At 41.9% G+C, this 57,671-nt stretch carries 43 protein-coding genes and 2 pseudogenes (2 of these 45 only partly in view); 26 read left to right on the top strand and 19 right to left on the bottom strand.

All coding sequences use genetic code 11. The features are described 5' to 3' along the window. The 3 genes and pseudogenes from DW173_RS09945 to DW173_RS24475 all read left to right on the top strand — a co-directional run. On the top strand, positions 1-1,392 hold the 3' portion of the coding sequence (locus DW173_RS09945) for an SLC13 family permease (protein ID WP_049702569.1). Its footprint begins 468 nt before the window's first position; the window shows 1,392 of its 1,860 coding nt (coding positions 469-1,860); its start codon lies off the left edge, out of view; the stop codon is at positions 1,390-1,392. Positions 1,393-1,739: 347 nt separating this feature from the next. Next, entirely contained in the window at positions 1,740-2,240 is a 501-nt protein-coding gene (locus DW173_RS24480; RefSeq protein ID WP_032851507.1) for a hypothetical protein, read from the top strand. Then, positions 2,176-2,613: pseudogene (locus DW173_RS24475) on the top strand (LruC domain-containing protein); the annotation flags it as partial. The gene DW173_RS24480 and the pseudogene DW173_RS24475, both read left to right, overlap by 65 nt. 784 nt (positions 2,614-3,397) lie before the next feature. Here the strand turns inward: DW173_RS24475 and DW173_RS09935 are convergent. Together DW173_RS09935 and DW173_RS24400 are read right to left on the bottom strand one after the other, a co-directional pair. Next, a complete protein-coding gene (locus tag DW173_RS09935; RefSeq protein ID WP_032811781.1) occupies positions 3,398-4,045 on the bottom strand; it encodes a GNAT family N-acetyltransferase in 648 nt (215 codons plus the stop codon). A gap of 171 nt (positions 4,046-4,216) precedes the next feature. Next, a pseudogene (locus DW173_RS24400) lies at positions 4,217-4,327 on the bottom strand (Ppx/GppA family phosphatase); the annotation flags it as partial. Between the two features lie 172 nt (positions 4,328-4,499). On the opposite strand from DW173_RS24400, the gene DW173_RS09930 reads away from it, so the two are divergent. The 3 genes from DW173_RS09930 to DW173_RS09925 all read left to right on the top strand — a co-directional run bounded on the left by DW173_RS09930 (position 4,500) and on the right by DW173_RS09925 (position 5,756). Beyond that, on the top strand, positions 4,500-5,078 hold the full coding sequence (locus DW173_RS09930) for an HdeD family acid-resistance protein (RefSeq protein ID WP_004315724.1): 579 nt from the start codon (positions 4,500-4,502) through the stop codon (positions 5,076-5,078). Positions 5,079-5,152: 74 nt separating this feature from the next. Next, positions 5,153-5,302 carry a hypothetical protein gene (locus DW173_RS23960; protein ID WP_008022861.1) on the top strand — a complete coding sequence of 50 codons (150 nt, stop codon included), beginning with the start codon at positions 5,153-5,155 and terminating at the stop codon, positions 5,300-5,302. Continuing rightward, positions 5,274-5,756 carry a DUF6169 family protein gene (locus DW173_RS09925; protein ID WP_074705252.1) on the top strand — a complete coding sequence of 161 codons (483 nt, stop codon included), beginning with the start codon at positions 5,274-5,276 and terminating at the stop codon, positions 5,754-5,756. Before DW173_RS23960 ends, DW173_RS09925 begins: the two co-directional genes overlap by 29 nt. A 155-nt stretch (positions 5,757-5,911) precedes the next feature. Here the strand turns inward: DW173_RS09925 and DW173_RS09920 are convergent, their stop codons facing one another. From DW173_RS09920 to dapF, 6 genes are all read right to left on the bottom strand, one after another. Beyond that, positions 5,912-8,101: a glutamine synthetase III gene (locus tag DW173_RS09920; RefSeq protein WP_009040499.1), complete on the bottom strand. Its 2,190-nt coding sequence runs from the start codon at positions 8,099-8,101 to the stop codon at positions 5,912-5,914. A gap of 176 nt (positions 8,102-8,277) precedes the next feature. Then, positions 8,278-9,717, bottom strand: coding sequence for an ammonium transporter (locus tag DW173_RS09915; protein WP_055234777.1), 1,440 nt, complete (start codon positions 9,715-9,717; stop codon positions 8,278-8,280). 16 nt (positions 9,718-9,733) lie between these two features. Continuing rightward, the gene (locus DW173_RS09910) at positions 9,734-10,090 is read right to left on the bottom strand and encodes a P-II family nitrogen regulator (protein ID WP_004303701.1); all 357 of its coding nucleotides are present in this window, start codon (positions 10,088-10,090) and stop codon (positions 9,734-9,736) included. Positions 10,091-10,238: 148 nt separating this feature from the next. Beyond that, positions 10,239-11,000, bottom strand: a complete 762-nt coding sequence (locus DW173_RS09905) for a hypothetical protein (protein WP_120144378.1) — start codon at positions 10,998-11,000, stop codon at positions 10,239-10,241. A gap of 186 nt (positions 11,001-11,186) precedes the next feature. Further along, positions 11,187-12,419, bottom strand: coding sequence for an LL-diaminopimelate aminotransferase (locus DW173_RS09900; protein ID WP_120144377.1), 1,233 nt, complete (start codon positions 12,417-12,419; stop codon positions 11,187-11,189). 50 nt (positions 12,420-12,469) lie between these two features. Further along, on the bottom strand, positions 12,470-13,285 hold the full coding sequence (gene dapF / locus DW173_RS09895; RefSeq protein ID WP_074910638.1) for a diaminopimelate epimerase: 816 nt from the start codon (positions 13,283-13,285) through the stop codon (positions 12,470-12,472). Between the two features lie 414 nt (positions 13,286-13,699). Between dapF and DW173_RS09890 the strand changes: the two genes are divergently transcribed. Then, positions 13,700-13,996, top strand: coding sequence for a thioredoxin family protein (locus DW173_RS09890; RefSeq protein WP_015530958.1), 297 nt, complete (start codon positions 13,700-13,702; stop codon positions 13,994-13,996). Positions 13,997-14,241: 245 nt separating this feature from the next. On the opposite strand, the gene DW173_RS09885 is transcribed toward DW173_RS09890, so the two are convergent. From DW173_RS09885 to gltB, 4 genes are all read right to left on the bottom strand, one after another. Next, positions 14,242-15,009 carry a glycerophosphodiester phosphodiesterase family protein gene (locus DW173_RS09885; protein ID WP_167509152.1) on the bottom strand — a complete coding sequence of 256 codons (768 nt, stop codon included), beginning with the start codon at positions 15,007-15,009 and terminating at the stop codon, positions 14,242-14,244. A 172-nt stretch (positions 15,010-15,181) separates the two neighbouring features. Further along, positions 15,182-16,849, bottom strand: a complete 1,668-nt coding sequence (gene asnB, locus DW173_RS09880) for an asparagine synthase B (RefSeq protein WP_120144376.1) — start codon at positions 16,847-16,849, stop codon at positions 15,182-15,184. A gap of 214 nt (positions 16,850-17,063) precedes the next feature. After that, positions 17,064-18,404 carry a glutamate synthase subunit beta gene (locus DW173_RS09875; RefSeq protein ID WP_049702578.1) on the bottom strand — a complete coding sequence of 447 codons (1,341 nt, stop codon included), beginning with the start codon at positions 18,402-18,404 and terminating at the stop codon, positions 17,064-17,066. A gap of 121 nt (positions 18,405-18,525) precedes the next feature. Next, the gene (gene gltB, locus DW173_RS09870; protein ID WP_120144375.1) at positions 18,526-23,130 is read right to left on the bottom strand and encodes a glutamate synthase large subunit; all 4,605 of its coding nucleotides are present in this window, start codon (positions 23,128-23,130) and stop codon (positions 18,526-18,528) included. 362 nt (positions 23,131-23,492) lie between these two features. On the opposite strand from gltB, the gene glmS reads away from it, so the two are divergent. The 5 genes from glmS (at position 23,493) to DW173_RS09845 (ending at position 33,044) form a co-directional block, all read left to right on the top strand. Next, complete coding sequence (gene glmS, locus DW173_RS09865; protein ID WP_004315736.1) at positions 23,493-25,337, top strand: glutamine--fructose-6-phosphate transaminase (isomerizing); 1,845 nt, start codon at positions 23,493-23,495, stop codon at positions 25,335-25,337. A gap of 110 nt (positions 25,338-25,447) precedes the next feature. Continuing rightward, positions 25,448-27,331 (top strand): amidophosphoribosyltransferase, encoded by a 1,884-nt coding sequence (locus DW173_RS09860; protein ID WP_008022839.1) that lies wholly within the window; start codon positions 25,448-25,450, stop codon positions 27,329-27,331. 27 nt (positions 27,332-27,358) lie between these two features. Next, positions 27,359-28,492 (top strand): glutamine-hydrolyzing carbamoyl-phosphate synthase small subunit, encoded by a 1,134-nt coding sequence (carA, locus tag DW173_RS09855; protein ID WP_008022837.1) that lies wholly within the window; start codon positions 27,359-27,361, stop codon positions 28,490-28,492. A 73-nt stretch (positions 28,493-28,565) separates the two neighbouring features. Continuing rightward, positions 28,566-31,793: a carbamoyl-phosphate synthase (glutamine-hydrolyzing) large subunit gene (gene carB / locus DW173_RS09850; RefSeq protein ID WP_120144385.1), complete on the top strand. Its 3,228-nt coding sequence runs from the start codon at positions 28,566-28,568 to the stop codon at positions 31,791-31,793. 204 nt (positions 31,794-31,997) lie between these two features. Continuing rightward, positions 31,998-33,044 carry a mannose-1-phosphate guanylyltransferase gene (locus DW173_RS09845; RefSeq protein ID WP_032839530.1) on the top strand — a complete coding sequence of 349 codons (1,047 nt, stop codon included), beginning with the start codon at positions 31,998-32,000 and terminating at the stop codon, positions 33,042-33,044. Between the two features lie 3 nt (positions 33,045-33,047). On the opposite strand, the gene DW173_RS09840 is transcribed toward DW173_RS09845, so the two are convergent. Beyond that, positions 33,048-33,944: an AraC family transcriptional regulator gene (locus DW173_RS09840; RefSeq protein WP_032851511.1), complete on the bottom strand. Its 897-nt coding sequence runs from the start codon at positions 33,942-33,944 to the stop codon at positions 33,048-33,050. A 161-nt stretch (positions 33,945-34,105) separates the two neighbouring features. Between DW173_RS09840 and DW173_RS09835 the strand changes: the two genes are divergently transcribed. The 5 genes from DW173_RS09835 to DW173_RS09815 all read left to right on the top strand — a co-directional run bounded on the left by DW173_RS09835 (position 34,106) and on the right by DW173_RS09815 (position 40,090). Next, positions 34,106-35,365 (top strand): TolC family protein, encoded by a 1,260-nt coding sequence (locus tag DW173_RS09835; protein ID WP_120144384.1) that lies wholly within the window; start codon positions 34,106-34,108, stop codon positions 35,363-35,365. A 16-nt stretch (positions 35,366-35,381) separates the two neighbouring features. Next, positions 35,382-36,293 (top strand): HlyD family secretion protein, encoded by a 912-nt coding sequence (locus DW173_RS09830; RefSeq protein ID WP_120144383.1) that lies wholly within the window; start codon positions 35,382-35,384, stop codon positions 36,291-36,293. Between the two features lie 17 nt (positions 36,294-36,310). Continuing rightward, positions 36,311-37,780, top strand: coding sequence for an ATP-binding cassette domain-containing protein (locus DW173_RS09825; RefSeq protein WP_120144374.1), 1,470 nt, complete (start codon positions 36,311-36,313; stop codon positions 37,778-37,780). Between the two features lie 2 nt (positions 37,781-37,782). Further along, positions 37,783-38,886: an ABC transporter permease gene (locus DW173_RS09820; protein WP_008022823.1), complete on the top strand. Its 1,104-nt coding sequence runs from the start codon at positions 37,783-37,785 to the stop codon at positions 38,884-38,886. Between the two features lie 88 nt (positions 38,887-38,974). Beyond that, positions 38,975-40,090, top strand: coding sequence for an ABC transporter permease (locus DW173_RS09815; RefSeq protein WP_120144373.1), 1,116 nt, complete (start codon positions 38,975-38,977; stop codon positions 40,088-40,090). Between the two features lie 162 nt (positions 40,091-40,252). On the opposite strand, the gene DW173_RS09810 is transcribed toward DW173_RS09815, so the two are convergent. From DW173_RS09810 to DW173_RS09800, 3 genes are all read right to left on the bottom strand, one after another. Then, on the bottom strand, positions 40,253-40,681 hold the full coding sequence (locus DW173_RS09810) for an Hsp20/alpha crystallin family protein (protein ID WP_004300008.1): 429 nt from the start codon (positions 40,679-40,681) through the stop codon (positions 40,253-40,255). Positions 40,682-40,952: 271 nt separating this feature from the next. Then, the gene (locus DW173_RS09805; RefSeq protein ID WP_008640605.1) at positions 40,953-41,429 is read right to left on the bottom strand and encodes a hypothetical protein; all 477 of its coding nucleotides are present in this window, start codon (positions 41,427-41,429) and stop codon (positions 40,953-40,955) included. 3 nt (positions 41,430-41,432) lie between these two features. Then, on the bottom strand, positions 41,433-42,239 hold the full coding sequence (locus tag DW173_RS09800) for a KilA-N domain-containing protein (protein ID WP_008022818.1): 807 nt from the start codon (positions 42,237-42,239) through the stop codon (positions 41,433-41,435). A 345-nt stretch (positions 42,240-42,584) separates the two neighbouring features. Between DW173_RS09800 and DW173_RS09795 the strand changes: the two genes are divergently transcribed. Continuing rightward, complete coding sequence (locus tag DW173_RS09795; RefSeq protein WP_008022815.1) at positions 42,585-43,286, top strand: SGNH/GDSL hydrolase family protein; 702 nt, start codon at positions 42,585-42,587, stop codon at positions 43,284-43,286. Positions 43,287-43,627: 341 nt separating this feature from the next. On the opposite strand, the gene uvrB is transcribed toward DW173_RS09795, so the two are convergent. After that, positions 43,628-45,658 carry an excinuclease ABC subunit UvrB gene (gene uvrB / locus DW173_RS09790; protein ID WP_008643821.1) on the bottom strand — a complete coding sequence of 677 codons (2,031 nt, stop codon included), beginning with the start codon at positions 45,656-45,658 and terminating at the stop codon, positions 43,628-43,630. Between the two features lie 135 nt (positions 45,659-45,793). Between uvrB and DW173_RS09785 the strand changes: the two genes are divergently transcribed. The 5 genes from DW173_RS09785 (at position 45,794) to DW173_RS09765 (ending at position 49,767) form a co-directional block, all read left to right on the top strand. Continuing rightward, on the top strand, positions 45,794-47,092 hold the full coding sequence (locus DW173_RS09785; RefSeq protein ID WP_008022811.1) for a phenylacetate--CoA ligase family protein: 1,299 nt from the start codon (positions 45,794-45,796) through the stop codon (positions 47,090-47,092). A 123-nt stretch (positions 47,093-47,215) separates the two neighbouring features. After that, a complete protein-coding gene (locus tag DW173_RS09780) occupies positions 47,216-47,641 on the top strand; it encodes an amino acid-binding protein (RefSeq protein WP_004312706.1) in 426 nt (141 codons plus the stop codon). Positions 47,642-48,061: 420 nt separating this feature from the next. Beyond that, positions 48,062-48,865, top strand: coding sequence for an outer membrane protein assembly factor BamD (locus tag DW173_RS09775; protein WP_004312707.1), 804 nt, complete (start codon positions 48,062-48,064; stop codon positions 48,863-48,865). A 14-nt stretch (positions 48,866-48,879) separates the two neighbouring features. Next, positions 48,880-49,215 (top strand): DNA-directed RNA polymerase subunit omega, encoded by a 336-nt coding sequence (locus tag DW173_RS09770; protein ID WP_004299989.1) that lies wholly within the window; start codon positions 48,880-48,882, stop codon positions 49,213-49,215. 108 nt (positions 49,216-49,323) lie between these two features. Further along, positions 49,324-49,767, top strand: a complete 444-nt coding sequence (locus DW173_RS09765; protein WP_004312708.1) for a DUF4293 domain-containing protein — start codon at positions 49,324-49,326, stop codon at positions 49,765-49,767. 266 nt (positions 49,768-50,033) lie between these two features. Here the strand turns inward: DW173_RS09765 and DW173_RS09760 are convergent, their stop codons facing one another. Beyond that, positions 50,034-50,768 carry a porin family protein gene (locus tag DW173_RS09760; RefSeq protein WP_004312709.1) on the bottom strand — a complete coding sequence of 245 codons (735 nt, stop codon included), beginning with the start codon at positions 50,766-50,768 and terminating at the stop codon, positions 50,034-50,036. Positions 50,769-50,775: 7 nt separating this feature from the next. Then, positions 50,776-52,542, bottom strand: coding sequence for a LysM peptidoglycan-binding domain-containing protein (locus tag DW173_RS09755; RefSeq protein WP_055234755.1), 1,767 nt, complete (start codon positions 52,540-52,542; stop codon positions 50,776-50,778). Positions 52,543-52,700: 158 nt separating this feature from the next. Between DW173_RS09755 and uvrA the strand changes: the two genes are divergently transcribed. From uvrA to DW173_RS09740, 3 genes are all read left to right on the top strand, one after another. After that, positions 52,701-55,526, top strand: a complete 2,826-nt coding sequence (gene uvrA / locus DW173_RS09750; protein WP_120144382.1) for an excinuclease ABC subunit UvrA — start codon at positions 52,701-52,703, stop codon at positions 55,524-55,526. Positions 55,527-55,715: 189 nt separating this feature from the next. Beyond that, a complete protein-coding gene (gene ybaK, locus DW173_RS09745) occupies positions 55,716-56,195 on the top strand; it encodes a Cys-tRNA(Pro) deacylase (protein WP_008643813.1) in 480 nt (159 codons plus the stop codon). A gap of 97 nt (positions 56,196-56,292) precedes the next feature. Further along, on the top strand, positions 56,293-57,671 hold the 5' portion of the coding sequence (locus tag DW173_RS09740; protein ID WP_120144372.1) for a peptide MFS transporter. Its footprint extends 181 nt past the window's final position; the window shows 1,379 of its 1,560 coding nt (coding positions 1-1,379); its start codon is at positions 56,293-56,295; the stop codon falls past the right edge of the window.

Below are 57,671 nucleotides of genomic sequence, written 5' to 3'. Positions count from 1 at the left end.
ATACAGAATACGTTGACTTCCGCCGGACTTGAGCCGCTTTCTTTCTTCTCTTTCCTGCCTGTCGGCATTGTCTGTGTAATTGTCGGTACACTGGTTCTGATGCCGCTTAGTAAATGGTTTCTTTCTAAAAAAGGCCAGAAAGATGATAATAAACGTTCGGGCAAGTCATTGAAACAGTTGGTTAATGAATATGGACTTTCCAGTAATTTGTTTCGTTTACAGGTGATAAAAGATTCAAGGCTTTTGGGGAAGACAATTATTGATCTGGATATTCGCCGTAAATATGGTTTGAATATTATGGAAGTTCGTCGTGGTGATGCATCGCAACATCGTTTTCTAAAAACGATTACTCAAAAGTTTGCTGCACCGGACACGATGTTAGAAGTAGAGGATATTTTGTATGTGACTGGAGACTTTGATAAGGTGCAACTCTTTGCGGAAGATTACCTGTTGGAGATCTTGGGCGACCATGCAACGGAAGAAACAAAAAGTACGACTAATTCGCTTGATTTTTATGATATCGGTATTGCTGAAATAGTATTGATGCCATCTTCTAATTTGATAAACCAGACAATTAAAGCAGCTGGTTTCCGTGATAAGTTTAATGTGAACGTATTGGGGGTTCGTCGTAAAAAGGAATATTTATTGCAAGATTTGGGGAATGAGCGTATTCATAGTGGTGACGTGCTTTTGGTGCAAGGAACATGGAATAATATAGCCCGTCTTAGCAAGGAAGATGCTGATTGGGTTGTTTTGGGACAACCTTTGGCGGAAGCGGCTAAAGTTACGTTAGATTATAAAGCTCCGGTAGCAGCTGCTATTATGGTGTTAATGGTGGCAATGATGGTTTTTGATTTCATTCCGGTAGCTCCGGTTACAGCCGTTATGATAGCGGGTATATTGATGGTGCTTACGGGATGTTTCCGCAATGTGGAAGCGGCTTATAAAACGATCAACTGGGAAAGTATTGTATTGATTGCTGCCATGCTCCCTATGTCTCTGGCATTGGAGAAAACGGGAGCTTCGGAATATATTTCCAATACATTGGTGAACGGTTTGGGATCATATGGACCGATTGCATTGATGGCAGGTATTTATTTTACGACTTCGTTGATGACGATGTTTATTAGTAATACGGCTACCGCTGTTTTGCTTGCTCCGATTGCTTTGCAAAGTGCCATACAGATTGGAGTCAGTCCGGTTCCTTTCCTGTTTGCCGTGACGGTAGGTGCAAGTATGTGTTTTGCTTCTCCGTTCTCTACGCCGCCTAATGCCTTGGTGATGCCTGCCGGACAATATACCTTTATGGATTATGTAAAAGTAGGATTGCCATTGCAGATTATTATGGGAATCGTGATGATTTTTGTATTGCCATTGATTTTCCCCTTTTAGTCTTTGATTTTTATCTTGTCAGTGGGGGAGATGAAAGAAATAGAGATTTGTAGCGCTGAATCTTTGTCTTTTTATGAAGAGTTGCATATTTCCATGCAACTCTTTTTTTGCTGTATACTATTGAATAAATAGTATTAAAATTTTAATATTCAACGATATAACTAACTGTCTTCTAATATAAATAATTAGAGTGAGGCGTTTTAAAAGATGTTAACTGCAAATCGGAAAATGCAATGTAATCTGTATAATGTTTATAAATACAATTATCTTTGTGCGTCATTGCTGATTATTGATTAGTAGTGATTTATGTTTTTCGCAAATAAAACAAACTAAAGCATTAAAAGATTATGAAACAGAACATTGCAAAAGTATTCACTTTCTCGTTGTTGGCGTCTTCCATCAGTTTTATCAGTTGTGTTGATAATGAGAAAAATCTGTTTGATGCAGATCAACTGAAGCAAATTTACGAAGAAACTTTTCCTGTAAAAAACATCGATCTTGATGGTGATTGGACAGTGTCACGAAGTGTGATAGCGTGTGTGTCAGTTAATGGAGATCAGGGAGTAGATTATAAGATACAAATATTTGATGCCGATCCATTAAGTCCGGGAAGTACAGCAAAACTCTTAGCGGAAGGAACTGTCAATCAAAGTACGACTTTGAATGTGGTGATGGATTGTGCAACAGCGCTTGATAAGGTGTTTGTTGCACGCATAGATGAGCACAAACGCTATCTGGTTCAACCGGTAGCGATTGAAAATGGTACAGTGACAGCGCATTTAGGAGACGCACATTATATATGGATATACAGGAGCACAACGTCTCATGTTGAATACAGGGAATGCTAGTACCCCTCTTACAGATATATACACTCTTGAAGTGAACGTCAAACTTAAGAATACAATATCTGTCCCTAGTGTGACAGATGGCTTAGACTTCTTCATTGCTTATCAGGGGATAGGTCAAAAGAGAACGGAAATCCATTTGACTCATTTTAATTCGGCTACGGCGAATGGCCAATTAGCAGATAATGAAGTGCTCGAAGTAATCAAGGCAGTTAATAATACTTGGGCTCTTTGCGTTCCTGATAAATTTGTTTATCCAACAGAAACAACAGTGATAACGAATGCATATTCTAAATTTGCAGATTGGGCACACGATCAGAGCTCAACCACAGATTGGTATAAGACTGTTAGTAGTGACAAGGTGATTCAGTACTAAACTTTTCGTCATCTCTACACTTTTTACATAAAGTTTTAGAATCCCTGATTATACTGACGATTGTTTGTGTAATCAGGGATTTTGCTATCTCACATGTTTTGTTATTTTTCTCTGTTAGCAAGCAAAAACCTTTAAAATGCTGAAAATTTTGCTTGTTTTGTACAAAAGCACCGTGTTTTTATCGGAAAAGCATCGTTATATTTGTGAAAAACATAAGGATAAAGTAAGCAAAAGATGCGGATAATGTCACCAAAAGCTATGGATAGAGTAAGCAAACCATTGGGATAGTGTCGCTATGTCGTAAATATTGTTAGTATTTTCTACTTTCCTTCCATTGATTTTTCTATTTCGGTCTTTGATAATGATAAATAGAAAAGAATAAAAGGAAACTTTATTGGTATAGATAATCTCTCTTTGGTGGTAAATGTTTTGATGATGTATCAAAAAGTGTATATATCGTGCCTGATTATAGAATAACGATTTGAGCAAATTCCTCTACAGTGGCAGAAACTCTTTATTCCAATAAAAGGGAGGAAAGAAACGATTCCTGGTAGATTAAGAATTACAAAGTGTCAATGGTGACTTTTTGTAAACTATAGTTTCTATAAGATAGGTTTCATCAATTGTTAAGGCATTTTTTCTCTCTGTTACAATTATATATTTTAATGCTTTGTAACTATGAAGAGACAAAGAATAGTAGCTATGTTGAATAATAGTTGCTTGATGGCATAGCACGATAGAACTTCCGTAATGTACAAATCAAGCGATTTAAGGTTGAATAAACTTAAATCGCTTTTCTCCGCATCACTACTATCTGATCGAACCGCTTTTGTGACGGAGTGCCAACTATAATTTCCTTTGGAGGGAATCGCTTATCGAACTCATTAGCAGCTGATTTATCGACCTGATATATTTCATCTTCTATGTAACGTCCTTTAGCGTTGGCTAAAGCATTATCATATAATTCATAAACATGAAGAGCTGTGGCATACATATTATCTTCGGTGCGAATCCCTAATGTTTCAGCAGGAATGAATCTTTGCCGGAGGTAATAATCCGGATCACCGCAAAGTAAAATGGCACGAAATCCCATATCGAAAGCTCGTTCTTTGGTCAGCGCAATCATTTTTCCTCCAATACCTTTCTGTTGATATTCGGGAAGAACAGAAATAGGCCCCAGACTCAATACTTCATATTGGTTACCGTCATCTGCCATGATAAATGATTTAAGGCAGACCACATTGCCGACAATCTTGCCATTAAGTTCTGCAACAATATCGAGTTCCGGTACAAATTTGGGATGGTTACGCATGATATGGAGCAGATAATGTTCGTCACACCCCGGAGAAAAATGATTCCAAAAGGCTTCCCGTGTGACATTTTCGGTTTCATTATAATCCGAAGGTTGCTCAATTCTAAGTTTTATATCCATCTTATTTCAAATATATAGTTGCACAAATATAGAGAACAAAATTCGAATATTTACCTCTTTGAGGACGAATCTGTACATTATAGCAAGATGAGACAAAAACTCCTGCTACAAAGTTTGAATATACACTAGTATCAGGAGCTTTGTGTATTGATGCATCAAGATTGTAGAGAATTAAACCTTGTTCATATTTTGCGTGTACAGACTATCGATGATACCGTCGGACAGTCCGATGGTAGGAACAATAACATCGGCCCGGTCTGGTTTCAACTTATATTGTTTCATACTGAAAGAGAACTGTTTAAATTTTCTGCAGAAATATCAATGCGAGATGTAATCGTCATAACGATATTATTACGAACTTATTACAATGTTTATTTGTTATTTTTATATATCAGTAGAAACACTTATATTCGCAAAAGTATTGAAACAGACTCGGTTAAAAAATATAGAATTTATGAAAACAATGAATTATTCCCTTATTCGCATTCTCTTTGCACTTGTAATAGGATTGGTGCTCGTTATTTGGCCAAATGCGGCTGCCAGCTATATTGTCATTACAGTTGGTGTTGCCTTTTTGATTCCCGGTGTTATCAGCCTTTTTGGCTATTTCGGCCGGAAAAGACAGGAAGGTGAGGCGGCTCCCCGTTTCCCGATAGAAGGAATCGGCAGTTTATTATTTGGACTTTGGCTGATTGTGATGCCTGAATTCTTTGCAGATGTTCTGATGTTTCTATTGGGATTTATCCTGATAATGGGAGGAGTGCAACAGATTGCTTCTTTATCGATGGCACGTCGGTGGATGCCCGTTCCGGGAGCGTTTTACCTGGTTCCTTCATTGATTCTTATTGCGGGTATCATCGCTTTGTTTAATCCGACAGGAGCACGTAATACTGCATTTATAATTATTGGTGTGAGTAGTTTGGTTTATTCGCTTACCGAATTAATCAACTGGTTCAAGTTTACCCGTCGTCGTCCGAAGACTCCGGTGGTACATGACGATGATGATATTGAGGATGCAAAGATAATCGAATAAAAAAGAAAAAATAGTAGGTAATGTTGTTATGTCTCTGAAAAAGAGTATCTTTGTGGTATAATAAAAACAAATGTATGAAGCCTGAAAAGAAACAAAGCAAATCTTCTTCTTTCTTTCAAAAAGTATTGGAGGACAAGAAAGCGATAAGGAAATGTATACAGGAGGGTGGAGACTTGAAAAAAATAGCCAAAGAGCGTGACATCAAATTCTCAACTCCCGTATGAATTCTGTAAGGAATCAGATTGGAACTACTCATTTATAACGATAAGCGGTGTAAAATACATCGCTTATTTTGTTGATTACTCTGTATATCACCCGGATTTTGACGAAGTATATACTTTTAGTTTTGAACCGGAAGAATCAACTCCTCATCCTATTGATCCAAAGATAGCGGCAACAATTGTTACGATCTTACAAGAATTCTTTCAAAGTAAAGAAAGAGCAATGATTCTTGTATGCGATAATATTGATGGAAAAGAAAATAAAAGAAATAGATTGTTTAGTCGGTGGTATACTAATTTTAAAACCAAAGATATTCTAAAATTTGATGCTTCGGCTACTACTGAAGGGTATCAATTATATGTTTCTATCTTGTTAAGTTCTTCCCATCCTCGAAAAGAAAAGTTGATTGCGGCTTTTTATGAGTTAGTTAAAAATGAATTTTATCCTGTTGAATAAAAAAGAAGAGGACTGCTTCACAGCACCCCTCCCCGCAAACTTAAAACAACCAACAAAAGAAATAGATAATTTCATAACGGTGAACTGTGAGTGGTAAACGGTAAATGCGTTGCAATGCAATTTGTTCACCGTTTATCGTTCACCGTTCTTTTTTTCTATCTCACAAATAACAGTTCCCTGTATTTCGGAAGCGTCCACATCTGGTTGTCAACAATGAGTTCCAACTTATCGATGTGGTAGCGGATTTCTTCCAGTGCCGGAACGATCGTGTCGTGGTAGGCAATGGCCTTTTCCCGTTCGCTTTCTATCTTGTTCGCAACCTTACGAGCTTCAATCATTGCATCTACATGCTCCTTGATGAAGGCTGTGCGGTCGGCAATCTCTTCAATAAGTTCCAGGTTTTTAGCAGACAATTTCGCTGCCTTTTCTGCCGGGAAAAGAGATTGCATCTTATAGACATTATTAATTAAATCCGTTTGATATTGAGTGGCCACCGGAATGATATGGTTCATAGCCAAATCACCCAATACACGCGCCTCGATCTGAATCTTCTTCGTATACGTTTCCCATTTCACTTCGTTGCGGGCTTCCAGTTCTTTCTTTGTCATTACACCGGTAGCTTCGAACATGGCAATGGTTTCCGGTTTCAGGTAGTTATCGAAGATAACAGGAACACTGGTTTCGCAATCCAGTCCACGGCGGGCTGCTTCTTTCTTCCATTCGTCGCTGTAACCATTGCCGTCAAAATGAATCGCTTTACATTCCTTGATATATCCACGGATAATTTCGAGAATGGCAGACACTTTAGGTTCTCCTTTTTCAATCAAAGCATCCACATCTTTCTTAAACTTCACCAATTGGTCTGCTACGGCAGAGTTCAATGCAATCATGGCAGACGCACAGTTTGCCTCGGAACCTACGGCACGGAACTCAAAACGGTTTCCGGTGAAAGCAAAAGGAGAGGTACGGTTACGGTCAGTATTATCAATCAACAATTCGGGAATCTGCGGAATATCCAACTTCATTCCCTGTTTGCCGCTAAGACTAATCAAATCATCTTTCGTACTGTTTTCAATGTGATCCAATACCTGCGACAATTGCTTCCCTAGGAAAGAGGAGATGATGGCAGGAGGTGCCTCATTAGCTCCCAGACGGTGGGCGTTGGTAGCGCTGGAGATAGAAGCTTTCAACAATCCGTTATGATGATAAACTGCCATCAATGTGTTTACGACGAAAGTAACAAAACGCAGGTTATCTTCCGGAGTCTTACCCGGTCCCATTAATAAAATGCCCGTGTCAGTTCCCAGCGACCAGTTGTTGTGTTTGCCCGATCCGTTGACGCCCTTAAAAGGTTTTTCATGAAGCAGTACGCGGAAACCATGACGGCGACTAACCTTACGCATCAATGACATAATCAGCAAGTTATGGTCGTTAGCAAGGTTACACTCTTCAAAGATGGGGGCTAACTCGAACTGGTTCGGGGCAACCTCGTTGTGACGGGTCTTAACAGGAATACCCAGCTTTAACGCTTCAATTTCGAGATCCTTCATGAAAGCGGCTACGCGGGTGGGGATAGCACCGAAGTAGTGGTCCTCCAACTGCTGGTTTTTGGCACTGTCATGTCCCATCAAAGTACGACCGGTCATTAGCAAGTCCGGGCGTGCGGCATACAATCCTTCGTCTACGAGGAAGTACTCCTGTTCCCAGCCCAAGTAAGCAACTACTTTTTTCACTTCCGGGTTGAAGTAACGACATACGTCTACGGCAGCCTTATCTACGGCACGCAATGCTTTCAGCAAGGGAGCCTTATAGTCAAGAGCTTCGCCGGTATATGCGATAAACACAGTTGGGATGCAAAGCGTATCATCTACAATGAAAGCAGGTGATGAGGGGTCCCATGCGCTGTAACCACGGGCTTCGAATGTGTTACGGATACCGCCATTCGGGAAAGAAGAAGCATCCGGTTCCTGCTGTACAAGCAGTTTACCGGTAAATTCTTCCATCATACCGCCTTTGCCGTCATGTTCAACGAAAGCATCATGTTTTTCAGCTGTGCCTTCGGTCAGCGGTGCGAACCAGTGCGTATAATGAGTAACACCCATTTCAATGGCCCATTTTTTCATGCCGGCAGCTACCTCGTCGGCAATACTGCGATCTAGCGGAGCACCGTTGTCAATGGCGTCAATCAGTGCATTATATACCTTGCTGGGAAGGTATTTGAACATTTTCTCCTTGTTGAATACATACTTGGCGAAATACTCCGAAGGACGTTCGGCAGGTGTTGCTACCTCAACAGCCTTTTTCTTGAAAGCTGTCTCTACTACTCTGAATCTAAGTTTTGACATAATACCTGATTTGATTTGTTGTTAAATATGTTAGAGTAAATAATTACTTTGTTATGTGGTTCCCGGAAAGGCGATCAAACCTGTCCGGAAGTTTTTTCTGTGATTAGCGGGGTAGTGATTAGTAGTAAGTTGTGCGTAGCTGTCTTTCACTAATCACTAAACCGTTCATCACTAAATTAGTTGTAAGCAGATTCTCCGTGTTCGTAAATATCAAGACCTTCTTCTTCGATACGTGCCGGAACGCGAAGTCCGTGAATCTTATCAAGCGTTTTGAAAATGATGAATCCCATGCCTGCTGCCCATGCACCTACTACCAATGCTCCAAATATTTGTGCACCGAGGAATCCGAAACCGTAGCCATAGAATAAACCTTCACTGGTGGAGAACAAACCTGTAAGAATAGTTCCTAAAAAGCCACAAACACCATGTACAGAAGATGCACCTACCGGATCGTCTATCTTTAACACCTTGTCAATGAAGTCAACGGAGAATATCATTACGACACCACATATTGCACCTATTAAGGCTGCTCCTGCAGGAGATACTGCGTCACATCCTGCTGTGATACCTACCAGCCCTGCCAAGATACCATTCAGTGTCAATGACAGGGAAGGTTTTCCATATTTCATCCAGCTCACCAACAGAGCGAAGAAACCACCGGCACAAGCTGCCAGATTCGTTGTCAGGAATACGTGGGAGATGGCGATAGCATCGGCTTCGGTTGCTGCTGCCAATTGAGAACCGGGGTTGAACCCGAACCATCCGAACCAAAGAATGAATACGCCTAGTGCGGCAATAGTCAGGCTATGGCCTGGGATAGCTTTTGATTTGCCGTCTTTACCATATTTACCGATACGGGGACCAAGAATGGCAGCACCTACCAAAGCAATCCATCCACCTACAGAGTGAACGACCGTAGAACCGGCAAAGTCATGGAAGGTGGTTCCGAAGAGACTCATCATGAAAGAACCTTCTTCACCGTTCATCAACCAGCCTCCGCCCCATGTCCAGTGACCGGATATCGGATAAATCAGTACACTGATAAAGATGGTGTAGACGATATACATGGAGAATTTTGTGCGTTCTGCCATGGCTCCTGATACAATTGTAGCTGCTGTCGCACAAAATACGGTTTGGAATATGAGGAATCCTTCGGTTGGCAGACCATTATCAATGAAAGAAAGGTCGAAGAAATGAGGCATTCCGATGAATCCGCCTGCGCCGAACATCAATCCGAAACCGATAAACCAGTATAGTAAAGAGCCGAACATGAAGTCTACAAAGTTCTTCATCAGAATGTTGGCAGTATTTTTCACTCTGGTAAAACCTGCTTCTACTAATGCAAATCCCGGCTGCATGAAGAATACGAGCATTGCTGCAAGCAACATCCATACAGTATTCAATCCAAGAGCTAATTCACCGACCGTATCGGGAGCTGCTGATGCTTCTTCGGCAGGAGCGGTAACGACTTCGGTAATTGTTTCTGTAACTGCTGCAACTGTATCGGCAGCGGCCGTGTTTTGTGCCGACATATCAGTAGTAAAACAGCACAAAATGAATATAGTAGTGGCTATCCACAGCTTTACGAAGCTATGGCTTTTATATTTTGTATCCATAATAGTATAATCTTATTTAACGTTCTTGTTCTGCATTGTAGAGGGCTATGTCACCACGTTCGGCAGTGCGTATGCGGATAGCGTCTTCGATAGGAATGACGAAAATACGTCCGTCACCGATTTCTCCGGTCTGTGCAGCTTTGATGATAGCCTGCACTGTTTTCTCGGTATTCTTGTCGCGCACGACAATAGAGATCAAAATTCTTTCAATGGTGCTGGTGTCATATACTACGCCACGGTAGATACGTCCTTGCCGTGCTTTTCCAATACCTCTTACATCGTAATAAGAGAACCATTCGATGTCCGCTTCGAGTAGGGCGTCTTTTACGTCCTCGAATTTGGTTTTACGGATAATAGCTTCAATCTTTTTCATATACCTTAAATATTAGTGTGTCCTGTAAAAGAAAGAGGTATAGGGTAGCGGCAGCCATAGCAGGTTACCATACAACAAACCGATAAAATCTAAACTCTAACTACCTTTTCTAATCCCTATACGCTCTTTGTATTGTAAATTCTCTCTCTTAAAAACTTAGTCCGAAAGCAAAGTAGGCTCCTTCAGTGCGTGGGTTCACTGTTACTTTGGCAAATGTCGGTACGGAGAAGGAATCTGTGATTTTAATCTCCTTGGATGCTCCGAGACTGATGTCTGTTACGCAGAATCCACTGGTATAGCCATTATAAAAAGTCGTTTCCCAGGGAACCATACCTAAATCTACTGTCCAGTCGAGACCTCCCAATTTGAAAGGTGCGCTAAGTGCGAGGTAAGAAGAATAAGCTCTTTTGCCGTTTTCTTTCACACCGTCGGCACCTGCAAAGTTTGTGTACCAGTTGACGGCTAGCGGACCGAAATCATATCCCACTTGTGCTTCAAATACATGTGCTGTAGAATAGGCTCCATATTGGAAATATTTATTGGTTGTATAAATCTCCTTTCCGTATTCATCTACATCCCCTGTATATGTTTTATCAAACCAATAATCCGTTATTGAAACACTAAATCCACCAATTGAATAACCGAGAGTTAAATCAAACTCTTTTGCATCTTTGGATTCAACTCCTACTGATCCCCATGCTCCGAGTGATAAACCTTTGTAAGAGATTCCCAGTGAAGGCTGGACGCTAATTCCGCCTAAATTCTGACCGCGCCAGATGTAACCACTTACCAAATCTGCCCCAACGGAAGCTTCTACCTTATCTTGTGCCATCATTGTAGACGGGACAAGTCCTGACAGTAATAATGCTACTGTTATTACCCCCAATTTGTTGTTAATCGTCGTTTTCATCGTCTTTTTACCTTTAAAAGTTAGAAAAATGTGGATGTACGGTCCATTTGTTATATAGTAGCGCGCAAAATACTATCGTTTTTTATGGATAACTGATTGTGGATAACTGATCCTGCAGGAATGATGATGTTCGTTTAATGGGGGCATGTTGAACTTTCTATTTCCCGCTATCCATTATTCATTCAGTCAGAGCCAGTTCTTTATTCTTCTCATCGCTTCGATACAGTCGTTGCGTTCGCCGAATGCAGTTAAACGGATATACCCTTCACCGCTTGGCCCGAAACCTACACCGGGAGTACCGACCACATTGGCTTCATACAACATCTGTTCGAAGAATCGCCATGAAGAAAGTCCGTTCGGAGTTTTCACCCACAAGTAGGGAGCGTTGATGCCGCCGTATACTTTCAGTCCTGTGGTTTCCAAGCCTTCCTTCATGATTTTTGCGTTGGTCATATAATAGTCGATTGTTTTCTTAATCTGTGCCTTGCCTTCTGCACTGTAAACGGCTTCTGCTGCCCGTTGGGTAATATAAGAAGTGCCGTTAAACTTGGTACACTGGCGACGGTTCCATAATCTGTTGAGTGGTATGCGATCACCTTCCAGAGTGGCGGCAGTGAGCTCTTTCGGAACCACGGTATATCCGCAGCGTACTCCTGTAAATCCTGCCGTTTTTGAAAAACTACGGAATTCAATCGCGCACTTTTTAGCTCCCTTAATCTCATAGATAGAGTGGGGGACATTCTCGTCCTGGATATATGCCTCGTAAGCGGCATCGAACAGAATCAGTGTATCGTTTGCCAAGGCATAATCCACCCACTTTTTCAGTTCCGGTTTGGTTAAGGTGGTCCCTGTCGGGTTGTTCGGATAACAGAGATAAACGATGTCTATCCGTTTGTCCGGAATTTCCGGGATAAAGTTGTTCTCACTTGTGCAAGGCATATAAGTAACGTTGCTCCATTTACCCGTTTCTTCTTCCAATACTCCGGCGCGTCCGCACATAACGTTACTGTCTATGTAAACCGGATAAATGGGATCTGTAACACCTACGCTATTGTCGTGGCGAAGAATATCACCTATATTTCCGGTATCGCTTTTAGCCCCGTCACTGACAAAAATCTCGGATGCCGAGAAATGAATCCCGCGTGGAACGAAATCGTTCTTTATGATTGCTTCAATCAGAAAATCATATCCCTGTTCAGGACCATATCCGCGGAATGTATCTTTGCCGGCCAGTTCTTCTACCGCTTTATGCATTGCTTCTATACAGGCTGGAGGAAGTGGCTGCGTAACGTCGCCGATACCTAGCCGGATGATGTCCTGTTTGGGATGTGTTATCCTGAAAGTATTTACCTTTTTCGCTATATCCGAGAATAAATAACTTCCCGGTAATTTTAAAAAATGCTCGTTTACTAATGCCATATTGTTATTGTTTTAAGTTTCTATTACTATTCATTCTCAACTCTCCATTCTCAACTCTCAACTTCTTCAACAATTTCCCCATCGAAAACCTTGGTTGCCGGTCCGGTCATTAATATATGTCCGGAGGTTTCATCCCATTCGATGGTAACTGTCCCTCCATCCATTATCACATCGCTTTTTCTTCCTGCAAGTCCGTTGATGAAGGCGGCTACTGCTGTGGCGCAGGCACCTGTTCCGCAAGCTTGAGTAATTCCCGATCCTCTTTCCCATACTCTCATTCGTATGGTGTCTTTACCGACGATCTGTGCAAACTCTACATTCGTTCTGTCGGGAAAGAGAGGATGATTCTCCAGTTCAGGACCGATTTCCGGCAGATTAATTCGGGTAATGTCATCAACAAATGTGACGAGATGAGGATTACCCATTGATACTTTAGTAGATTGGAAAGGATATTTCTTTCCCCAATCAATCTCTCCTGTTTCTTGCGGACTGCCCATATCTACGGTGACTGTACTGACTGTTTTTCCCTCTACCTGCAATTTCAGAATTTTAATTCCCGATAGTGTATCCAAAGTTATTTCTGTTTTATCAGTCAATCCGTATTCATATACATATTTGCCTACGCAGCGGCTACCATTACCACACATCATTGCTTCCGAACCGTCGGCATTGAAAATACGCATACTGAAATCCGCTTTATCAGAGACACCAATCAATATTAGTCCATCGCTTCCGATTCCTGTATGAAACTTGCTCCATTCGATCGCTTTCTTTTCAGGGTCTGCTATCGGATATCTGGTCGTATCTACATATATGTAGTCATTTCCTGCTCCATGCATTTTAGTGAACTTAATTCTTGTTGTCATTTTGATTGGTATTTATTGGTTGTTGTATCTTTTTGTTTTATTACAATGCAAAGATATGACTTTTTGCTTTATATTTTATTGAAAAGTATGTCTAATCTCTATTAATTTTCTGTGAACTTATAATTGCCTTTCATACGGCTATGTTTAGTTATAATTTGGAATTATATATATTCATATATTAATAAACTGTTATTTGAGCGAATTGCTTTGCATATTCTTTCATAATATATGAAGAATATTTAGTCCTGATAATCCATAAAACCAGTTATAAAAACAAGAAATATATCTTTTTTCTTTTGACGATATGAAAGTGAAAATCCTTATTTTTCTATCATATTGTTCGCGGAGTGTTTTGAAGAACCTTTTTCTGTATTCATTGTTTTAGCACTATCATTAATATAAAAACGTAGCGATATGAATATAGAGAAACAATTAGAAACAGCAGTTAAAACCAACCATTTGGTGTTGGTGGTGTTCTATGCTGATTGGTCCCCTCATTATGAGTGGATAGGGCCTGTGCTTCGAACTTACGAAAAGAGAACTGTGGAATTGATTAGAGTGAATGCAGAAGAGAATAGAGCAATTGCTGATGCGCATAATGTGGAAACAGTACCGGCTTTCCTTCTATTGCATAAGAGTCATGAACTTTGGAGGCAGGTAGGAGAGCTTACGGTAGAAGAATTAAAAGAGGTATTGGATGATTTTCAATGAATTGTCTGTAATCTTTTATTGGTATTCATAAAAAGGACTCTTTTCTTTTTTCGTTAAAAGATTGATATTTCTAAAGTGTTGGTATTAAGAGTATTATAGAAGAGCATTTTTTCATTTAAAGAAACGGGTGTTTCCTTTTAAAGGAAACACCCGTTTGACACCGAGAAACAATCTGTTTCTTTTAAAGGAAGATTCCGTTTCCTTAAAGCCAGATATTAAATTCTTTAATATGTGAATATTTTTTCTTATTGAAGCTTTTTAAGTTCTTCTTGTAAGATGACCGGTTCGTTAGTGGTGATGAAATCTACCTTTTGTTCGATCAGCCATTTCATATCTTCTACTTCGTCTACTGTCCATACGTTGACTTTCAAGCCGAGGTCGTGAGCTTCTTTGATCCATTCGGGGTGTTTCTTGATCACTCCCATGTGATAGTCCAGACCGGCAGCACCCAGTTCTTTCAGCTCTTTGGGAGACAATTCTCCGTTAAGGTAATATACCGGAGTACCGGCAGGAGCCAGACGGATAAACTCTTTCATGGCATGTAGAGAGAACGTGATATATTCCATACGGTTTTCCAGTCCCATTTTCTTTACCATGGCAACAATTCCTTGCACCGCTTTAGTCTCACGTTTCTTGTTGTTATGTGCTTTCAGTTCGAGAATCAATTGGGTTTTACAGTTTTTTCCGGTTTCCAGATACTGTTCCAGGCTGGGTAAGTTTTCTCCGTTGGATAATTTAAGTCCGGTCAGCGCATCACCTTTGGAATATTCCATCGGCCTCATCTTATATACAGGATCATGGTTAACCACTAACTTGTTGTCCTTCGCGATCCATACGTCAAATTCTGAACCGTAACAACCGATGGAATCTGCTTTTAGAAGTGATGAAATACTGTTCTGCGATGATCCCGGAGTTTTCCAGAAACCGCGGTGAGCTATCACTTTTGTCTGTGCCTGCATACAACAAGCAGCCATTAGAAGGGCAGAAGCCATCATCATTTTTTTTAAATTCATTTGTTTGATCTTTTAAAAGTTTGATAGATTTAATTGGGTTTGGCCTCAAAATTATAAAAAAGAAAACGCAAATCAGCCGATAATATGCTAATCTGCGTTAATCCTTGGGATTTTAGAATAGAAATGCTACAAAAGAATAACAGAATTTGCTGTTTCCGTTATTTTTTATCAGTTAAGTATAGGCCTCTTCATGTATTCCTTTCACTGCACGTCCGCTAGGTTCATTCAGATTCCTGAAAGCGATATCCCATGCCAGTGCTTCTGCTGTGGAGCAGGCTACACTCGGAACACTGGGGACGGTGCGTGCTGCGCTTTCACTGGGGAAATGCTCTTCGAAAATGCTACGATAGTAGTACTCTTCTTTGTTTTGTGGCGTATTGATCGGGAAACGTTCGGCAGCATGTTCCATTTGCTCATCGCTCACGGCAACTGCTGTGATTTCTCTCAATGTGTCAATCCATGAATATCCTACACCGTCACTGAACTGCTCTTTCTGTCTCCAAGTCACACTTTCCGGTAACATATCGGCAAAGGCTTCGCGAACAATTCGTTTCTCGATGTTTTTTCCGGGGCACATTTTAGCTTTCGGGTTCAGGTTCATTGCCACGTCGAGAAATTCTTTATCAAGGAAAGGGACGCGTCCTTCTACTCCCCATGCTGACAAACTTTTATTGGCACGGAGACAATCGTACATGTGCAACTTTGAAAGTTTACGTACTGTTTCTTCGTGAAATGCCTGTGGAGTGGGGGCCTTATGGAAGTACAGATACCCCCCGAAAACTTCATCAGCACCTTCACCGCTCAACACCATTTTGATTCCCATTGATTTAATGACACGCGCCAATAAATACATGGGAGTGGAAGCGCGTACGGTAGTTACATCATACGTCTCGATGAAATAAATTACGTCGCGAACAGCATCCAGACCTTCCTGAACGGTGTAGTTGATCTCATGATGGACGGTACCGATATATTCGGCCACCTCACGCGCTTTAATCAAATCGGGGGCACCCTTTAGACCGATGGCGAAAGAGTGGAGTTGAGGCCACCATGCATCGCTTGCACCGTCTGTTTCTATACGTTTTGCAGCATATTTTTTGGCAATAGCAGAGATAACAGAACTATCCAACCCGCCCGAAAGCAACACTCCATACGGTACGTCACTCATTAACTGGCGGTGCACAGCCTCTTCCAATGCCACTTTCACATCCTCGGTTTGTGCATCATTCTCTTTGACGGTTTCATATTCTGTCCAGTCGCGCGAATACCAACGTTTCATTTTTCCCTCTTTACTATAGAAATAATGTCCGGGAAGGAATACTTCATATTCGTCACAAAATCCTTCGAGAGCTTTCAACTCGCTGCCGAAGTAGATTTTTCCCTCTTTATCTTTTCCTATATATAAAGGAATAACCCCTATCGGATCGCGGGCAATCAAAAATTCATCCTTTTCCTCATCATAAAGCACGAAAGCGAAGATACCGCTGATATCTTCCAAAAAATGGATGCCTTTATCTTTGTAAAGGGCAAGAATTACCTCACAGTCACTTCCGGTTTGAAAGTTATATTTTCCCGCATATTTAGCACGAATATCACGGTGATTGTAAATCTCACCGTTGACGGCGAGCACCTGTTTACGATCGGGAGAGTATAACGGTTGTCCGCCACTCTGCGGGTCGACAATGGAAAGACGTTCGTGTGCCAGGATGGCACTTCCGCCTACATAGATTCCGCTCCAGTCCGGTCCGCGATGACGGATCTTCTGGGCCATTTTCAGTGCTTTATCTCTTAGTTCTTTCGTTTGAACTTTGATGTTGAGTATACCTGCTATTCCACACATAACTTTAATTTTTAGAGGGGGTAATGTAATCTGTTGATTGTTTATTCGCTATTTCTAAGAAGCTGATTAGCTATTCTTAATTCGTTCCATAATTGTTATCGTTTAGTTCCACAACTGTTTCCCTTTAGTTCCATATCTGTTATCCTTTAGTTCCACAGATATGGAACGAACCGATAATAGCAATCGAGCTTCTTGTTGTACACTGTTGCAAAACTTATTGTATTAGATAAGCATCTATTTCCGCAGCAGCCTTTCGTCCTCCCGCCATGGCGCGTACCACCAGGCTGGCGCCAGTCTCGGCATCACCGGCAAGGAATACATTCTTTGCAAATTTCGGTTGCTCCGGTTTCAGGAATCCCATTGCCAATAATACCATATCAGCTTCGATGACTTCCTTCTTCCCTGTTGGTTTCATCGTGGGACGTCCGCCATCTGCTGCCGGAATCCATTCCACTTCTTCCACTTCTACACCTGTCACTTTTCCATTCTTTCCGAGGAACTGATTGGAAGCCAGGCACCAGCGGCGTGTACAACCTTCTTCATGGCTGGAAGTCGTTTTGAAGACTGCCGGCCATTGTGGCCAAGGAGTAGCCGGATTGTAGCCGACAGGAGGTTTCGGCATGATTTCGATTTGAGTGACGCTGACGGCTCCCTGTCTCACACTGGTTCCGATGCAGTCGGAACCGGTATCTCCGCCACCTATCACAAGTACTTTTTTGCCTTTGGCATTCACCAATTTATCTTTCGGGAAAGTCTGTCCTGCCAGAATCCTGTTCTGCTGTGCCAGCATTTCAAGTGCGAAATGGATGCCTTTCAGTTCACGTCCCGGAATACTCAAATCACGTGCAGTCGGCGTTCCGGTACAGATGCAGTAAGCGTCGAATCCTTCCGGCAAATGATTGATGTCTATTTCTACTCCCATCTCAAACAGTATTCCTTCTGCAGCCAATATCTTCATCCGTCGGTCAATTACATTCTTATCCAGTTTGAAATTAGGAATACCGAACCGTAATAACCCTCCGGGCGCTTCATCCTTATCGAATAAAGTAACGCTATATCCTTTTAAATTCAGCTGATTAGCCACTACCAATCCGGCAGGGCCCGCACCAATCACCGCCACTTTCTTTCCGTTTCTTCTCGGCGTCTTTACCTGTATATATCCTTCACGAAAAGCCGCTTCCACGATAGCTGCTTCATTTTCGCGAATAGTCACCGGCTGATCGCAGGAAAGTTTCAACACACACGATTTCTCGCAAAGGGCAGGACAAATACGTCCCGTAAATTCCGGAAAATCGCAAGTAGACGACAATACTTCGTATGCCTCCTTCCATTTTCCCCTGTATAATGCATCCTGCCATTCCGGTTGTTTATTTCCTATCGGGCATGCCCAATGACAGAAAGGTACGCCGCAATCCATACAGCGTGACGCCTGCAATTTACGGCTGTTTGTATTCAAAGTCTGTTCTACTTGACTATAGTCAGCGATTCGCTCGTTTACAGGGCGGTATCCCGCCTCTTGTCGAGGTATATTTAGAAATGCTTTAGGATCTCCCATCTTGTTATTTACTATTTGACGATTTACTATTTACTATTTCCAGACTATCTTGTCATTTGCTATTTGACTATTTACCGACTATACATTCAAATAGTAAATTGTAAATAGTCAAATTGTAAATCTAATAGTCTCTTTGCATGTCTGCAATTTTTTGTTGTAATTTTCTCATCTGTTCCTCCTGCAATACTTTTTTGTATTCGATGGGTACTACTTGGATGAACTGTTCTGCATAATGATTCCAGTTGTCAAGCATGGTACGGGCTAGTTTTGAGCCTGTGTACAGATAATGTTGGCGGATTAGTTCGTGTAGCTCCTTCCGGTAGCTGGCTTCTTCGATGAGTGACAGTTCCACCATTTCCATGTTGCAGAAATAATCGAAGTTGCCATCCTTGTTCCATACATAAGCCACACCGCCACTCATACCGGCTGCAAAGTTACGTCCGGTTTGTCCGAGGACTACCACACGACCTCCCGTCATGTATTCGCAACAATGGTCGCCCACACCTTCCACTACGGCAACTGCACCGGAGTTACGAACTGCGAAACGTTCTCCTACACGACCGTTGATATATACTTCACCGCTTGTTGCTCCATAAAGCAAGGTATTACCGGCAATTGTATTCTTTTCGGCTTCGAAGTTGCTGCGGATAGGAGGCAATACGGAGATGCGTCCGCCGCTCAATCCTTTACCCAGATAATCGTTTGCTTCACCTTCCAGTTTAAAGTTAACTCCTGGTACGAGGAAAGCCCCGAAAGACTGACCTGCCGATCCTTTGAACTTCACATTCAGCGTATGTTCCGGCAATCCTTTGGCACCGTATTTCTTGGCAATCACTCCGGAGAGCATCGCACCTATTGCACGGTCTGTATTGGCAATCGTATATTCTAAAGAAATCTCTTTTTCATGTTCAATAGCTTCCTGTGCCGCATCAATGAGGGTTACATCCTTTACAGTAGAAACACCGTGGTCTTGATCGATGACATGGCGGATAGCCGCGTTGTTATCAATGCGTGCCAGCAATTTGGTGAAGTCGATTAACGCATGTTTCGGATTCGGGTCATTGGCAACGGATTTGCGTTCGATCAAGTCTGTGCGCCCGATAATATCATCCATCCTGGTGAATCCCATTTCGGCCAAATGCTCGCGGACCTCCTGCGCCAGGAATGTGAAGAAATTTACCAAATATTCACTACGCCCATGAAAGCGTTTACGTAATTCCTCATTCTGTGTGGCAACTCCCACCGGACAAGTATTCTGATGGCATTTGCGCATCATTACACACCCTAATACAATCAATGCCGAGGTGGCGAAGCCATATTCTTCGGCACCCATTAGCGCCATTAAGATGATGTCACGTCCGGTTTTCAGTTGTCCGTCGGCTTGCAGAGCTACTTGACCACGAAGTCCGTTCAAAACCAATGTTTGTTGTGTCTCGCTCAATCCCAATTCCGGTGAGATGCCCGCATAACGGATAGAAGAAGCTGGAGAAGCACCTGTTCCCCCTTCAGCACCGGAGATGACAATCAGGTCCGCCTTTGCTTTTGCCACCCCGGCGGCAATTGTACCGACGCCGCTTTCTGCTACCAGTTTCACACTGATTTTGGCCTGTGGATTTACATTTTTCAGATCGAAGATTAATTGTGCCAAATCCTCAATCGAATAAATATCATGATGAGGTGGGGGAGAAATCAGTGAAATTCCCGGAATGGAATGGCGTGTTTTTGCAATCACATCATTCACTTTAAATCCCGGAAGTTGTCCGCCTTCACCCGGCTTTGCCCCCTGTGCTATCTTAATCTGAATCTCGTCCGCATTAACCAAATATTCTGCCGTTACACCGAAACGTCCGGAAGCTACCTGCTTGATTGCACTTCGTAAGGAACTGCCATCGGGCAGTGGTTGGAAACGGGCAGCGTCCTCACCACCTTCACCGGTATTACTGCGTCCGTGAATTTTATTCATGGCAATAGCCATTGCCTCATGAGCCTCTTTGCTGATAGAACCAAAAGACATGGCCCCCGTGACGAAACGATGCAGAATGTTTTCCACCGGTTCTACCTGATCGATCGAAATCGGATCACGACGGAATCCCAAGAAGTCACGAAGGAAAATAGGCTTCTCTTTTTCGTCTACCAAATGAGTATATTCTTTAAACTTTTTATAACTCCCCATCCGTGTAGCCAATTGCAGTGTACTGATTGTTTCCGGATTCCATGCATGCTCTTCTCCGTCTTTACGGAAAGCATACAAACCGGTAAGAAGTTGAGAATGGAGAGTTGAGAGTTGAGAGTTGCCATGCGGAGCCTCACTCTCCACTCTCAACTCTTCACTCTCAACTTCTCCCACTCCTTCCTTGTGGAAAGCAATGGCATCTCTGGCTATTTCTTCCAGGCGAATACCTCCGATGGGCGAACCGAGTCCACCGAAATAGGCCTTACTCAATTCTTCGCTCAAACCGACAGCTTCGAAGATTTTTGCGCCACGATAAGAGCGGATGGTAGAGATCCCCATTTTGCTCATGATTTTAAACAAGCCTTTGCAGATGGATTTGATATAATTCTTTTCAGCAGTGGCATAATCCAACTGAATATCCCTGTCTTTAACCAAGCGGTCGAGAACGGCGAATGCCATGTAAGGATTCAGGGCACTTGCTCCGAACCCCAGTAATAACGCAGCGTGCATCACCTCACGTATTTCACCGCTTTCTACAATCAATGCTGTTTGTACACGTTTGCCGACTGAAATCAGATGGTGATGAACGGCGCTTACCGCCAGCAATGAAGGAATAGCGGCATGGGTAATATCCACGTCACGGTCGGTCAGGACAATGTAGTTTACGCCTTCCGTCACAGATTCTTCCGCCATTTTACAGAGGCTGTTCAGTGCCTCCTGCAATCCGGCTTTCCCTTTCTCCGCTTCAAATAACATGGGCAGTTTGACTGTTTTGAAACCTTTATAGCGGATATTACAAAGAATATCCAGTTGTGTGTTGCTCAAAATCGGATGATTGAGGCGGACCATTTTGCAATGACTCTCACTGGGTGTCAGGATATTCATGCCGACTGCCCCGATGTATTCTGTCAATGACATTACCAGTTCTTCGCGGAGCGGGTCGATGGGAGGATTGGTCACTTGTGCAAATTGCTGCCGGAAATAGTTGTAAAGCAATTGCGGCTTATCCGAAAGTACAGCTAACGGAGTATCATTACCCATTGAATGGATCGGTTCTGCTCCGGTGCTTGCCATCGGCATAATCAGTTTTTCGATATCCTCTTTGGAGTAGCCGAAAGTGCGAAGCATACAGTCGTAGTTTTCTACATGATGAGGTACTTTGCGTCCGCTCTTCAGTTCATCCAGTTCGATTCGGTTCGTAGACAACCAGGTGCGGTAAGGTTTGGCTTCAGCCAACTGTTTTTTCAGTTCGCCATCATAATAAATTTCACCTTTTTCTGTATCTACCAGCAAAATCTTACCGGGCTGTAAGCGACCTTTTTCTTTGATGTCTCCCGGTTCGAAATCCATCACACCGACTTCCGAAGCCACTACCATCATATCGTTTTTAGTAATCAGATAACGGGCAGGGCGCAGACCGTTGCGGTCGAGCATACCTCCGGCAAATCGTCCGTCACTGAAGAGAAGTGCAGCCGGTCCGTCCCACGGTTCCATCAGGATAGAGTGGTATTCGTAGAATGATTTCAGATCCTCGCTGATGGGATTCTTTTCGTTGAAAGATTCCGGCACGAGCATAGCCATGGCGTGTGGCAGGCTCAATCCCGACATCACCAGGAACTCCAGTACATTATCCAGGGAAGCACTGTCGCTCATGCCCGGTTGTATAATCGGGCGAAGTTCTTTTATGTCACCCAAGGTAGGAGTGGAGAGTACGCTTTCGCGGGCTTCCATCCATCCGCGGTTACCACGGATCGTGTTGATTTCACCGTTGTGTGCCAGAAGGCGGAATGGTTGTGCCAATCCCCATGTAGGGAATGTGTTGGTACTGAAACGGGAGTGCACCAGTGCCAGTCCGCTGGTAAAATAGCTATTCGTCAGGTCCGGATAGTAGTTGCGCAGTTGCAACGACGAAAGCATACCTTTATATATAATGTTTTTTGTAGAAAGCGAAACAACATAAAAATCGTCCTTTGTCGGAATGGATGACAGTCTGACCTTATTCTCGATTCTTTTCCGGATCAGATATAACTTCCGGTCGGCCGTTTCCGTTTCTGTAAATCCGGTGATAAACACCTGCTTGATGTCAGGTTCGTTTGCCAAGGCAGATTCTCCTAGAATTTCAGGGCAGGTGGGCACATTGCGCAGATGCATCAATGTGAGTCCTTCTTTTTCAATTTCTTCAATAATGATACTTAAAATGGCTGCCTGGTCTTTCTCATTTTTCGGCAAAAATAGCAATCCTGTGCCGTACCGTCCTTTTTCGGGTACAGGAATACCTTGCAATAAAATAAACTCATGCGGAATTTGCAGCATGATACCTGCACCGTCGCCGGTTTTGTTATCCGCACCTTCGGCGCCACGGTGGCGCATGTTCTCTAATACCTTTAAAGCCGACTCAACAATGTCGTGTGACTTTTCTCCATGAATGTTTACCAGCATACCAACACCGCAGGCATCGTGTTCGTATGCCGCATTGTACAAGCCCATCTGTTTGGGCTGTCGTTGGTAAGGGGATCCTTCTGTTACGTTGTTAAAAAGTTCTTGTTTCTTCATTCTTACTAGCTTTATTGTATGATAATACCTAATTGAAGTGTCAATTTGTTCGGCAAAGTTAGTGGTTTAATTTCAAAATGACAGTAAAATACAAGTTTTCTGTAACGCGAAATTAAAAGAAGAGCCTGTCTTCTTCTAATTTGTAATTAAAAGAAGGATATTTACTTTTAATTTGTTAGCTCTTTTAGGTTAATGGTGAGTTAATTGTAATTTGTTTCTTTTTGAGCTAAAAATAATATATTATTTAACTTTTTGATGTGTTTACAACTTTTTTATGCGTTTCTGTCAAATAAATATGCTTTTTGTTGTCTTTATGTTATTTGTAATGTGTATATTTGCAGTCGAAATAAAAATATCATAATATGTGTGGAATAGTAGGCTATATTGGTAAACGAAAAGCCTACCCTATCCTTATAAAAGGGCTGAAGCGACTGGAGTATCGTGGATATGATAGCGCGGGGGTAGCAATCATCAGTGATGACCGACAGTTAAATGTGTATAAGACGAAAGGAAAAGTCTCCGATCTTGAAAATTTCGTCACACAAAAAGATATTTCCGGTACAATCGGAATTGCCCATACTCGTTGGGCTACTCACGGGGAACCTTGTTCCGCTAACGCCCACCCTCATTACTCTTCTTCCGAAAAGCTCGCTCTCATTCATAACGGTATTATTGAAAACTACGCCGTTCTCAAAGAAAAACTTCAAGCCAAAGGCTATATTTTTAAAAGTAGTACAGATACCGAAGTCCTTGTTCAATTAATAGAATACATGAAAGTCACTAATCAAGTCAGTTTGCTGACAGCCGTTCAATTGGCGTTGGGAGAAGTGATTGGTGCCTATGCGATTGCGATTCTTGATAAAGAGCATCCCGATGAGATTATTGCTGCCCGTAAGAGCAGCCCGCTGGTAGTGGGGATTGGAGCGGACGAGTTCTTCCTTGCTTCGGATGCCACTCCGATTGTAGAATATACAGATAAGGTGGTTTATCTGGAAGACGGAGAAATTGCTGTTCTCCATCTGGGAAAAGAATTGAAGGTGGTCAACTTGAGTAATGTTGAAATGACACCTGAAATTAAAAAGGTAGAGCTTAATCTCGGCCAGCTGGAAAAGGGGGGATATCCGCATTTTATGTTGAAAGAGATTTTCGAACAGCCCGATTGTATTCATGATTGTATGCGCGGACGTATCAATGTGGAAGCAGACAATGTGGTACTTTCCGCTGTGATCGATCATCGGGAAAAGCTACTGAATGCCAAGCGGTTTATTATCGTTGCCTGCGGAACTTCCTGGCATGCCGGACTGATTGGTAAGCATCTGATTGAAAGTTTCTGCCGCATACCGGTGGAAGTGGAGTATGCTTCCGAATTCCGTTACCGTGATCCGGTAATTGACGGGCAGGATGTAGTGATAGCAATCTCCCAAAGCGGTGAGACTGCGGATACTTTGGCTGCTGTGGAATTGGCAAAAAGCCGCGGAGCATTTATATATGGTATTTGTAATGCTATCGGGTCTTCTATTCCCCGTGCTACTCACACCGGTTCGTATATCCACGTAGGTCCGGAAATCGGAGTCGCTTCCACCAAAGCGTTTACCGGACAGGTCACTGTGTTGGCAATGCTGGCATTGACGCTTGCCAAAGCGAAAGGAACAATTGACGAACGGCATTATCTTTCAATAGTACAGGAATTAAATCATATTCCGGAGAAGATGAAAGAGGTGCTGAAACTGAATGATACCCTGGCGGAATTATCGAAAACTTTCACGTATGCGCATAACTTTATTTACCTGGGACGCGGATATAGTTATCCTGTTGCCTTGGAAGGTGCATTGAAATTGAAAGAAATATCGTATATTCACGCCGAAGGTTATCCGGCTGCCGAGATGAAGCACGGGCCGATTGCCTTGATTGACGCGGAAATGCCGGTAGTGGTGATTGCTACGCAGAATGGACTGTACGAAAAAGTGCTAAGTAATATTCAGGAGATCAAGGCGAGGAAGGGAAAAGTGATTGCATTCGTTACGAAGGGAGATACGGTTATCAGCAAGATTGCCGATTGTAGTATCGAACTTCCTGAAACAATAGAGTGTCTCGATCCGTTAATTACTACGGTACCTCTCCAACTTCTTGCTTATCACATTGCGGTATGTAAGGGGATGGATGTAGACCAGCCGAGAAATCTGGCGAAGTCGGTAACGGTGGAGTAATGTGATTTACAATTAGACAATTTACTATTTACTATTTACGATTGAAGAATCAATGATAGATAGTAAGTTGTTTGATTGGCAGGTGGTAATTTAAATCGTAAATAGTATAGATGGAACAATTGAAACATGAATGTGGCGTTGCCATGATACGCTTGCTTAAACCGTTGGAGTATTACGAGAAAAAGTACGGAACATGGATGTACGGTCTTAATAAGCTCTACCTGTTAATGGAGAAACAACATAACCGTGGACAGGAAGGTGCGGGACTGGCATGTGTGAAACTGGAAGCAAATCCGGGTGAAGAATATATGTTTCGTGAACGTGCTTTAGGCTCCGGAGCTATTACGGAGATTTTTGAAAATGTTCAAAACAACTTTAAGGAGCTCACTCCCGAACAGTTGCATGATGCTGCGTATGCCAAACGAGTCCTGCCTTTTGCCGGGGAAGTATATATGGGGCATCTTCGTTATTCCACTACGGGAAAATCCGGAATCTCATACGTGCATCCATTTTTAAGAAGAAATAACTGGCGTGCCAAGAATCTCGCTCTTTGCGGAAACTTCAATATGACGAATGTGGACGAAATATTTGCCCGTATCACTGCCATTGGTCAGCATCCGCGTAAATATGCCGATACATATATCATGTTGGAACAGGTGGGACACCGTCTTGACCGTGAAGTGGAGCGTGTATTCAATCTTGCCGAAGCCGAAGGGCTTACGGGCATGGGCATCACGCATTATATAGAAGAACATATTGATTTGGCAAACGTACTGCGTACTTCCAGTCGCGAATGGGATGGGGGGTATGTTATTTGTGGATTGACCGGAAGCGGTGAATCTTTCGCTATCCGTGACCCTTGGGGCATCCGGCCTGCATTTTGGTATCAGGATGACGAAATAGCTGTTCTTGCTTCCGAACGTCCGGTTATCCAGACAGCTTTGAATGTTCCGTTTGAGGAAATCAAGGAACTGCAACCGGGGCAGGCATTGCTGATTAGCAAAGAAGGTAAGATACGTACTTCGCAAATCAATAAGCCACGCGAAAATCAGGCTTGTTCTTTCGAACGTATCTATTTCTCCCGTGGCAGTGACGTCGATATTTATAAAGAAAGGAAACGGCTGGGCGAAAAGTTGGTTCCGAAAATACTGAAAGCTATCAATAATGATATCGATCATACGGTCTTCTCTTTTATTCCAAACACTGCGGAGGTTGCTTTCTACGGAATGTTGCAGGGACTGGATGATTACTTGAATGAGGAGAAAGTGCAGCAGATCGCTGCATTGGGGCATAACCCGAATATGGAGGAATTGGAAGTTATTCTTTCCCGTCGTATTCGCAGCGAAAAGGTGGCAATCAAGGATATTAAGCTCCGTACGTTCATCGCCGAAGGAAACAGTCGTAATGATTTGGCTGCCCATGTGTATGATATTACATACGGAAGTCTTGTACCCGGTGTTGATAATCTGGTGATTATCGACGACAGCATTGTGCGCGGTACTACGCTGAAACAAAGTATTATCGGTATTCTCGACCGTCTCGGTCCGAAGAAGATTGTCATTGTATCTTCTTCTCCGCAGGTGCGTTATCCTGACTATTACGGTATTGATATGGCAAAGATGAGCGAGTTTATCGCCTTCAGGGCTGCTGTCGAACTTTTAAAGGAACGGGATATGAAAGATGTGATTGCGGCCGCCTATCGTAAATCGAAAGAGCAGGTAGGACTGCCGAAAGAGCAGATGGTAAACTATGTGAAAGATATTTATGCTCCGTTCACTGATGAGGAAATCTCTGCCAAAATGGTAGAACTGCTGACACCCAAGGGAACCAAGGCGAAAGTGGAAATCGTCTATCAACCGTTGGAGGGATTGCACGAGGCTTGTCCGCATCATAAAGGCGACTGGTATTTTAGCGGTAACTACCCTACACCGGGTGGTGTGAAAATGGTGAACCGGGCGTTCATCGACTATATAGAACAAATGTATCAATTCTAACAACCATACAACGATTCAATAATAAGAATGAGAAATGTGACATTAATCCTTGACGACGGGAGCCGGTTTTCCGGTAAGTCGTTTGGCTACGAGAAGCCGGTGGCGGGCGAAGTAGTGTTTAATACTGCCATGACCGGATATCCGGAGAGCCTCACTGACCCTTCATACGCCGGACAGTTGATGACGCTTACCTATCCTTTGGTAGGTAACTACGGTGTTCCTCCTTTTACTATCGAGCCGAATGGACTTGCCACTTTCATGGAAAGTGAAAAGATCCACGCGGAAGCGATTATCGTAAGTGACTATTCTTATGAATACAGCCACTGGAACGCTGTGGAAAGTCTTGGTGACTGGCTGAAACGGGAAAAAGTTCCTGGTATCACGGGCATTGATACACGCGAGCTGACGAAAGTTCTTCGTGAACATGGAGTAATGATGGGGAAAATAGTATTTGAAAATGAAGAATTAAGAATGAAGAATGAAGAATTTCCGTCTTATAGCGATATAAACTATGTAGACCAGGTTTCCTGTAAAGAAATTATTCATTATTTCCCTAGTGGAACAAGCAGTCACAGCGCAGCTAATTCTTCATTCTTCATTCCTCATTCTTCATTAAAAAAAGTTGTCCTGGTAGATTGCGGTGTGAAGACTAATATCATTCGTTGTCTGCTGAAACGTAATGTTGAGGTGATTCGTGTTCCTTGGGATTATGATTATAACGGACTCGAATTTGACGGACTGTTTATTTCCAACGGACCGGGGGATCCGGATACCTGTGATGCTGCGGTGCAGAATATCCGCAAGGCAATGTCAAACGAGAAACTGCCTATCTTCGGAATCTGTATGGGTAACCAACTGCTTTCGAAAGCGGGAGGAGCCAAGATTTATAAATTGAAATACGGTCACCGTAGCCACAACCAACCGGTGCGTATGGTAGGCACTGAACGTTGCTTCATCACTTCGCAAAATCACGGTTATGCCGTAGACAATAATACGTTGAGTGCAGATTGGGAACCGTTATTTATTAATATGAATGATGGCTCTAACGAAGGAATCAAGCATAAAAGAAACCCTTGGTTTTCTGCACAATTCCATCCGGAAGCAGCGAGTGGACCTACGGATACGGAATTCCTGTTCGACGAATTTGTAAAACTATTATAACCCATATTCATCACGGATTATAAAAAATCTGTGTTAATCTGTGTAATCTGTGATGAACCAGAAAGTAGAATCAATGAAAGAAAATATAAAGAAAGTATTGCTGTTGGGTTCCGGTGCCCTGAAGATCGGTGAGGCCGGTGAGTTTGACTATTCCGGTTCGCAGGCACTCAAAGCTTTGAAAGAAGAAGGCATTGAAACGATTCTTATCAATCCTAATATTGCTACGGTACAGACGTCCGAAGGAGTGGCGGATCAAATCTACTTCCTTCCGGTGACTCCGTATTTCGTAGAGAAAGTGATTCAGAAAGAAAAACCGGAAGGTATTATGCTGGCGTTCGGTGGTCAGACAGCCTTGAACTGTGGAGTGGCATTGTACAAAGAAGGTATTCTTGAAAAATATAATGTGAAAGTACTTGGTACTCCGGTACAAGCCATTATGGATACCGAGGATCGTGAACTTTTCGTTCAGAAATTGAATGAAATCAATGTAAAGACCATTAAGAGTGAAGCCGTAGAAAATGCGGAAGATGCTCGTCGCGCAGCAAAAGAACTGGGGTATCCCGTAATTGTTCGTGCTGCGTATGCATTGGGTGGCTTGGGCTCCGGTTTCTGTGATAACGAAGAGCAACTGGATATTCTTGTAGAAAAAGCGTTCTCTTTCTCTCCGCAGGTATTGGTGGAGAAATCACTTCGTGGTTGGAAAGAAGTGGAATATGAAGTGGTACGTGACCGTTTCGACAACTGTATCACTGTTTGTAATATGGAAAACTTCGACCCGCTGGGTATTCATACCGGTGAATCTATCGTTATTGCTCCGTCACAAACGCTTACGAACAAAGAATATCATAAACTCCGGGAACTGGCAATACGTATCATCCGCCACATCGGTATTGTGGGCGAATGTAATGTGCAATATGCTTTCGACCCCGAATCCGAAGATTATCGGGTGATTGAAGTAAATGCCCGTCTTTCCCGTTCATCGGCTTTGGCATCTAAGGCAACGGGTTATCCGCTGGCTTTCGTTGCGGCCAAATTGGGACTGGGTTACGGACTCTTCGACCTGAAGAACTCTGTAACAAAGACTACTTCTGCTTTTTTCGAACCGGCACTGGACTATGTTGTATGTAAGATTCCACGTTGGGATTTGGGTAAGTTCCACGGTGTAGATAAAGAATTGGGATCTTCTATGAAATCTGTCGGTGAGGTGATGGCTATCGGTCGTACTTTTGAAGAAGCTATCCAGAAAGGGCTCCGCATGATCGGGCAGGGAATGCACGGATTTGTAGAAAATAAGGAGCTAGTTATTTCCGACATCGACAAGGCTTTGCGCGAACCGACTGATAAACGTATTTTTGTTATCTCGAAGGCTTTTCGTGCCGGCTACACCATCGATCAGGTACACGAACTGACTAAGATTGATAAATGGTTCCTTCAGAGATTGATGAATATCATGCAGACTTCCGAAGAACTGCATAGCTGGGGAAATAATCACAAACAGATTGCCGATCTGCCAAACGAACTGCTTCGTAAAGCCAAGGTTCAAGGTTTCTCTGATTTCCAGGTTGCACGTGCCATCGGCTACGAAGGTGATATGGAGGATGGTATTCTTTATGTCCGCAAACATCGTAAAGAGGCGGGTATTCTTCCGGTAGTGAAGCAGATCGATACTTTGGCAGCCGAATATCCGGCACAAACCAATTATCTGTATCTTACTTATAGCGGTGTGGCAAATGATGTTCATTACTTGGGCGACCATAAATCCATTGTCGTATTAGGGTCTGGTGCTTATCGTATCGGTTCTTCCGTAGAATTTGACTGGTGCGGTGTGCAGGCTTTGAATACTATTCGTAAAGAAGGATGGCGCAGCGTGATGATTAACTATAATCCTGAAACTGTATCTACGGACTACGATATGTGCGATCGCTTGTACTTCGACGAATTGACTTTTGAACGTGTGATGGATATTCTGGAACTGGAGAATCCGCATGGGGTAATTGTATCTACCGGTGGTCAGATTCCGAATAACTTGGCTTTGCGTTTGGATGCACAGCATATCAATATCCTTGGCACAAGTGCCAAGAGCATTGACAACGCTGAAGACCGTGAGAAATTCTCTGCCATGCTCGACCGTATCGGTGTGGATCAACCCCGTTGGCGTGAGTTGACCTCTATGGAAGATATCCATGAATTTGTCGAAGAAGTAGGTTTCCCCGTACTCGTTCGCCCGTCATACGTGCTTTCGGGAGCTGCAATGAATGTTTGTTCCAATCAGGAAGAACTGGAACGTTTCCTGAAACTGGCAGCCAATGTCTCGAAAAAACATCCGGTAGTAGTAAGTCAGTTTATTGAACATGCCAAGGAAGTAGAAATGGATGCCGTGGCGCAGAATGGCGAAATTGTGGCATACGCTATTAGTGAGCATATCGAATTTGCAGGAGTACACTCCGGTGACGCGACTATTCAGTTCCCGCCACAGAAGCTATATGTAGAAACTGTTCGTCGTATTAAGCGTATCAGCCGTGAGATTGCCAAGGCTTTGAATATCTCCGGTCCGTTTAATATTCAGTATTTGGCAAAAGACAATGATATCAAGGTGATCGAATGTAACTTGCGTGCTAGTCGTTCTTTCCCATTTGTCAGCAAGGTACTGAAGATCAACTTTATTGAACTGGCAACCAAAGTTATGCTTGGTCTGCCTGTCGAAAAACCGGAAAAGAATCTTTTCGAATTGGACTATGTGGGAATCAAAGCTTCACAGTTCTCTTTCAACCGTTTGCAGAAAGCCGACCCGGTGTTGGGAGTAGATATGGCTTCCACCGGTGAAGTAGGTTGTATTGGTATGGATACTTCTTGTGCTGTATTGAAAGCAATGCTTTCTGTAGGCTATCGTATTCCGAAGAAGAATATCTTGCTTTCCACGGGTACGATGAAGCAAAAAGCGGATATGATGGATGCAGCCCGTATGTTGGTGAATAAGGGATATAAACTCTTTGCGACGGGCGGTACACATAAAGCGCTTGCCGAGAGCGGTATTGAGAGTACTCATGTTTATTGGCCGAGTGAAGAGGGACATCCGCAGGCGTTGGAGATGCTTCATAGTAAGGAAATAGATATGGTAGTCAATATACCAAAGAACTTGACTGCCGGAGAATTAAGTAATGGGTATAAAATCCGTCGCGCTGCCATTGATTTGAATGTACCATTGATTACGAACGCTCGTCTGGCTAGTGCATTTATCAATGCATTCTGTACGATGAGTGTGGATGATATAGCTATCAAGAGCTGGGCAGAATATAAATAAGATGATTATATTCTATTGAAATGAAAAGACAAAGGTCGTTCTTATTATTCGAGAGCGGCCTTTGTCTATTATTGTAGAAATACAATTATTCGATTATTCAGTTGGAAAATTAAATACTCTTGGTCTTTATTTGCTGTTTTGGACATTTTAATGTAACTTGCGCACTTATTTAAATAACATTTTTTTTACAGGAGAATGATAGGTATGGATAATCATGTTGTAATAATGGCTGGTGGCATAGGGAGCCGTTTCTGGCCGATGAGCACTCCGGAATGTCCTAAACAATTTATTGATGTAATGGGATGTGGCCGGTCACTGATTCAATTGACGGCAGACCGGTTTGATGGTGTTTGCCCCAGAGAAAATATGTGGGTGGTAACTTCTGAAAAATACATTGATATTGTTCGGGAGCAGTTGCCGGAAATTCCGGAAAGTAATATTTTAGCGGAACCTTGTGCACGAAATACTGCACCTTGTATCGCATTTGCTTGTTGGAAAATCAAAAAGAAGCATCCCCGTGCTAATATTGTAGTAACTCCTTCGGATGCATTAGTCATCGATACGGGCGAGTTCCGTAGAGTGATGGAGAAAGCACTTCGTTTTACGGATGATAGCAGTGCTATTGTCACAATAGGTATTCGGCCGACTCGTCCGGAGACAGGCTACGGATATATTGCTGCTGCCAACCAGCTTCAAACAGATAAAGAAATTTATACAGTAGACGCATTCAAGGAAAAACCCGATAAAGAGACAGCTGAAAAGTATTTGGCGGAAGGTAATTACTTCTGGAATGCGGGAATCTTTGTGTGGAACGTGCGTACTATCACTTCCGTGATGCGTGTATATGCTCCGGGTATCGCACAGATTTTTGACCGTATTTTCCCGGATTTCTATACGGAAAAAGAAAATGAAACAATCAAAAAGTTATTCCCGACTTGCGAAAGTATTTCTATCGACTATGCGGTGATGGAAAAAGCGGAGGCAATTTACGTGTTACCGGCTTCTTTCGGCTGGTCGGATTTAGGCACATGGGGAGCACTTCGCGGTCTTTTACCACAGGATAAATCGGGAAATGCTACGGTAGGAACCGATATACGTTTGTATGACAGTAAGAACTGTATTGTGCATGCCAGCGAAGAAAAACGAGTTGTTGTTCAAGGACTGGATGGATATATCATCGCAGAGAAAGATAATACATTACTGATTTGTAAACTGGAAGAGGAACAACGGATTAAAGAGTTCTCGAAATAAAGATTATTTCGTTTGTTGATATTCGTGTGGTGTCATTCCTGTCATTCGTTTAAAGAACTTCGAGAAAAAAGAAGGATTAGGGAAATTTAATTCATCAGAAACTTGATAAACGAGCAGATTGCTATGTTTTAGCAATACTTTTGCTTCTAGTATAATGGACTGGTTTATCCAGTCCATTACTGTTTGTTGACTGGCCTGTCGGATAACAGTATTCAGATAACGTGGAGTGAGGCATAGCTTATCTGCATAGAAATTTACGTTACGTTCTTTCTTGCTGTATACATTGACAAGAGAGATGAAACGTTGGAAAATCTCTTCCTGTCTTGTCAACTGGGCAGAATTCAGTTCAATACTGTTTTGAGCGATATATTCTAAATAATAGATGAGGCTGGCCAAAAGATGTTGTATAGCTTCTTTGCGGAATGGCGGTTCCTGCAATACTCCCCATATCAAGGTGAAATAATGTTCCATTTGTTGCTGTTCTTGTGGAGATAGTAACAATATGATGTTTTTCTGATGATGGAGAAGGTAAGAAAAAAAATCGTCTTTTCCGGATATAGGAAGGAAATTGTGGTCGGCTGCTATCATTTGCATATCAAAATCAGGAGACACTTCTGTGATTTGAATAATGGAGTTAGGAGCGATCACTGCGATGTATCCCGGTTGGATGGTATATTCGATCAGATTAATGAGAATTCGGGCAGAGCCTTGCTTGACGAATGCGATACGTCCTTCTTTAATACGATACGGTTGACCGAGTGAGAAAAGAGTCGTTTCCATCTTTACAAAGCTATTGACGAATCCGAAATCAGAAGATATATAACGATGCTCGTTATGCCGGACAATTTTAAGATTGTCTAATAATTTAAGTGCTAACTCTATCGGTTCTTTTTGTCCCATTTTCTTTTCTCTTTTCCGGCAAAGGTAATAAAATGCGGCATACTTATTTGCTTTTTTCTGTTTTATCGAACTAATGGAACACATTTACCAACTCTTGGAAATGACCAGTATCTTTGAAATCCTTATCTTTGTCTTTCGAAGAAACCAAAGAAATAATGGATATGAAAAGAATGATTTTCAGTTTCTCCTTTTTACTGTATGTAGCAGGAGCGTATGCGCAGATAACATTGGAAGAATGTCAGCGGAAGACGCAGGATAATTATCCGTTGGTACATCAGTATGGTTTAGTGGAGAAGACAAAGGAATATAATCTGGAAAATGCAGCCAAGGGATATTTACCTCAATTTGCTCTTTCGGCAAAGGCTTCTTATCAGAGTGATGTGACAGAAATTCCGGTAAAACTTCCCGGAGTAGATTTAAAAGGATTGCCCAAAGACCAATATCAGGTCATGTTGGAGTTGCAACAGAAGATATGGGACGGGGGAGGAATCCGTATGCAGAAGAAGCAGACGATTGCAGAGGCTGAAGTGGAGAAAGAAAAACTGAATGTAGATATGTATGCGCTGAATGACCGCGTGAATGATCTTTATTTTGGAATTCTCCTGCTGGACGAGCAAATCAAACAGAATACATTGTTACAAGATGAGTTAGAGAGAAATTATCGTCAGATTACTGCTTATGTGGAAAATGGAATAGCCAATCAAGCTGATTTGGATGCAGTGAAAGTGGAGCAGTTGAATACAAAACAGAAAAGAATTGATTTAGTATCATCACGGGCAGCTTATTTGAAAATGCTTTCGCTGTTGGTAGGAGAAGCACTGTCTCCGGAGACGGTGCTGGAGAAACCTGTACCTCAAAGTACGGTTTCGGCTGTCAGTGAGATTCGTCGGCCGGAGTTGGCTTTGTTTGATGCACAGGGAGCCGGACTGCAAGTGCAGGAGAAGGCTTTGAATGTGCGTCATCTTCCGCAGTTCGGACTGTTTGTGCAGGGGGCATACGGAAATCCCGGATTGGATATGCTGAAGAATGAATTTTCTCCTTATTATATGGCAGGTGTCCGGCTTTCATGGAATTTCGGTAGTCTGTATACTTTGAAAAATGACCGTCGGGTGATCGAGAAGAAAAGACAGCAACTGGATAATAACCGGGATATATTCCTTTTCAATACAAGACTGGAAATGACGCAGCAGGATCAGGCTATCCATTCTTTGGAGAAGCAAATGCGGGATGATGATGAAATAATCCGGTTGCGTACAAATATCCGTAAAGCTGCCGAAGCAAAGGTGGCAAATGGAACATTGACCGTGACTGAAATGTTACGTGAACTGACTAATGAGAGCTTGGCGCGTCAGTCGAAAACTATGCATGAGATTCAACGGTTAATGGGAATTTATCAATTGAAATATACAATAAATGATTAATATAACTTCTCCGGATATGAAAAGAATAACAAAAATAGGAATGTGGGGGATAACGCTGATGATGTTATCTGCCTGTGAAAATGGAACACCTGATTATGACGCAACCGGTACATTTGAAGCTACGGAAGTAATAGTGTCCGCCGAGGCTGCCGGAAAATTGCTACGACTGGAAGTAGAAGAGGGAACAAAGCTGAAAGCGGGTGAGGAGATCGGGTTGGTAGATACGGTACAATTGTATTTAAAGAAACTGCAATTGGAAGCCAGTATGAAATCGGTAGAAAACCAGCGTCCTGATCTTGCCAAACAGATTGCCGCTACCAAACAGCAAATTGTCACGGCAGAGCGTGAGAGGAAACGGGTGGAAAACTTGCTTGCTGCAGGTGCGGCCAATCAAAAACAACTGGATGATTGGGACGCGCAAGTCAAATTACTCGAACGGCAGCTCGTTGCACAGGAATCATCGTTGCGTAATAGTACGAATAGCCTTACAGAACAAGGCAATTCGGTTGCTATACAGGTAGCGCAAGTGGAGGATCAGTTAGCTAAATGTCATGTTCAGTCACCTATCGCAGGTACAGTATTGGCTAAATATGCGGAAGCCGGTGAATTGGCGGCTATCGGCAAGCCTTTATTTAAGGTGGGCGAAGTGGATCGTATGTATTTGAGGGCTTACATCACTTCCGAACAGTTATCAAAAGTGAAACTGGGAGATCAAGTGACTGTGTATGCTGACTATGGCAACTCGGAGCAGAAAGCTTATCCGGGGGAAGTGACTTGGATTTCCGATCGTTCGGAATTCACTCCAAAAACAATTTTGACGAAGAATGAACGTGCTAATCTGGTATATGCAGTGAAGATTGCGGTGAAGAATGACGGAGCGTTGAAGATTGGTATGTATGGCGGAGTAAAATTAAAGAATGAAGATTAAAAATTAAAGTCAGGGAGATGGAGAAGGATGTACCCATAGTGGTTGTGAAAGAAGTCGGCAAGAGCTATGGAACGGTGGAAGCGCTGAAAGAGGTTTCTTTTGTGGTAGAACGGGGAGAGATCTTTGGGCTGATAGGTCCTGACGGTGCCGGTAAGAGTACCTTATTCCGTATTCTGACTACTTTGCTGCTGGCAGATAAGGGAACGGCCACGATTGGCGGACTGGATGTGGCAACAGAATATAAACAGATTCGTACGAAGGTTGGATATATGCCCGGTCGTTTTTCACTTTACCAGGATCTTTCAGTAGAGGAGAATCTGGAGTTTTTCGCTACCGTATTCCATACGACTGTTCAGGAGAACTATGATTTAATTAAAGATATCTATCAGCAGATAGAACCGTTCAGGAAAAGAAGGGCAGGGGCTTTGTCGGGTGGTATGAAGCAGAAACTGGCATTGAGTTGCGCTTTGATTCATAAACCGGATATTTTATTCCTGGATGAACCCACTACCGGAGTGGATCCTGTGTCGCGCAAGGAATTTTGGCAAATGCTTCGTAACTTGCGGGAACAGGGTATTACTATTGTTGTTTCTACTCCCATCATGGATGAAGCCCGGCAATGTGACCGGATTGCTTTTATCAATCATGGAAAGATTCATGGCATTGATACCCCCGAGCGTATTCTTCAGCAATTTGCATCCATCCTTTGTCCTCCTTCTTTGGAACGGGAGGAGGTGAGACATGAAACCGCTCCGGTCATTGAAGTGGAGCAGTTGACAAAGTGTTTTGGTAATTTTACAGCGGTAGATCATATCTCCTTTCAGGTGAACCGGGGAGAGATATTTGGCTTCCTGGGTGCTAACGGTGCCGGAAAGACTACAGCCATGCGCATGCTTTGTGGATTGAGCAAACCGACATCAGGCATAGGAAAGGTGGCAGGATATGATATTTTCCGGGAAGCTGAACAAGTAAAGAAGCATATCGGCTATATGAGCCAGAAATTTTCGCTGTATGAAGATTTGAAAGTGTGGGAGAATATCCGTCTGTTTGCCGGGATTTATGGGATGAAAGAGCAAGAAATAGAGCGGAAGACAGAAGAATTGTTGGATCGCCTGGGGCTTGCTGACGAGCGGGATACTTTGGTGAAGAGCCTTCCGGTGGGGTGGAAGCAGAAATTAGCTTTTTCAGTTTCAATCTTCCACGAGCCGAGAATTGTTTTTCTGGATGAGCCGACGGGTGGAGTAGATCCCGCTACGAGAAGGCAGTTCTGGGAATTGATTTATCAGGCAGCCGACCAGGGAATCACCATATTTGTCACTACCCATTATATGGATGAAGCGGAATATTGTAACCGGATATCTATCATGGTGGACGGTCAGATTAAAGCTCTTGATACACCTGCCCGTCTGAAGCAACAATTCGGTGCAGAAACGATGGATGATGTTTTTCAGCAATTAGCCCGCGGTGCGGTGCGCAAAGCAGATTGATTATGAGACAGTTTATAGCTTTTGTAAAGAAGGAATTTTATCATATTTTCCGTGACCGGCGAACCATGCTGATTTTGTTGGGGATGCCGGTTGTACAAATTATACTATTCGGTTTTGCCATCAGTACAGAGGTGAAAAATGTCCGGTTGGCGGTACTCGATCCTTCTAATGATGTGGTGACACGAAAGATTATTGATCGTTTGGACGCCAGTGAATATTTCACCGTTACTGCACGTTTTCATTCGCCCCAGGAAATGGAAGCTGCTTTTCTGAAGAATAAGGTTGATATGGCGATTGTTTTTAGCGAACGTTTTATAGATGATCTCTATACGGGTGATGCTCGTGTGCAGCTGGTAGTAGATGCGACAGATCCGAATATGTCGACTTCGCAGGTTAATTATGCAACGGGAATTGTTTCTATGGTAGGTCAGGAAATGATGCCGCCCAATATGTCGGCTGCCCGTTTAACGTCGGATATAAAACTGTTGTATAACCCGCAAATGAAGAGTGCTTATAACTTTGTTCCGGGGGTAATGGGGTTGATCCTGATGCTGATTTGCGCTATGATGACCTCGATTTCCATTGTTCGTGAAAAAGAGACGGGGACCATGGAGGTATTACTGGTTTCGCCTGTGAAGCCACTATTTATTATTTTGGCAAAGGCTGTGCCTTATTTTGTGTTGTCGTTTGTCAATCTGATCACTATCCTTTTACTTTCGGTCTTTGTGCTGGATGTTCCAGTAGTAGGAAGTTTATTCTGGTTGATAACTGTCTCTTTGTTGTTTATCTTCGTATCCTTGGCGTTGGGCTTATTGATTTCATCAGTCACGCGTACACAGGTTGCGGCCATGCTGGTTTCCGGTTTGATGTTGATGATGCCCACGATGCTTTTATCGGGGATGATTTTCCCTATTGAGAGTATGCCGTTGATACTTCAATGGATCTCGGATATACTTCCGGCACGTTGGTATATTCAGGCTGTGCGAAAGTTGATGATTGAAGGAGTGCCTGTTGTATTGGTATATAAGGAGATTGGTATCTTGTTATTGATGGCGACGGTACTTATTACGGTTAGTATCAAGAAATTCAAGTATAGATTGGAGTAGATAAGAATAATATGTTAATGTGCCAATTGGCTGTGTTATACTACATGGCATTGACATATAAACATATCAGCAAATTGAAGAATTATTTATGATAAAGTTTCTGATAGAAAAAGAGTTTAAACAATTGCTTCGCAATTCGTTTCTTCCGAAATTGATTCTTGTATTTCCATGCATGATTATGCTATTGATGCCTTGGGCGGTAAATCTGGAAATCAAGAATATACAGCTAAATATTGTGGATAATGACCATTCGGCTATTTCACAACGTTTAGTGAATAAGATTGCTGCCTCCACTTACTTTCGCTTGGTAGAAGTACCGGCTTCGTATGAAGAAGGTCTTCGAAACATTGAAATTGGAACGGCTGATATTGTGATGGAAATTCCAAGGCATTTGGAACGGGATTGGATGAATGGAGAGGATGCTCATGTATTGATAGCAGCCAATGCCGTGAATGGAACGAAAGGTGGTCTGGGCAGTTCTTATTTGTCTTCTATCATTAATGATTATGCAGCCGAACTACGTTCGGAACATCCCGAAGCAGCTACCGTTTCCGGTGTTTTCGCTTCCATACAGGTTGATACGCAGGGATTGTTTAATCCGAATCTGAACTATAAGCTCTATATGATTCCGGCATTGATGGTCATGTTGTTGACTTTGATTTGTGGTTTCCTGCCTGCGTTGAATGTGGTTAGCGAGAAGGAAGTGGGGACAATAGAACAAATCAATGTGACTCCGGTTCCGAAGTTTGTTTTTATTTTGGCAAAGCTTTTGCCTTATTGGCTGATTGGTTTTCTGGTGCTGACGGTGTGTTTCATATTAGCCTGGTTAATTTATGGCATAGTACCTGTCGGGCATTTTCTGTTGATTTACTTTTTCGCGGTTCTTTTTGTTCTGGTGATGTCCGGCTTCGGACTAGTCATTTCCAACTATTCAGCAACGATGCAGCAATCAATGTTTGTTATGTGGTTCTGTTTGTTGGTGGTGATTTTGATGAGCGGTTTGTTTACCCCTATTAGCAGCATGCCGGAATGGGCACAAATAATAACGATATTCAATCCTTTGAAGTATTTTATGGAGGTGATGCGAATGATATATCTGAAGGGGAGTGGTTTCTTTGATTTGCTGCCGCAGTTCGGAATATTGTTGCTTTTTGCAGTCGTGTTTAATAGTTGGGCGGTAATTAGCTATCGGAAGAACAACTGAAGATAATAAGGGGTCAGTCCGAAAACCCTGTGGGTATGTTATGTTAATAAGGCGGTATTGCCTGCAAAGACAATAAAAAAACAGCTCGTTTCCCTTTAAGGGAGAGAGCTGTTTTTGATCCTTTTCATCACCGTCTCCGGTGAATAGTAAGTGGTTACTGTATTACTTTATTTCGATTTGTCTATTTGGCTTTTTTACTTCTTCTTCAGAGAGTTTCGGAAGTTCGATATTTAGAACGCCATGTTCTACAGATGCAGCAATTTTCTCTTTGTCTACATTATCCGGTAGAATCATTGTTTGCTGAAACTTAGAGTATGAGAATTCGCGACGCAGATAGCGACCGTCTTTCTTTTCCTCCTTGTTTTCAGTCTTCTTCTCCATACTGATAACGAGGTTATTATCTTCATCAATGCGAACATTGAAATCATCCTTCGTCATACCCGGAGCAGCCAATTCCACTTTGTATTCTTTTTCTGTTTCCAAAACATTAATTGCAGGTGCAGTAGCATTTGCTTTTACCATCCAATCGTTATCAAAGAAATCATTAAAGATACTTGGTAACCAACTTTGAGTTCTTCTAACAGGCATCATAATTTTAGTCTCCTATCTTTAAGTTAAACATTCAGTTAATTATTCTTGAACTTCGGTTTTTTCACTTCTGATGATACCGGTTGTCCCGGTTTCCATCGTCTGCTCTCGAACCGTTGTTCGCTTCCATAAGTGCAAACCTTATGCCAAGTGATTTTTGAGACTAAAATTGTCTATTTGTCATTATAATAATGCCAATTTTGCAATAATGATGACAAAATGTATTTTGTTTTTATTTATTTTATATAAGATAGATATTAATTTGATAATATGTCTATTTCTTCTCGATTAGTTTGAATCTCATTCTTAATGTTTGCCTTTCTTCGTCATAGTCATAGCTAATGATTTTGAAAGTTCCCATTTCAGAAGTATTTGATACATGCAATCCGATACAGGCACAGGCGTCATAATCTCCAATGCGGACAATGCGAAGGGTAGGACTTGCGTCAGCAGGTAGCTTGCTTAAATCTACGATGTCTTTGGCCTGTTCATGTGTCATATACTCAACAGTCACAGGTAGGTTTTGACTGATTGCTTCATTTACTGTCTCTTCAATGGACTGGATTTGTTCCGCTGTCGGACATGAAGAAAGTATATAGTCGCATTTGCTCTTTTTTCTTTCGATGTGGGCATTGCGAGAACGCGGGCAGCCAAAGGTTTTTACCATGGTTGCATTGAGTAAATGCTCTGCTGTATGCATAGGAGGATACTCCTGCTTGTTGTGGTCGTTGAGTTGAATTTGTTGTTCCATAAATTATTTCAATAACTTTTTATTTTTGATATCTTCTAGTATGCTCATTTGTTGAATTGCTATTTGATTTAATTTGATAAGTCTGTCTTTGGGTGTCAAACCTTCATTTATGAAAACGGCATTTAAATTTTCCATGTTTGATAAGCAGATAAGTTCATTGATTGAGGCATAATCACGAATATTACCTTTTAAATTAGGGTGTGTATCACGCCATTCTAAGGCTGTCATTCCAAACATAGCTACATTAAGGATATCAGCTTCGCTGGCATAAATCATGGATGCTTGCTGTGGGGTGATTTCTTGAGGGATAAGATGCTGCTTGATTGCATCAGTATGAATATGATAATTAATTTTAGATAGTTCTCGCTTCGCTGACCAACCAATTTGAGCTTGCTCTTGCTCTTTGAGACGTTGGAATTCTTTTACTATATATAACTCAAATTCAACAGAAATCCAACTTGCAAATTTGAAAGCAATATCTTTGTGAGCAAAAGTGCCGCCATATCTTCCGGATTTGGATATGAGTCCAATAGCACAGGTCGTTTCTATCCATTTTTGAGGAGAAAGAGTGAATGCATTTAAACCTGCTTCTTTTCTAAACCCCTCGAATTCGAGGGGTTTAAAATGGGGGTTATATAATATTTCCCATAATCCTAGATATTCAATAGTCATTCTATTACGTAGCCAGTTGGCAATAACAGTATTAGCATCTGTTGTCTTGTATTTAGCTATGTCGGTTAAAGAAATATAATCTGTATCGTTGATCTTTAAGATAGTAACGTCTGTGGTCTGAACTGTAATCTTTGCCATATTCTGATTTTTCAGTAAAGGTAAAGTTATATTTGGGAATAAAGAAATGTATATCACTTTTTATTCAAGGTATGTTAAACTCACTTCTAATATATAGGCATAAAAAAAGGGGCAACGCCTTGCTCCAACCTTTGTTAACCTTAAATCTAATACTATGAAAAACACAGTGCAAAGATACGGACTCTTGGGAAATTAGCAAATAATCCAAGTAAAATAGCATGTTATATAACATAGATTAAGAAAAACTTCTTTCGTCTTAACGGTTATTCGATATTTTGGGCGTCTATGTATGGAGTTTTTTTTATCTTTGCGCAAAATATCATATTACTAATACTTAATATAAACATGGATAAAAGAAGATTAAGCCAATGGATGTTATTGGCTGTTGTTTGCTTGAGTTTCTCAATAGGAGAAAGCTATGCACAGAAAAATGATTTTGGAAATTTAGCTCGTTATTCAAAACAAAATGCTGCACTTCCAAAGGCGACGAAGAAAGACAAACGAGTTATTTTTATGGGAAATTCCATTACGGAGGGCTGGGTACGTACTCATCCGGACTTTTTCAAATCAAACGGTTATATCGGCCGTGGAATCAGTGGGCAGACTTCTTACCAATTCTTGTTACGTTTTCGGGAAGATGTGATTAATCTTTCTCCTGCTTTAGTGGTGATTAATGCCGGAACAAATGATGTCGCCGAAAATACACAAACTTATAATGAAGATTATACATTCGGAAACATCGTTTCTATGACAGAATTGGCAAAAGCAAATAAGATAAAAGTGATTCTGACTTCCGTATTGCCTGCCGCTGCATTTAAATGGAGAATGGAAATAAAAGATGTTCCACAGAAAATTAAATCTTTAAATGATCGGATAGAGGCTTATGCAAAAGCTAATAAAATTCCGTTTGTTAATTATTATAAGGCAATGGTGGATGAAAATCAGGCCTTGAATCCCCAATATACTAAAGATGGAGTTCATCCGACAGGCGAGGGGTATGATATTATGGAGCCGTTGATTAAGAGTGCGATAGAGAAAGCGCTCTAAGGTTTATTGATGTAAATTTTGAAATATAAATGCTGTCTGATAATCGAGTTGGGCAGCATTTATTGTGAATGTGCACTTCTATGGATATAGTTGTTGAAAAGGTTTAGATGACGTATAGACATAAAAAAAGGAGCAACGCCTTGCTCCAACCTTTGTTAACCTTAAATCTAATACTATGAAAAACACAGTGCAAAGATACGGAGTTTTGGCAACTTTGCAAATTATAAGCTGCTAATTGGTGTTTTTATAACACTAATTAATAGATTAAATCCTGTGTTACAGGTTTGTTAAGAGTTTTATCCCTTGGCAATTCTCATGTAATATATGAAGAGGGGGAGTTTTTACCCCCATTTCTCTTTCATCAAATCTTCCAGTTTCAACAACTCGTCACGGTATTGTGCAGCTTCAATAAATTCGAGTTTCTTGGCTGCTTCCTGCATCAGTTTGCGAGTACGTTCGATACTCTTTTCCATTTGCGCTTTACTCATATACTGCACTACCGGGTCTGCTGCAATGTTCGGAGTAGAAGGTTCTACATAAGCATGTCTTTCTTTTAGCAGTTCATCCGCCTCTTTGGCATTACCGAATACCGACAAGTTTCTGGCCTTTTTAATCTGCTGCGGAGTAATTCCGTTTGCTTCATTGTATGCCAACTGTTTTTCCCGGCGGCGATTGGTTTCGTCAATCGTCAGTTTCATGCTATCCGTCATCCTGTCCGCATACATGATTACCTTGCCGTTTACATTACGGGCAGCACGTCCTGCGGTTTGCGTCAGTGAACGGTGGGAGCGGAGGAATCCTTCTTTGTCAGCATCAAGAATAGCAACGAGCGACACTTCCGGAAGATCGAGTCCTTCACGAAGCAGGTTGACTCCGATAAGCACATCATAGATTCCTTGCCGGAGATCATCCATAATCTTCACACGTTCCAATGTATCTACATCACTATGGATATAGTTACATCTTACATTATTATTAAGAAGATACTCTGCCAGTTCTTCTGCCATTCGTTTGGTTAGTGTGGTGACGAGTACGCGTTCTTCCTTTTCAATGCGGAGCTGGATTTCTTCCATTAAGTCGTCAATCTGATTAAGGCTCGGGCGCACTTCGATGACAGGATCAAGCAGTCCCGTAGGACGAATCACCTGCTCTACGACGATACCTTCAGACTGAATCAATTCATAATCTGCCGGTGTGGCACTGACATAAATTACCTGTTTCGCCATTTCCTGAAACTCTTCGAATTTCAACGGACGGTTGTCCATAGCCGCAGGCAATCGGAAACCATATTCCACCAGATTTATTTTACGTGCACGGTCTCCTCCGTACATCGCACGGATTTGGGGTACACTTACGTGGCTTTCGTCAATGACAATCAGAAAATCATCCGGAAAGAAATCGAGCAGACAATAAGGACGGGTACCGGCAGCACGACCGTCGAAATAACGGGAATAATTCTCAATTCCGGAGCAATGCCCTAACTCCCGTATCATTTCCATATCGTAAGTCACCCGTTCATATAGTCGTTTGGCTTCATATTCTTTACCGATAGACTCGAAGAATGCCACTTGTTTGGTCAGATCATCTTCTATTTCGTGGATAGCACGGAGAGTAGCCTCTTTGGTCGTCATGAACAGGTTGGCCGGATAAATCTTATAGGCGTCAAATGGTGCGATAGTGACTCCTGTAATCGGGTCTACTTCTTCTATACCATCAATCTCATCTCCCCAGAAGGTGACACGGAGCAGATTGTCGGTATAAGCCAGATAGATATCCACGGTATCACCTTTAACGCGGAAATTTCCACGGTTCAGGTCGATATCATTACGGACATACAAACTGTCTACCAGACGACGTAAAAAGACATTGCGGTCCATCATCCGTCCCCGTTCTATTTCAATGACATTTTTGTAGAAGTCCGAAGGATTTCCCATACCGTAGATACAAGATACAGAAGAAACCACTACCACGTCTTTTCGTCCGGAGAGTAGGGCAGAAGTGGCCGCGAGTCGAAGCTTGTCGATTTCGTCATTGATGGCAAGATCTTTCTCTATATAAGTATCACTGCTCGGGAGATAGGCCTCCGGCTGATAATAGTCATAGTAAGAAACGTAATATTCTACCGCGTTATTGGGGAAGAAACCTTTAAACTCACTATAAAGCTGGGCAGCCAATGTCTTGTTATGGCTCAAAATCAACGTAGGTTTGTTGATATTGGCGATCACATTGGCAATGGTAAATGTTTTTCCCGATCCGGTCACTCCCAGTAAAGTCTGTGCGGGAACTCCCTGAAGTACCCCTTCAGTCAGTTGTGCTATCGCTTCCGGCTGATCCCCGGTAGGTTTGTAAGCTGATGTTAGTTCATAATTCATAGTTAAATCCTAAAAAGTGGAGCAATATTCGGTAAAATAATCGAGATAACAAATCATTTTTCCAAATAAATCCTTTACTTTGCAACATATTAATATCAAAAAACAGATTCATACAACTAGTAATACCAGAAACACATGATTTGGAATGAGAGCATTGAGTGTATGGACCGCGAAAGTCTTCGCAAGATTCAAAGCATACGACTCAAGAAAATTGTAGATTACGTCTATCACAACACTCCTTTCTATCGAAAGAAGATGCAGGAAATGGGAATAACTCCCGATGATATCAATAGTATCGATGATATTGTAAAACTGCCGTTTACCACGAAACATGATTTAAGAGATAATTATCCGTTCGGACTTTGTGCCGTGCCGATGAGCCAGATTGTACGTATTCATGCCTCTTCCGGAACGACCGGAAAGCCGACGGTTGTCGGATATACCCGTAAGGACTTGGCCTCTTGGGCGGAATGTATATCACGTGCTTTTACCGCTTACGGAGCGGGCCGTTCTGATATTTTTCAGGTATCATACGGATACGGACTGTTTACGGGCGGACTGGGAGCACATGCCGGAGCCGAGAATATCGGTGCTTCTGTTATTCCGATGTCCAGTGGCAACACTGAAAAACAGATTACCTTGATGCATGATTTCGGATCGACAGTGCTTTGTTGCACTCCTTCTTATGCGCTTTACCTGGCAGATGCAATCAAAGATTCCGGTTTGCCACGTGAAGAATTTCAACTGAAAGTCGGTGCGTTCGGTGCGGAACCCTGGACGGAAAATATGCGTCATGAAATTGAAGAGAAACTGGGAATCAAAGCATACGATATTTATGGGTTGAGTGAAATTGCCGGACCGGGTGTCGGTTACGAGTGCGAATGTCAGAACGGCACTCACTTGAATGAAGACCATTATTTCCCGGAAATTATCGATCCGAATACTTTGCAACCGGTTGAACCGGGACAAACGGGCGAACTGGTGTTTACCCACCTCACCAAAGAGGGTATGCCATTGCTCCGTTACCGTACGCGTGATTTGACTGCCTTGCATCATGATAAATGTTCTTGCGGTCGTACATTAGTACGTATGGATCGTATTTTGGGACGCAGTGATGATATGATGATTATCCGTGGTGTGAACGTATTCCCGACACAGATTGAATCCGTTATCCTTGAAATGGCAGAATTTGAACCGCATTATTTGTTGATAGTGGGTCGTGAAAATAATACCGATACGATGGAGCTCCAGGTTGAAGTACGTCCGGAATTCTATTCTGATGAGATCAACAAAATGCTGGCTTTGAAGAAAAAGCTGGGAGGACGTTTGCAAAGCGTACTTGGATTGGGAGTCAACGTGAAATTGGTAGAGCCTCGCAGCATTGAGCGTAGTGTAGGTAAAGCAAAACGTGTGATTGATAACAGAAAAATATAAATAAGTATTAGGTATTAAGTATTAAGTATTAACCATGCGGGTGATCTTGGAACTACGGTAATACTTGTTGCCTAATACCTAATGCTTGTTACTTAATACTTATTACTTAATACTTTAATAAATATGGTAGCAAAACAACTTTCTATCTTTTTGGAAAATAAGTCAGGCCGTTTGACGGAAGTGACTGAAGTGCTGGCGAAAGAAAATATCAATCTTTCTGCCTTGTGCATTGCCGAAAATGCTGATTTTGGTATTTTGCGTGGAATTGTATCCGATCCGGATAGAGCATACAAAGCTTTAAAAGATAATCATTTTGCAGTGAATGTGACTGATGTAGTAGGTATAAGCTGTCCCAATATACCGGGTGCTTTGGCAAAAGTGCTGGGATATTTATCAGATGAGGGTGTATTTATTGAATATATGTATTCGTTTGCCAATAACAATATTGCAAATGTGGTAATTCGCCCCAGCAATCTGGATAAATGTATCGAGGTATTGAAAGAAAAGAAAGTCGATCTGCTGGCTGCAAGTGATTTGTACAAGCTGTAGATATAGCAGTAAACGATAAACAGGGAACGGTAAATAGCTGTGTTGTCTTTGAATGGGATAACACATTTGTTTGCCGTTTTCTGCTATAAAAAATAGTGACGCTATCCGATGTGGATAGTGACGGTATGCTTCACCGATACCGTCACTATCCCGGGCATATACCGTCACTATTTTTTTCTGCCTTATAACAAGTTTTTTTCTGTCTTATAACAAGGAATCTGACGTTTGTTCGTCAGGTTTATGCCAATCATGATTTCTGTGTGATTCGTTTATTACCTGCCGTTTACAGTTTGGTGTTTGCAATTCGACGTCATTTTCTCTCCTTTTGTCGATGTTTAACGCCTTTTATGTATTAAAAAACACAGATTAATTGCTAAATTCCCAGCGAATAAGTAACTTTGCGCATTATTTTTAAATAGGATGAAGAAAAATATCATTATAACTTTGCTTGCGGCGGCTACTCTGACATCATGTGGAGAGTACAATAAATTGCTGAAAAGCACCGATTACGAATACAAGTACGAAGCCGCTAAAAACTATTTTGCGAAGGGACAGTATAATCGTTCAGCTACGTTGCTGAATGAGTTGATAACCATTCTGAAAGGAACCGATAAAGCGGAAGAGTCTTTGTATATGTTGGGGATGAGTTATTATAATCAGAAAGATTATCAGACAGCTGCCCAGACATTTATCACCTATTTCAATACGTATCCCCGTGGCACTTTTACCGAACTGGCACGTTTTCATGCAGGTAAAGCTTTATTCCTGGATACCCCGGAACCACGTTTGGATCAATCAAGCACTTATCAGGCTATCCAGCAGTTGCAGATGTTCATGGAATATTTCCCGAACAGCACAAAGAAGCAGGAAGCACAGGATATGATTTTTGCTTTGCAGGATAAGCTGGTTTTGAAAGAACTTTATTCTGCAAGATTATATTATAATCTGGGTAATTATTTAGGCAATAACTATGAGTCTTGTGTAATCACAGCTCAAAATGCACTGAAAGATTATCCTTATACTGACTATCGTGAAGAACTTTCTATCTTGATTCTGCGTGCAAGACACGAAATGGCTATCTATAGTGTAGAAGACAAAAAGATGGATCGTTACCGCGAAACAGTGGACGAATATTATGCTTTCAAGAATGAATTTCCTGAAAGTAAATATTTGAAAGAAGCCGAGAAAATATTCAATGAATCACAGAAAGTAATTAAAGACTAAATTTAAATAGATTTATGGACTACAAAAAAACGAATGCTCCTGCTACAACAGTAACCCGTGACATGATGGAACTCTGTGCTGATACAGGTAATGTTTATGAAACTGTTGCCATTATTGGCAAGCGTGCTAATCAGATCAGTGTAGAAATCAAAAACGATCTTTCAAAGAAATTGGCAGAGTTTGCCTCTTACAATGACAACTTGGAAGAAGTGTTTGAAAATAGAGAGCAAATCGAAATTTCTCGTTATTATGAGAAATTGCCGAAACCGGACTTGATTGCTACGCAAGAATACATCGAAGGGAAAATATATTATAGAAATCCGGCTAAGGAGAAAGAAAAACTTCAGTAATTTATTTTCTGACGAAGAATTTGATAGTCAAGTAGTAAGTGGGATGATTATCCCTACTCCTTATTGCTTGGCTATTATTGTTTAACTCAACTACTATTTAGAATACTTATGATTCAACGAATTCAAACTGTTTATTTATTGATTGTTGCAGGATTACTGATTACAGCTATGTGTATGCCGATAGGTTACTTCATTGATACAATGGGCGAACATCCTTTTAAGGCATTAGGATTGGAAATAAACGACGCTTTTCAGTCTACATGGGGTTTATTCGGGATTCTGATGCTTAGTACTATCGTTGCCGTGGCTACCATTTTTTTATATAAGAACCGTATGTTGCAGATTCGCATGACGATTTTCAATAGCTTGTTGTTGGTCGGTTATTACATTGCTGCCCTTGCTTTTTATTTTGCGTTGAAGAATGATGCAAATATGTTCCGGGTAGGCTGGGCGTTGTGTTTACCACTTATTTCCATCATTCTGAATATATTGGCTGTTCGTGCTATTGGACGCGATGAGGTGATGGTAAAGGCTGCGGATAGATTGAGATAAGACTTTTCCCTATATCTGGGTAATTCGTTAATATGATTAATGAAAAGCATCGCTTTATAAGAGTTAAAGCGGTGCTTTTTGCTCTCTAAAGCTATGCTTTAGCATCTCTAAAACGGGGCATTTACTGAATATCCCTGCTTTAAAGATACAAATAAGGCAACTAATTCATTGCGAGTTAGTTGCCTTATTTATTTAAAGAGTATCCCTAAAGCGATGCTTTGTAGATATTCAAGCTCCTTCTCTCGAAAGGGAGGAGGGAGAGGATTTTATTTCTTCAAGTCAAATAGGTACGTGAGCTTTATGGTAATTGTTCCATGCGCTGCACGGGCGAAATAGTCTTTCTTTGTGGTGCTATAAAAGTCAGACAGCGCAAAGTAGTAACGGCCTTCAACGATGAAGCTACCGGCTTTCTTTGTTCGGAGTTCTACACCGCCGCCACCGGCAATACCGTAGTCGAATTTATTCTGAATCTTAACTCCGTATACGGCTTTCTGTGTATTGGATAAGGTGTTCATATCAATACCTTTTATTGTTTCCGATTCGCTTATCAGAAAGCTGATTTGAGGACCTGCATGAACAAAGAATTGTAATCCTCTGTCTCGTCCGAAAGCAAGATGGGCTAGAAAAGGAATATCAATATAGGTCATTTTGCGGGTATAAGTTTTGCTCGGATCCTTCGAGGTGACTTCATATCCGTTATCGTCCAATGATACCGTTTCAAACAATTGGTCCCAACCCCTTTGTGATACATTCAATTCGACTTGTGCACCACAAATCATGGCAAAATACTTCTCGGATATATAACGTGCCGTCAACCCTCCGGTAATTCCCATCAAGCTATTTTGCTTGATGCTGGGAGTGAAAGAAACACTGTTTAAGTTGACACCTCCATTGACACCTACTGATAAATTGCTGCGTGCTTCTCCAATTTGGGCAGTGGCAGGAAGAGCAAATCCCGTAAGTAGGAGTGTTGCAATCAAAAATGGTTTTATCTTTATCATTTTCGTATTATTCGAAGTCAAGTTTTACTAATTCAAAATTCTTAGTGAAACGTATGAAGAACACTTTTTTATTAATAAATCCTCCCCAGTTGTTCACGCGCTGGAATTTGAATCCTGTCTGGATTGGCGTCAGGTTCATCTTAGGCAGATTGTTTTCCAATTCCGAGCCATAGAGCGATAATCCCTTCAAGAAGAAGAAACCGGTGTCGAAGCCAAGCATTGCGTAATTGGGGTATTTGCTTGCCAAATCTTTACTATACCATTTATGATAAGCGTTGGTGAATTGCACGGCTGCCGGGAACAATGTATTCGTATAGAATGAAGAGTAGAAATATACATCCAACTCAAAGAAATTTTCCAGATGATCTCTGGTGTAAGTCTGCCATTCCGGGTAGCCGAACAGGTGAATTTTTTCTGCAGGATTCTCTCTGACTAACAACGTTAGTTGAGGAAGTACCTTAATCAGTAAAACATTACTGCCCGATGTCGGGATAAAAATGTTTTCTTTATCACTGCGAAGTGTTGCTTTCAATGTTTCTTTAGTTGCGCTTTCGCTGACGGTTCTCATAGGAATTCCTTTGCTCTTCAACTCTTGTTTCAAGCCGCTGATAAATTCTGCTTTCTCCTTGTCAGCACTCGACGGTTCGATGAAAATAACGTTCGCATTAGGGAATTGGCGGGTGAAATGCTCATAAACCTCTGAATATAAATAAGATTGAGGCGTATTAATCTGATAAATAGCAGGATTTTTGAATACCTCTTCTCCTTTTTGAGAGAAAGGGATCACCAGGCGTATATCGTTCTTCTCCGCGAAGTCTGACAATGGTTTTATTTGATTCTGATGCATCGGACCGATGATGATATTCATACTCTTCATCTCGTTTTTGGCAAGAATCGTATTTAATGTAGAAATGTCTTTTCCACTGTCATATACATATAAATCAAGAGAAACGCCCGTACGTTTCAGACTGTCTACTGCCATCAGGAAACCTTCGTAATATTCCACCATGCGTTTGTCTTCCTGGAAAGGCAACAACAAGGCAGCCTTAATGGTAGACAATTTTTGGGGAGTCTCCTTATTTTTGCGGAAAAGCTCGCTATTGCTGGGAGGAACAGCGTATGGATCTTCCTTCTGTGTAGGTTGTACGGTGGTTGCTGCCGGGTAGGGGATGCAAAGAAATTGTCCCTTTTTCATGCCCTTTTTCAGTTCCGGGTTAGCGTCAATCAACTCCTGCTCGCTGATTCCGTATTCACGGCTCACGCTGAATATAGTCTCTTTGCGCTTTACCTTATGCATATCTTTGCATCTCGGAACAACAGGACCTTGAATAGTCGATTGTTCAGTAGGCGTTTGAACTACGGCGTCAGTTTGTTCTTCTTTTTTCTGTGGAATCAGAATAACTTGTCCGATACGGAAATTCTCGGCACTCAAACCTGGGTTTGCTTCACAAATATCTTTGGCGGACACATTATACATCGTTGTCAGTTTGTACAATGTTTCTCCGGCTTGGATCGTATGGAATGTTTCTCCCTTCTGGCTTTCTTTCCCAGTAGGGATTTTGATGGTCTGTCCGGCATAGATTTTTTCGTCACAACCAGGATTCAGACGTATGATGTCTGACGTAGTGACATTATACATCTTGGAAATGGAGTATAAACTTTGTCCTTTTTCGATGGTATGCAAGAAATAAGATTGGTTTTCCTGTGCATAACTGATAGCGTATGAAACGCTTATAAAAAGCAGAAATAAGAATATTCGGTTTATCGGTTTCATCAAATTATAACTATTGGTTCTTGAAATCAAGGAACAAAGGTACAAATAATGCCCTATATCTTCATAAGATTTGAGTTAAGAAAATAATATTGTGCTTTTTTAGGAGCATATTTCGGGCGGAAACATTAATTTTGCAACATTTATGGAAGGATATGAATATGCAGGAAACAGAATATATTAATGTGTACGGTGCGCGCGTGCACAATTTGAAGGACATTGATGCCGAGATTCCCCGTAACAGCTTGACTGTTATCACCGGATTGAGCGGTAGTGGAAAATCTTCTTTAGCCTTCGATACGATTTTTGCCGAAGGACAGCGCCGCTATATCGAAACTTTTTCAGCCTATGCCCGCAATTTCCTGGGCAATCTGGAACGTCCGGATGTCGATAAAATAACAGGCTTGAGCCCGGTTATCTCCATTGAACAGAAAACAACGAATAAAAATCCCCGTTCTACCGTAGGAACAACTACCGAGATCTACGATTATCTCCGTTTGTTGTATGCCCGTGCGGGAATCGCTTATTCGTATCTGTCGGGGGAAGAAATGGTGAAATACACCGAAGAGCAGATTCTGGATTTGATTCTGAAAGATTATAAAGGAAAGAAAATATATTTGCTGGCGCCATTGGTGCGTTCACGTAAAGGACATTATAGAGAACTTTTTGAACAGATACGTAAAAAAGGATATTTATATGTACGAGTAGACGGAGAAGTGCGTGAAATCACACATGGTATGAAGCTCGACCGTTATAAGAACCACGATGTGGAAGTGGTTATCGATAAATTAGTGGTTGCAGAGAAAGACGACCGGCGTCTGAAACAGAGTGTGGCAACTGCCATGCGTCAGGGAGACGGGCTGATGATGATTTTGGATGCTCAGTCCGAAAGTATCCGGCATTATAGTAAGCGGCTCATGTGTCCTGTCACTGGGTTGTCTTATCGTGAACCGGCTCCGCATAACTTCTCATTCAATTCACCGCAAGGAGCGTGCCCGAAGTGTAAAGGGTTGGGAGTAGTCAATCAGATTGACGTGGACAAAGTGATTCCCGATCGTGAACTTTCCATTTACGAAGGTGCGATAGCTCCTTTGGGAAAATATAAGAATGCGATGATTTTCTGGCAAATCGGTGCTTTGCTTGAGAAGTACGATGTAACGTTGAAAACACCGGTTAAGGAGTTGCCGGACGATGCGATTGATGAAGTGTTGTATGGCTCTGACGAACGGATTAAAATCAAGAGTTCGCTGATCGGCACTTCATCCGATTACTTTGTTACCTATGAAGGAGTGGTGAAGTATATTCAGATGTTGCAGGAGAAAGATGCTTCTGCGACAGCGCAGAAATGGGCGGAACAATTTGCCAAAACAACGGTTTGTCCTGAATGTAAAGGGGCTCGTCTGAATAAGGAAGCTCTGCATTTCCGCATCCACGATAAGAATATTAATGAATTGGCAAATATGGACATCAACGAGTTGTATGACTGGTTGATGAAGGTAGATGAGTTCCTTTCCGATAAGCAGAAGAAAATATCAGTGGAGATTCTGAAAGAGATTCGTACACGTTTGAAGTTCCTGCTGGATGTTGGTTTGGATTATCTGGCGTTGAACCGTAGTTCTGTCAGCCTTTCCGGTGGTGAGAGCCAGCGTATCCGTTTGGCTACACAAATTGGTTCTCAATTGGTGAATGTGCTTTATATTCTCGACGAGCCGAGTATCGGTCTGCATCAGCGTGATAATTTACGTCTTATCAACTCCTTGAAAGAACTCCGTGACATGGGAAACTCCGTGATTGTGGTGGAACATGATAAGGATATGATGCTGGCTGCCGACTATGTCATCGATATGGGACCGAAAGCCGGACGTCTCGGTGGAGAGGTTGTTTTTGCAGGAACTCCCCAGGAGATGCTGAAGACCGATACGATGACTTCGCAATACCTGAATGGAAAGATGAAGATAGAAATCCCCGTCAAGCGTAGAAAAGGAAACGGGAAATCTATCTGGCTGAAAGGAGCGAAAGGGAATAACCTGAAGAATGTCGATGTAGAGTTTCCGTTAGGAAAACTAATTTGCGTGACAGGTGTATCGGGAAGCGGGAAATCTACTTTGATTAATGAAACTCTGCAGCCGATTCTATCGCAGAAGTTCTACCGTTCTTTGCAGGATCCTTTGGAATACGATTCGATTGAAGGATTGGAAAATATCGATAAGGTAGTGAATGTCGATCAATCACCTTTGGGACGTACGCCACGTTCCAATCCAGCTACCTATACCGGTGTGTTTTCTGATATTCGTAATCTGTTTGTAGGTCTTCCGGAAGCTAAGATTCGCGGTTACAAACCGGGACGTTTCTCCTTTAATGTTTCAGGCGGACGTTGTGAAGCCTGTACGGGAAATGGTTATAAAACAATTGAAATGAATTTCCTTCCTGACGTATATGTGCCTTGTGAAGTATGTCACGGCAAACGTTATAACCGGGAAACACTGGAAGTACGTTTCAAGGGAAAATCGATTGCCGATGTATTGGACATGACAATCAACCGTGCCGTAGAATTCTTTGAAAACGTTCCGCAAATCTTGAATAAGATAAAAGTATTGCAGGATGTCGGACTCGGATATATAAAGTTGGGACAATCTTCTACCACTCTTTCCGGTGGAGAAAGCCAGCGTGTGAAACTGGCAACGGAACTATCGAAAAGAGATACAGGCAAGACCCTTTACATCCTTGATGAACCGACTACCGGACTTCATTTTGAAGATATCCGCGTACTGATGGGAGTACTGAATAAGCTTGTGGATAAAGGGAATACGGTTATCGTCATCGAACACAATCTGGATGTGATTAAAATGGCGGATTATATTATCGATATGGGCCCTGAAGGGGGTAAGGGCGGGGGAGAACTCCTTAGTTACGGAACACCGGAAGAGGTTGCGAAGAGCCCTAATGGATATACACCTAAGTTTCTTCGCGAAGAACTGGGGCTCTAATTTGAAGCATAGAGCGAGTGCGTTCCCCCAATAAAGTCAACTATCTCTAATCATATTAATTAAGGCGCGGATTACATGGTTTTTATTTAATTAGAACCGTGTAATCCGTGTCTTAATAAAAGTCATAGAAGACTTTGTCTCCCGCTAATTCTTTATTTATCAGATATAGAAAGTATAAATGCAACGAAAATGAAAATCAATAAAACAAATGCCGCACGGCTGTTAGATAAGGCTAAGATAGCCTATGAACTGATTCCCTACGAAGTGGATGAAAACGACTTGAGTGCTGTTCATGTAGCAGCAGATTTAGGAGAAAACATTGAGCAAGTGTTTAAGACTCTTGTCCTGCATGGCGATAAAAGCGGATATTTTGTCTGTGTCATTCCGGGAGAACATGAAGTTGACTTGAAACTGGCAGCTAAAGCATCGGGTAATAAGAAGTGTGATTTGATTCCCGTAAAAGAACTTCTGCCACTTACCGGATATATCCGGGGAGGGTGTTCGCCTATCGGCATGAAGAAACATTTTCCTACTTATATTCATGAAACCAGCCGGGAGTTTCCGTATATTTATGTAAGTGCCGGGGTACGGGGACTTCAGATAAAAATAGCTCCGGAAGATTTGATTCGTGAATCCAGAGCAGAAATTTGTCGTTTATTTGAGGAGTAGTTTAACAAATCATTGTGCAAAAACTCAAGAAAAAGTATATATTTGCAAGAAATATTTATTTAAATCAATCATTTATTAATTCTAAAAACTTATATCTATGTTCAGTAAACACCCTAAAGGTCTGATTGCTGCAGCTTTAGCTAATATGGGAGAGCGTTTTGGCTTCTATATTATGATGGCGATTTTGACATTGTTTATTTCAGCGAAATTTGGATTGTCCGAGACAACTACCGGATACATTTATTCCGCGTTCTATGCTTCCATTTATATTTTAGCTTTGGCGGGAGGTGTTATTGCTGATAAGACGAAAAATTTCAAAGGCACTATTTTAGTAGGGCTGATATTAATGGCTATCGGTTATTTGATTATTGCCATTCCTACTCCGACCCCTGTTCCTAGTATGGCTCTTTACTTGGGATTAACCTGTTTCGGACTTTTGGTGATTGCTTTTGGTAATGGTTTATTTAAAGGAAATCTGCAGGCTTTGGTAGGCCAGATGTACGATGACCCTAAATATTCAAACCTACGTGATGCCGGTTTCCAGATATTTTATATGTTTATCAATATTGGAGCTGTTTTTGCACCGTTTATTGCTATTGGTGTGCGCAACTGGTGGTTGAAGGTGAACAACTTTGATTATGATGCCACTTTACCTGAATTGTGCCATCAATATTTAGAAAAAGGAAATGATATGGCTCCACAAGCAATGGAGAATCTGACAACTTTGGCTAAGAGTGCTGTTCTTGACGGAACTCCTGTAACAGATATGGGTATGTTTGTTAATAACTACCTTGATGTATTTAACCGTGGTTTTCAGTATGCTTTTATGGCTGCTATTGGTGCTATGCTTGTTTCGCTGATTATTTATATGGCAAATAAGAAACGCTTCCCGGATCCTGCGACTAAATTGGAAACCAGTAAAGGTACTGCGACTGTGAATAAGGAAGAAATCCAAATGAGCGCTACTGAAATCAAACAACGTATCTATGCTTTGTTTGCAGTATTCGGTGTTGTTATTTTCTTCTGGTTATCTTTCCACCAGAATGGTTATTCTTTGACTTATTTTGCCCGTGACTATGTGGATTTGAGTGTGATTAATATCGACTTAGGTTTTACGCAGATCAAGGGAGCTGAAATATTCCAGAGCGTTAATCCGTTCTTCGTTGTATTCCTGACTCCATTTATCATGTGGATGTTCGGCTCAATGAAAAAGAATGGTAAAGAACCTTCTACCCCGATGAAGATTGCCATCGGTATGGGTATTGCCGCATTAGCGTATGTATTCTTGATGGTATTCTCCTTTACATTGCCTTCGAAAGAGGTGTTGGGTACTATGAGTGCTGCTGAAATAAATGCTATTCGTGTGACTCCGTGGATTATGATCGGTCTGTATTTCATCCTTACAGTTGCCGAATTGTTCATTTCTCCTCTGGGATTATCGTTTGTATCTAAGGTTGCTCCTCCTCATTTGCAGGG

The sequence above is a fragment of the Bacteroides sp. AM16-13 genome (genome assembly GCF_003602705.1).
Taxonomy (GTDB): domain Bacteria; phylum Bacteroidota; class Bacteroidia; order Bacteroidales; family Bacteroidaceae; genus Bacteroides; species Bacteroides xylanisolvens.
Note: the sequence above shows the minus strand (reverse complement) of the source record. Positions and strands in the feature narration are given on the sequence as shown.

What these genes read in the sequence shown, in the direction of transcription:
- DW173_RS09915 (WP_055234777.1), bottom strand. Translation starts at nt 9,717, where the DNA reads ATGGATACAAAATATAAAAGCCATAGCTTCGTAAAGCTGTGGATAGCC.
- uvrB (WP_008643821.1), bottom strand. Translation starts at nt 45,658, where the DNA reads ATGAATTATGAACTAACATCAGCTTACAAACCTACCGGGGATCAGCCG.
- DW173_RS09825 (WP_120144374.1), top strand. Translation starts at nt 36,311, where the DNA reads ATGGAGAAGGATGTACCCATAGTGGTTGTGAAAGAAGTCGGCAAGAGC.
- DW173_RS09800 (WP_008022818.1), bottom strand. Translation starts at nt 42,239, where the DNA reads ATGGCAAAGATTACAGTTCAGACCACAGACGTTACTATCTTAAAGATC.
- asnB (WP_120144376.1), bottom strand. Translation starts at nt 16,849, where the DNA reads ATGTGTGGAATAGCAGGTATACTCAACATCAAAGTTCAAACGAAAGAA.
- DW173_RS09910 (WP_004303701.1), bottom strand. Translation starts at nt 10,090, where the DNA reads ATGAAAAAGATTGAAGCTATTATCCGTAAAACCAAATTCGAGGACGTA.
- DW173_RS09770 (WP_004299989.1), top strand. Translation starts at nt 48,880, where the DNA reads ATGGACTACAAAAAAACGAATGCTCCTGCTACAACAGTAACCCGTGAC.
- DW173_RS09765 (WP_004312708.1), top strand. Translation starts at nt 49,324, where the DNA reads ATGATTCAACGAATTCAAACTGTTTATTTATTGATTGTTGCAGGATTA.
- DW173_RS09815 (WP_120144373.1), top strand. Translation starts at nt 38,975, where the DNA reads ATGATAAAGTTTCTGATAGAAAAAGAGTTTAAACAATTGCTTCGCAAT.
- DW173_RS24480 (WP_032851507.1), top strand. Translation starts at nt 1,740, where the DNA reads ATGAAACAGAACATTGCAAAAGTATTCACTTTCTCGTTGTTGGCGTCT.
- ybaK (WP_008643813.1), top strand. Translation starts at nt 55,716, where the DNA reads ATGAAAATCAATAAAACAAATGCCGCACGGCTGTTAGATAAGGCTAAG.
- DW173_RS09805 (WP_008640605.1), bottom strand. Translation starts at nt 41,429, where the DNA reads ATGGAACAACAAATTCAACTCAACGACCACAACAAGCAGGAGTATCCT.
- DW173_RS09835 (WP_120144384.1), top strand. Translation starts at nt 34,106, where the DNA reads ATGAAAAGAATGATTTTCAGTTTCTCCTTTTTACTGTATGTAGCAGGA.
- carB (WP_120144385.1), top strand. Translation starts at nt 28,566, where the DNA reads ATGAAAGAAAATATAAAGAAAGTATTGCTGTTGGGTTCCGGTGCCCTG.
- DW173_RS09780 (WP_004312706.1), top strand. Translation starts at nt 47,216, where the DNA reads ATGGTAGCAAAACAACTTTCTATCTTTTTGGAAAATAAGTCAGGCCGT.
- DW173_RS09885 (WP_167509152.1), bottom strand. Translation starts at nt 15,009, where the DNA reads ATGAATTTAAAAAAAATGATGATGGCTTCTGCCCTTCTAATGGCTGCT.
- gltB (WP_120144375.1), bottom strand. Translation starts at nt 23,130, where the DNA reads ATGAAGAAACAAGAACTTTTTAACAACGTAACAGAAGGATCCCCTTAC.
- DW173_RS23960 (WP_008022861.1), top strand. Translation starts at nt 5,153, where the DNA reads ATGAAGCCTGAAAAGAAACAAAGCAAATCTTCTTCTTTCTTTCAAAAA.
- dapF (WP_074910638.1), bottom strand. Translation starts at nt 13,285, where the DNA reads ATGACAACAAGAATTAAGTTCACTAAAATGCATGGAGCAGGAAATGAC.
- DW173_RS09935 (WP_032811781.1), bottom strand. Translation starts at nt 4,045, where the DNA reads ATGGATATAAAACTTAGAATTGAGCAACCTTCGGATTATAATGAAACC.
- carA (WP_008022837.1), top strand. Translation starts at nt 27,359, where the DNA reads ATGAGAAATGTGACATTAATCCTTGACGACGGGAGCCGGTTTTCCGGT.
- DW173_RS09920 (WP_009040499.1), bottom strand. Translation starts at nt 8,101, where the DNA reads ATGTCAAAACTTAGATTCAGAGTAGTAGAGACAGCTTTCAAGAAAAAG.
- DW173_RS09845 (WP_032839530.1), top strand. Translation starts at nt 31,998, where the DNA reads ATGGATAATCATGTTGTAATAATGGCTGGTGGCATAGGGAGCCGTTTC.
- DW173_RS09755 (WP_055234755.1), bottom strand. Translation starts at nt 52,542, where the DNA reads ATGAAACCGATAAACCGAATATTCTTATTTCTGCTTTTTATAAGCGTT.
- DW173_RS09760 (WP_004312709.1), bottom strand. Translation starts at nt 50,768, where the DNA reads ATGATAAAGATAAAACCATTTTTGATTGCAACACTCCTACTTACGGGA.
- DW173_RS09830 (WP_120144383.1), top strand. Translation starts at nt 35,382, where the DNA reads ATGAAAAGAATAACAAAAATAGGAATGTGGGGGATAACGCTGATGATG.
- DW173_RS09810 (WP_004300008.1), bottom strand. Translation starts at nt 40,681, where the DNA reads ATGATGCCTGTTAGAAGAACTCAAAGTTGGTTACCAAGTATCTTTAAT.
- DW173_RS09875 (WP_049702578.1), bottom strand. Translation starts at nt 18,404, where the DNA reads ATGGGAGATCCTAAAGCATTTCTAAATATACCTCGACAAGAGGCGGGA.
- DW173_RS09840 (WP_032851511.1), bottom strand. Translation starts at nt 33,944, where the DNA reads ATGGGACAAAAAGAACCGATAGAGTTAGCACTTAAATTATTAGACAAT.
- DW173_RS09860 (WP_008022839.1), top strand. Translation starts at nt 25,448, where the DNA reads ATGGAACAATTGAAACATGAATGTGGCGTTGCCATGATACGCTTGCTT.
- DW173_RS09785 (WP_008022811.1), top strand. Translation starts at nt 45,794, where the DNA reads ATGATTTGGAATGAGAGCATTGAGTGTATGGACCGCGAAAGTCTTCGC.
- DW173_RS09795 (WP_008022815.1), top strand. Translation starts at nt 42,585, where the DNA reads ATGGATAAAAGAAGATTAAGCCAATGGATGTTATTGGCTGTTGTTTGC.
- DW173_RS09890 (WP_015530958.1), top strand. Translation starts at nt 13,700, where the DNA reads ATGAATATAGAGAAACAATTAGAAACAGCAGTTAAAACCAACCATTTG.
- DW173_RS09905 (WP_120144378.1), bottom strand. Translation starts at nt 11,000, where the DNA reads ATGAAAACGACGATTAACAACAAATTGGGGGTAATAACAGTAGCATTA.
- DW173_RS09930 (WP_004315724.1), top strand. Translation starts at nt 4,500, where the DNA reads ATGAAAACAATGAATTATTCCCTTATTCGCATTCTCTTTGCACTTGTA.
- DW173_RS09900 (WP_120144377.1), bottom strand. Translation starts at nt 12,419, where the DNA reads ATGGCATTAGTAAACGAGCATTTTTTAAAATTACCGGGAAGTTATTTA.
- glmS (WP_004315736.1), top strand. Translation starts at nt 23,493, where the DNA reads ATGTGTGGAATAGTAGGCTATATTGGTAAACGAAAAGCCTACCCTATC.
- uvrA (WP_120144382.1), top strand. Translation starts at nt 52,701, where the DNA reads ATGCAGGAAACAGAATATATTAATGTGTACGGTGCGCGCGTGCACAAT.
- DW173_RS09775 (WP_004312707.1), top strand. Translation starts at nt 48,062, where the DNA reads ATGAAGAAAAATATCATTATAACTTTGCTTGCGGCGGCTACTCTGACA.
- DW173_RS09820 (WP_008022823.1), top strand. Translation starts at nt 37,783, where the DNA reads ATGAGACAGTTTATAGCTTTTGTAAAGAAGGAATTTTATCATATTTTC.